The sequence below is a fragment of the Enterobacter cloacae complex sp.6700776 genome (assembly GCF_048284255.1).
GTDB classification, from domain to species: domain Bacteria; phylum Pseudomonadota; class Gammaproteobacteria; order Enterobacterales; family Enterobacteriaceae; genus Enterobacter; species Enterobacter intestinihominis.
The window spans coordinates 1-55410 of sequence record NZ_JBLVYK010000001.1 but is presented as its reverse complement, the minus strand read 5'-3'; the positions used below and the strand labels follow the sequence as shown (position 1 = coordinate 55410).

Here is a 55410-nt window from a genome sequence, read left to right as displayed (position 1 = left end):
CCCTACCCGCATGCTTCGCCACAAGACGCTGATCCAGTGCGCGCGTCTGGCCTTTGGTTTCGCTGGCATCTTCGACCAGGACGAGGCAGAGCGAGTTATTGAAGGAACAACGGCAGAGGTTCATGCGGGCCATGAATCAGATAGCCGTCGCCCGGTTCTGATCGCAAAAGGTGAGTCAGCCGCGCGCCTTGGAACCGTTAAGTATCAGGAGTTCTGGGTGGCGCTGAGCGCTGAAGAGAAGCAGGTGATCGGCGCAGTTGAGAAGCGACGTATGTATGACATGAGTCTTGCTGTCGACAACGCCGAACCTGTCAATGTCGCAGAGATGGAGGCTGAATGATGGAGCAACGCACCCCTGAATGGTTTGCTGCGCGCTGCGGCAAGGTCACAGCGAGTCGCCTGGCTGATGTCATGGCCCGGACTAAGTCGGGCTACTCCACCAGCCGCCAGAACTACATGGCCGAGCTGATTTGCCAACGGCTGACCGGGAAGCTGGAGGAAGGGTTTTCGAATGCCGCGATGATGCGCGGCACTGAACTTGAGCCAGTGGCGCGCGAAATGTACGCCCTGAATGAGTTCGATGCGGCAATCACTGAAGTTGGACTCATCGATCACCCAACCATACCCGGATTCGCAGCCAGCCCGGACGGACTTGTCAACGACGACGGGCTTATCGAAATCAAGTGCCCCAACACCTGGACCCATCTTGAAACGCTGAAAACTGGCGAGCCAAAGCGCCAGTACATGCTGCAAATGCATGCGCAGATGATGTGCACCGGGCGGAAATGGTGTGATTTCGTTAGTTTCGATGATCGCCTGCCGCCTGACCTCGCCTATTTCAAGAAGCGAATTCATTTCGATGAAGAGCTGGCGCGCGAAATCGAGTCTGAGGTTAAGAGCTTCCTTGCAGATCTGGAATCGGAAATTCTGAAAATCACAGAGCGTGCAGCATGAAACGCACACCCTTTTACCGCAGGCCCGGGAGAACCGGGCAATTCTCCGGCCTACGTGAGCGCGTGATCTGGATGATTCAGACGCGCGGCCGCCCGGTAACCGGCAGCGAAATCGCTGAGAAGTTTGGCGTAACGCTCATCGAGTTCAACCGGGTCGCCAACGGCATCACCCGCGGTTCCGGGCAGATAGCGCAGATCGTTGAGTCGAAGAAATGGCTCAACGATGACGGCATCTGCGACCGCGCTTTCGACCTCGTTACGAAGCCGAAGGTTGTTACGCCGCAGGGTAAATCGCGGCTGTTCACCCGGCGCGCCATAGAGCAGTCACGGGAAGGCCGACGGCAGGAGTGCATTGAACGTGCCGCCCGGCGTCGCCGCCTCATTGCTCAGGGCCTCTACATCGACGAAATGGAGTCAGTGCTATGAAAGCGTGGTCTCTCGAAGAGCTGGCGCTGCTGTGGCGACACTCAAACGCTGAAGTCGCAGAGATTACCGGCCGCAGCATTGAAGAGGTCGGAGATAAGCGGCTGCAAACCAATATTGAGCGTAATGGCTGGGATGTAAACGTTCCGGAGCGGGAGGAATCATGACCGATTACACCGGAAGTAATACCCCAGCGGATCAGCGCGACCTCTGGCGCACTCCACCAGCCCTTTTCGCTTCCCTTGATGCTGAGTTCTGCTTCCAGCTGGATGCCGCAGCAGCGCCGTATAACGCGCTGTGCAGGAAGTTCATCACCGCCGAGCAGAACACACTGGAAACGCAGTGGGCTGATTACATGAGCATTCCCGGCTACGTCTGGCTGAACCCGCCATATAGCGACATTACACCGTTTGTTAAGAAGGCAGCCGCCGAGAGCATCAACCAGATCGGCACGGTCATGCTTGTCCCAGCTGACACTTCGGTTGGCTGGTTCAAGGAGGCAATCCAGACCGCCAGCGAGGTTCGCTTCATCACCGCTGGCCGACTGGCATTTATCAACCCGGTCACCGGTAAGCCGGTAAGCGGCAACAACAAAGGGTCGATGCTCATCATCTGGCGACCGTACCCGCGTACACACTGCCACTTCGCAACTGTGGACCGGGACGAGCTTATGGCTTTCGGAGCGAAACTTCTCGCCCGCCGGGAGGCCGCATGACACCAGAAACAGACAACGCCATCCGCGCCGCCTGCCGTCGCTGCACCGAGGAAATCCAGCAGGCCATGCGCAAGAAGCCAAAGCCAAACTGGAACGAAACGGTGCCCCCCATCATCAACAAGCATCACAAGAAAATAGAAGCTCTGGGAGTTAGCCTCCTGGAGTTCGTCGTATACACAGGGCGGCTTAATCGCCGCTTCGGAGTTGAATCGTGAAGGTTGAAAAAAACGATGTTCTGGCGTTTACCATTTCAGATGTTGAACGCCTCGACCCAGTCAGGGTGATGATTGAAAACTATGATCCAGGAAAGGGAAGAATCACTGTCACCTGCTACGGACAGGCATGGACTGGAGCATGGTTTGCAATGGGCGGTGACACTGTTCAGGAGTTCATTAAGCGTGTCAGCAATGACTACCTGATCGGGTGTTTAGCTCCCCGGCTTGAAAGCTCGGTTGACGATGATAACGACGCCAACCTTGAATTCGTTAAATCGCAAATCATCAAGCTTCGCCGCGAACAGGAAATTGATAAGGGTGATGCCCGTGAAATGTGGACAGAGGCCGAAAATGCGGAGGATGTGAAGGCAAACTGCTGTGATTTTATCGTTGGGGACAAGCTTTTGAAATTGTTTGGCGACGACCCTTGGTATGCCGGATGGCCGTCTGTACCCAATCCGAAATATCAATATCTCGAACGCATCATTGAAGCGGTACGTGGCGGGCTCGCAGAACTGGAGTGTGTCGCATGAACAGAGCCTCACCCGTTGATTTGAGAAAAAGCCTCGACATCGCCAACCACCTAGCGCATATCGGGATTAGCTTTGTGCCGATCCCGGTAGCTTCAGAGGAAGAATTTCAGACCCTTTCCGCCGAGCTATCGCGACGGCTTGAGCAGATGGCAGTCGAAGCCGAGAAGAATGAATGCGGTGCAGCATGAGCATGGAAAAATTCATTAAGCCATTCCCTTTGACCGACATTACCACCCCACGAAATGGCGCTGAGGTATTGCTGGATAACTACTGGCTTACGAAAGATGGCATGTATTTCAAATCAAAACGCGGCGGCACTCACCAGTGCAATCGAGACAAGCGCGTTGTCGATAAAGTGTACGCAGAACTCCTTTCTTCTGGATATGAATGCACACACATTCCTGTGGCTTATATCAAGAGGGGGTAAGCATGAAGGCACTAATCACCAGGTCGCTATCGCGGCCTTTTTTATTGCTGGCGTTCACCTTCAACCGAATTAACCGACAGTTCCGGGAGCATTGACCATGGCCGATATCATCGACACAGCAGCAGAGATAGAAGAGCTTCAGCGTAACGCTGCCCTTTCCGCTCACCGCTTCGACCGCAACGCCGTATCAGCAGAGCATTGCGCAGAATGCGGCGAGGATATCCCGGCGCCGCGGCGCGCTGTCGTTCCAGGCTGCCAGACGTGCGCGGAATGCCAGGGTGTTATCGAACTGAAGAAAAAGCAAAGGGGGCTGTAATGCAGCAGTCAATTTTAGACATGTGCTGCGGGTCGCGCATGTTCTGGTTCGACAAGCAGGACGAGCGCGCCGTGTTCAGTGATATCCGCGCCGAACAGCATGAGCTTTGCGACGGTCGCCAGTTGGTCATTAGTCCGGACCTTATTGCCGATTTTCGCGCTCTTCCCTTTGCTAATAACACTTTTCCTGTCGTCGTGTTCGACCCGCCGCACCTCGAGCGGGTCGGCGATAACGCGTGGATGGGTAAAAAGTACGGGCGGCTCAACAAAGAAACATGGCGCGATGATTTGCGATCCGGGTTCTCAGAGGCATTCCGGGTGTTGTGGCCACACGGCGTACTCATCTTCAAATGGAACGAAACTCAGATCCCGGTTAGCAATATCCTGGCGCTGACCGACCAAAAGCCGGTCATCTGGCAGCGCACCGGCAAGTCAGACAAAACCCACTGGGTGATTTTCGTCAAAGGTGGTGCACATGTTCCAGCTAATTCAACGGGGTCAGATTTACGTTGACCAGCACGGTTGGCCCGTCATCATCCACAGCAGCACATCACAGATAGTCCGCTACTGGCGACAGGGCCGGATAAACACCGCTTCAATCGACCGATTCAATAATTACTTTGAGCACCTCGATCACCGTGAGGCTGCGCAGATACGCGCCGAACTGGAGACGAGCGAGCACATTAAATCGCTGCGTGCCCAGCGTGCGGCATGAGGAGAGAGCGTGAAACCTTACGAATCGAAGAAATCACAGTTCACCAGAAACCTGATCCGGCGGCGGCACGCTGAATGGTCAGAAAAGACCTTCGGCAACGTCGGTCCCATCGGACCGCTGAAACACCTTTCAAAAGAGGCGCTGGAAGCTGCAGCCGATCCTGGCGACCTCAGTGAATGGGCTGATATGCAGTTTCTGCTGTGGGACGCGCAGCGGCGCGCCGGTATCACCGATGAGCAAATCACCGCGGCGCTGGAAGAAAAGCTAAAGGTGAATATGGCTCGTCAGTGGCCGGAACCGAAAGACGGCGAACCGCGCCTTCACATCAAACCATGACGCAACTGATAGCCAGTTATGAGCTGGCTATTGGGTGCGAAAGCACTGCTCCGTTATCCCTTTTGCCCGGTACGCCGGGCCTCTTTTTGCCTGGAGACACCCATGAGCGAAATGACCTTGATCGTGCCCAACGACTGGGTAACAGAAGAAAAGCTCGTCGAGATTACCGGCCTTCGCCCGGGCACTATCGAGCGGGCCCGCAAAAAATGCTGGATGGTAGGACGGGAATACCTTCACGTCTCACCGGACGGCGTGCCGAAGAAAAACAGCGAATGCATGTACAACCGAAAGGCTGTCGACCAGTGGGTTGAGAGCATGTCAAAGAAACAGCCGGGTGCGCGCCAATGAAGATCCGTTTATGCTTAGCGGGCTCTTGGACGTCAGGAGGGAATAATGGCTAAGTCAGCATACCCAACAGGCGTGGAGAACCATGGCGGTACGCTCCGCATATGGTTCATCTATAAAGGCAGCCGGGTGCGTGAAAGCCTCGGCGTGCCGGATACACCAAAAAACAGAAAGGTCGCTGGCGAGCTGCGCGCGTCGGTATGCTTTTCGATAAAGACCGGCAACTTCAACTATGCCGCCCAGTTTCCTGACTCGCCTAACCTGAAGAAATTCGGGGTGGAGAGTAAGGAAATAACAGTGATGGAACTGGCGAAGAAGTGGCTTGAACTGAAGCGCATGGAAATCAGCACCAACGCTATGTCTCGCTATACATCAATAGCGCGCAACATGGTGCCAAGGATAGGCGGAGACAGACTGGCTTCAGCGGTGACGCAGGAAGACCTGCTGTTTATCAGAAAGGAATTGCTGACCGGTTATCACGTCCTGAAGACAGGACAGAAAACACCGGTGAAAGGGCGCTCTGTCAGAACGGTGAACAACTACATGAGAACCATGTCAGGTATGTTTAACTTTGCAGCTGATAGCGGGTATGTAAAAGCGAATCCGTTTAATGGTATTTCTCAGCTCAAACGGGCACGCACTGAGCCTGACCCACTGACGCGAGAAGAGTTCATCCGGATGATTAACGCATGCACTCATCAGCAGTTGAAAAACATGTGGTCGCTGGCAGTTTATACCGGAGTACGTCACGGAGAGCTGGTAGCTCTTGCCTGGGAAGATATTGACCTGAAAGCAGGCACGATGATCATCCGCCGGAACCATACTTTGACGAAGGAGTTCACCCTTCCGAAAACGGACGCCGGAACGGATCGCATCATCAACCTCATTCAGCCAGCGATCGACGTGCTGAAGAGGCAGGCCGAATTAACACGCCTGGGCAAGCAGTACCAGGTTGAAGTGAAACTGCGCGAGTATGGTCGTACTGATGTGCATCCGTGCACTTTCGTGTTCAACCCACAGATCGCTGCGCGTAATGGCCGTGCTGGGCATCATTACGCTGTGGGGTCGATTAACCAGTCATGGGAGGCAGCAATGCGGCGCGCCGGGATTCGCTATCGCAAAGCATACCAATCCCGACACACTTATGCATGCTGGTCGTTAGCTGCCGGTGCTAACCCTAACTTCATCGCGAAGCAAATGGGACACACCGACGCGCAAATGGTTTATCGGGTATATGGATCCTGGATGGCTGAAAATAACCAGGACCAGGTACTTATCCTCAACCAGAAATTGAGTGAGTTTGCCCCATCCATGCCCCACGCCACAGGATCGGATGGTTATTAATTATAATTATCATTAGGTTAGACAACCTAAACCTGCATGGACATCACGTCCTGATACGCCGACACCAGCTTGTTACGCACCTGCAACCCCATCTGCAATGACACCGACGCTTTTTGCAGATCGGCCATCACATCGTTGAGCGCCACGCCGGGTTCACCGAGGGTAAATCTCTCAGCCTGGGTACGGGCCGCGTTTTGCTTATCGCTAATCCGGTCCAGCGCCGCATGCAGTTGACCGGCGAAGCTAATGCCCTGCGGCTGGTCAATTACGCTCTGATTACGGGCGGTCATCGCCGTCGCCTGTAACTGACTGAGTACCCCTTCAATGCCCTGTATAGCCATGACTCTCCCCTGGATGGTTTTTTATGAGGTCAAGACTAACAGCTTGTCAATAAGATAATGGCGGTAAATAGCGTTAAAAAACCAGGTTATTTGACGCATAGAAAATCCCGAATCATCAAATAATGGCAGGGCCATCAGTATGGAACTTTTGTCGTGTTTGCCGACCCGGGAGTCAGTTTTGTTTCTCTACACGAATAACGTAAACCACCAGGATTTAAGAGGTGCGCAATGAGTGCGACAGCAGCATCGACAGCGCCGCAGAATAAATCACTCGAGTGGATGAACCGCCTTCGCGCCAACCCTAAGATCCCGTTGATTGTGGCAGGCGCTGCCGCCATTGCGATCGTTGTCGCGATGGTCTTATGGGCAAAAAGCCCGGATTACCGCACGCTCTACAGCAACCTTTCCGACCAGGATGGCGGTGCCATCGTCACCCAGTTGACCCAGATGAACATCCCGTATCGCTTTGCCGATAACGGCGGTGCGCTTGAAGTGCCGGCAGATAAAGTGCACGAGCTTCGCCTGCGTCTCGCCCAGCAGGGGCTGCCGAAAGGCGGCGCGGTTGGGTTTGAACTGCTGGATCAGGAAAAATTCGGCATCAGCCAGTTCAGCGAGCAGGTTAACTACCAGCGCGCGCTGGAAGGTGAGCTGGCCCGTACGATTGAAACCTTAGGCCCGGTGAAAAGTGCCCGCGTGCACCTGGCGATGCCTAAGCCGTCCCTGTTTGTCCGCGAACAAAAGTCCCCTTCTGCCTCTGTGACGGTTAACCTCGAACCTGGCCGTGCGCTGGATGAAGGGCAGATCAGCGCCGTCACGCACCTGGTCTCCAGTGCGGTAGCCGGTCTGCCGCCGGGTAACGTTACGCTGGTGGATCAGAGCGGTCACCTGCTGACGCAGTCCAACACCGCCGGGCGCGATCTCAACGACGCCCAGCTGAAATACGCTGCCGACGTGGAAGGCCGTCTCCAGCGCCGTATCGAAGCTATTCTGGGCCCGGTGGTGGGTAACAGCAACGTACATGCGCAGGTCACCGCGCAGATTGATTTCTCGAATAAAGAACAGACCGAAGAGCAGTACGCCCCGAACGGGGATGCTTCTCGCGCCGTGTTACGCTCGCGTCAGATCAATGAGACGGAACAGGTCGGTGGCCAGTATCCTGGTGGTGTGCCGGGTGCGCTCTCTAACCAGCCTGCGCCTGCCAACGCCGCGCCAATCTCCACGCCGCCGGCCAACCCGCAGAACGGTCAGCAAACGAATCAGCAGACGACCTCGACCGCGAACAGTGCCGGCCCGCGTAACAGCAGCCGTAACGAAACGACCAACTACGAAGTCGACCGGACTATCCGCCATACCAAACTGAACACGGGCGATATTCAGCGTCTCTCTGTTGCCGTGGTGGTGAACTACAAAACGCTGCCGGACGGTAAACCGCTGCCGCTCACGGCAGAGCAGATGAAGCAGATCGAAGATTTGACACGCGAAGCGATGGGCTTCTCTGAAAAACGTGGCGATACCCTCAACGTTGTGAACTCACCGTTCAACCCGGTGGATGAGACCGGTGGCGAACTGCCGTTCTGGCAACAGCAGGCGTTCTTCGATCAGCTGATGTCCGCAGGCCGCTGGCTGCTGGTGCTGATTGTCGCGTGGCTGCTGTGGCGTAAGGGTGTCCGTCCTCAGCTTCAGCGTCGCGCTGAAGCCGAAAAAGCTGCGCTGGAACAGAAGAACGCGCGTCCGGACGAGGAAGAAGCGGTTGAAGTTCGTCTCAGCAAAGATGAACAGATGCAGCAGCGCCGTGCTAACCAGCGTATGGGCGCAGAGGTGATGAGCCAGCGCATTCGCGAAATGTCAGATAACGATCCGCGCGTCGTCGCGCTGGTCATCCGCGGTTGGATGGGTAACGAACATGAGTAATACGCTTACAGGCACCGATAAGAGCGTCATCCTGCTGATGACCATTGGCGAAGATCGCGCGGCGGAGGTGTTTAAACACCTCTCTCAGCGAGAAGTGCAAATCCTCAGCGCGGCGATGGCCAACGTGCGCCAGATCTCCAACAAGCAGCTGACCGAAGTGCTGGCGGAGTTTGAGCAGGAAGCCGAGCAGTTTGCTGCGCTCAACGTCAACGCCAACGAATACCTGCGCTCCGTGCTGGTTAAGGCGCTGGGCGAAGAACGCGCCGCCAGCCTGCTGGAAGATATTCTCGAAACGCGCGACACCGCCAGCGGGATCGAAACGCTCAACTTTATGGAGCCGCAAAGCGCCGCCGATCTTATTCGCGACGAGCACCCGCAGATTATCGCCACCATTCTGGTTCACCTCAAACGGGGCCAGGCGGCCGATATTCTGGCGCTGTTCGACGAGCGCCTGCGCCACGACGTGATGCTGCGTATCGCCACCTTCGGCGGCGTCCAGCCAGCCGCGCTGGCGGAGCTGACCGAAGTGCTGAACAACCTGCTCGACGGCCAGAACCTCAAGCGCAGCAAAATGGGCGGCGTGAGAACGGCAGCGGAAATCATCAACCTGATGAAAACGCAGCAGGAAGAGGCGGTTATTACGGCGGTGCGCGAGTTCGACGGCGAACTGGCGCAGAAAATTATCGACGAGATGTTCCTGTTCGAAAACCTGGTCGAAGTGGACGATCGCAGCATCCAGCGCCTGCTTCAGGAAGTGGATTCGGAGTCCCTGCTTATCGCCCTCAAAGGCGCCGAGCAGCCGCTGCGCGAGAAGTTCCTGCGCAACATGTCCCAGCGTGCGGCCGATATCCTGCGCGACGACCTGGCCAACCGTGGCCCGGTGCGTTTGTCTCAGGTGGAGAACGAACAGAAAGCGATCCTGCTTATTGTTCGTCGTCTGGCAGAAACCGGCGAGATGGTGATTGGCAGCGGAGACGACACCTATGTCTGATGAACTGTCGTGGAAGCGCTGGACGCCTGACGACCTCTCCCCTCCCACCGCAGAGTTCACCCCTGCCATAGTGTTGTCCGATGAGGGCGACGCCGGGGCGGGCGTGCCCGAGCTGAGTGAAGAGGAACAGCGCGCCCAGATGCTGGCCCAGATGCAAATGCAGGCGCACGAGCAGGGCTTCAACGCCGGGATGAACGAAGGCCGTCAGACCGGGCACGCACAGGGTTATCAGGAAGGGCTGGCGAAAGGTTTAGAGCAGGGCATTGAGCAGGCGCGCCAGCAGCAGGCGCCGCTGCATGCCCGCATGCAGCAGCTGGTGAGCGAGTTTCAGCACACGCTGGATGCGCTGGACAGCGTGATTGCCTCGCGCCTGATGCAGATGGCGCTGGAGGCGGCCCGTCAGGTGATCGGCCAGACGCCGGTCGTGGATAACGCCGCGCTGATTAAGCAAATCCAGGGGCTGCTCCAGCAGGAGCCGCTGTTCAGCGGCAAACCGCAACTGCGCGTGCATCCTGATGATTTGCAGCGCGTGGAAGAGAGCCTCGGCGCGACGCTGAGCCTGCACGGCTGGCGGCTGCGCGGCGATCCGTCGCTCCATCACGGAGGCTGTAAGGTCTCGGCGGATGAGGGCGATCTGGATGCCAGCGTCGCGACCCGCTGGCAGGAACTGTGCCGCCTGGCGGCACCGGGAGTCGTCTGATGACCGCTCGCCTTACGCGCTGGCTTAACACGCTCGATAATTTTGAAACGAAGATGGCGCAGCTGCCATCCGTTCGTCGTTATGGACGCCTGACGCGTGCCACCGGTCTGGTCCTGGAAGCCACGGGTCTGCAACTTCCGCTCGGCGCCACCTGCGTGATTGAGCGTCAGGACGGGAGTGAGACGCGTGAAGTGGAAAGTGAAGTGGTCGGGTTTAACGGCCAGCGACTGTTTCTGATGCCCCTTGAGGAAGTGGAAGGGATTTTGCCCGGCGCCCGCGTCTACGCGAAAAACATCAGCGGTGACGGCCTGCAAAGCGGCAAACAGCTCCCGCTCGGTCCGGCGCTGCTGGGCCGCGTGCTGGACGGGAGCGGCAAACCGCTCGATGGCCTGCCCTCCCCTGATACAACCGAAACCGGCGCGCTGATCACCCAACCCTTTAACCCGCTGCAACGCACGCCAATCGAGCACGTACTGGATACCGGCGTGCGGCCGATTAACGCCCTGCTCACCGTGGGACGCGGCCAGCGTATGGGGCTGTTTGCCGGCTCCGGCGTGGGTAAATCGGTCCTGCTCGGCATGATGGCGCGTTATACCCAGGCGGACGTCATCGTCGTCGGCCTGATTGGTGAGCGTGGTCGCGAAGTCAAAGATTTCATCGAAAACATTCTTGGTGCGGAGGGTCGCGCCCGCTCGGTGGTGATCGCCGCCCCGGCGGACGTGTCACCGCTGCTGCGTATGCAGGGTGCCGCCTACGCCACGCGTATCGCGGAGGATTTCCGCGACCGGGGCCAGCACGTGCTGCTGATTATGGACTCCCTGACCCGCTACGCGATGGCGCAGCGTGAGATTGCGCTGGCCATCGGCGAGCCGCCCGCCACCAAAGGTTACCCGCCGTCGGTCTTCGCCAAGCTCCCGGCGTTGGTTGAGCGCGCGGGGAACGGCATCAGCGGCGGAGGCTCCATCACCGCGTTCTATACGGTACTGACCGAAGGCGATGACCAGCAGGACCCGATTGCCGACTCCGCGCGCGCGATCCTCGACGGACATATCGTGCTGTCGCGCCGTCTGGCCGAAGCCGGGCACTACCCGGCGATTGATATTGAAGCCTCGATCAGCCGTGCGATGACGGCCCTGATCACCGAGCAACACTACGCCCGCGTGCGTAACTTCAAACAACTGCTCTCCAGCTTCCAGCGCAACCGCGATCTGGTAAGCGTCGGGGCGTACGCCAAAGGCAGCGATCCGATGCTCGATAAAGCGATTGCCCTGTGGCCGCAGCTGGAGGCATTTCTGCAACAGGGTATTTTTGAACGCGCCGACTGGGAAGATTCCCTCCAGGCACTGGAGCTGATTTTCCCGCAGGTGTAACACAGGTGGAGGGCGAAGGTCATGGCGCAGAACAGCGCGTTATCAACGCTGAAAGATCTGGCTGAAAAAGAAGTTGATGATGCCGCATTGCAACTTGGCGCAATGCGACGCGGGTGCCAGCAGGCTGAAGAACAGTTGAAGATGTTAATCGACTATCAGCATGAATATCGCACCAACCTTAACACCGACATGACGCAGGGCATTGGTAGCCAGCGCTGGATTAACTATCAGCAGTTTATCCAGACGCTGGAAAAGGCGATTGAGCAGCATCGCCAGCAGCTTAACCAGTGGACGCAAAAAGTCGATACCGCGCTGAATTTCTGGCGCGAGAAAAAACAGCGGTTGCAGGCCTGGCAAACCTTACAGGACCGGCAGATTGCAGCCTCGACCCTGGCGGAAAACCGTCTGGATCAGAAAAAAATGGATGAGTTTGCCCAGCGCGCATCAATGAGGAAACCAGAATGATCACACTGCAACAACTGCTGATGACCGACAGCGACCCGTCCGGCGGCACGCTGACCGGAAAAGGCGCTGAGGGCGCGCAAGATTTTCTCTCTCTGCTGGCGGGCGCGCTGACCGAGACCACCGGCAAAGGCAAAGATGCTCCGCTGACGCTGGCCGATCTGAAAGCGGCGGGAAGCAAGCTGTCGACAGCGGCACAGGAAAAAAACGGTGATACCACGCTCCAGGCCAAAATCGCCGAGCTGCTCTCGCGCCAGGAGACCCTGACTGATGAAGATACCGCCGTCTCCCTGCAAAGCCTCGTCTCCGGCCTGAAACCCGCAGCGAATACGGATGCGCTGAAGGCGCTGACCCGGATGGACGCGAAAGCAAACAGCGAGACCACGACTGAAGAAGAGGAGCTGGCCGGGTTAAGCGCGCTGATGGCGATGTTACCGCACCAGCAGACTACCACCCCAATGGCGACGCAGCCAGCAAGCACCGGGGAGGTCGCCCCTCGTGCCGCCCTCCCCTCTGCGCTAGCCCAGACGGACAACGGCCAGCATCAGCCGCTTAGCCATGCGTTAACGGGTCAGGAAAAAACGTCGGTTCAGGACAGCGACACGTCGCTGCCCGCCACGGCAGCCGTTACGCCAGCTGTTGCCGCCCTCGCGGAGAAGCAGGACGTAGTGAGCACGGCGTCGTCTGCCGCCAGCCCAACCGCGACGCTGGCCCCGATCGTTAGTCACCTGGCACCCCCCCAGCCTGCCGCTACCGTTGCGACCGCGCCGGTGTTAAGCCAGCCGCTGGGCACGCACGAATGGCAGCAGAATCTAAGCCAGCACATCACCCTGTTCACCAGACAGGGCCAACAGACCGCAGAGCTACGCCTGCACCCGGAAGATCTGGGTCAGGTGCAAATTTCGCTTAAGCTGGATGACAACCAGGCGCAGTTGCAGATGGTTTCGCCCCACAGCCACGTTCGTGCGGCGCTGGAAGCGGCCCTGCCGATCCTGCGCACGCAGCTTGCGGAAAACGGCATTCAGCTTTCCCAAAGCAGCGTCAGCAGCGAAGGCTTTGCCGGGCAGCAGCAATCTTCATCCGGGCAACAACAGCATGCTTCGCGTTCAGGCCAGCATGGCGGGTTTAACGAGGAGAGCGAAGAGTTATTGCCAACCCCTGCCGCCCTGCAATCCGCCGCGCGCGGCAGCCGTGCCGTAGACATCTTTGCCTAAACGCCAGAGGTAACGTGATTATCCCCGTCTTTTCCACGCTTTGACCTAAGCCGGACACGGGATAATCACCGTATTAAGCTGTACCGAAACAGGAAGCTCGTATCAGATGACAGACTCCGCTATCACCAAAAAAAGCAAGCGTTCCATCTGGATCCCGCTGCTGGTGTTGATTACCCTCGCGGCCTGCGCCACCGCAGGCTACAGTTACTGGCGTATGCAGCAGGAACCCTCCAGCGCAGCCGCCAAAGCTGAAGCGCCGCCTCCACCGGCGCCGGTCTTCTACCCGCTGGATACATTCACCGTGAACCTCGGCGATGCGGATCGCGTGCTTTACGTGGGCATTACGCTGCGTCTGAAAGATGAAGCGACCCGTGCACGTCTGAACGACTACCTGCCAGAAGTGCGTAGCCGTCTGCTGCTGCTGTTTTCTCGTCAGGATGCCTCCGCGCTCGCCACCGATGTGGGCAAGCAAAAGCTGGTCGATGCGATCAAACAGACGCTGGCGACCCCGCTGGTCAACGGCCAACCTAAGCAGGAAGTCACTGACGTTCTGTATACAGCCTTCATTCTGCGGTAACGACATGGGCGACAGTATTCTTTCTCAGGCAGAAATCGATGCGCTGCTCAATGGCGACAGCGATAAGAGTGACGATCCGAAGCCGGGTCTGACCGGCGACGATAATATTCGTCCCTACGATCCCAATACCCAGCGTCGCGTGGTGCGCGAGCGTTTACAGGCGCTGGAGATCATCAACGAACGTTTCGCACGTCAGTTCCGAATGGGGCTGTTTAACCTGCTGCGTCGTAGCCCGGATATCACCGTCGGTGCGATCCGCATTCAGCCGTATCATGAGTTTGCCCGCAACCTGCCGGTGCCAACCAACCTTAACCTGATCCATCTGAAACCGCTGCGCGGTACCGGCCTGGTGGTGTTCTCGCCAAGCCTGGTATTCATCGCAGTGGACAACCTGTTCGGTGGCGATGGCCGTTTCCCGACCAAAGTGGAAGGCCGCGAGTTTACCCATACCGAACAGCGCGTTATCAACCGCATGCTGAAGCTGGCGCTGGAATCCTACAGCGACGCGTGGAAAGCGATTAACCCTCTGGAAGTGGAGTACGTCCGTTCCGAGATGCAGGTGAAGTTTACCAACATCACCACTTCACCGAATGACATTGTGGTGAACACCCCGTTCCACGTCGAGATCGGCAACCTGACGGGCGAGTTCAACATCTGCCTGCCGTTCAGCATGATTGAACCGCTACGCGAACTGCTGGTGAACCCGCCGCTGGAGAACTCACGCCATGAAGATCAGAACTGGCGTGAGAACCTGGTGCGCCAGGTTCAGCACTCGCAGCTGGAGCTGGTGGCTAACTTTGCCGACATCTCCATGCGGTTATCGCAGATCCTGAAATTACAACCCGGCGACGTTTTGCCGATAGATAAACCCGACCGCATTATTGCCCATGTGGATGGCGTACCCGTGCTGACAAGCCAGTACGGCACGATTAACGGCCAGTATGCGTTACGCGTTGAGCACTTGATCAACCCGATTTTGAATTCGCTGAATGAGGAACAGCCCAAATGAGTGACATGAACAATCCGTCCGATGAAAACAGCGGAGCACTGGACGATCTGTGGGCTGACGCGTTAAACGAGCAAAAAACGACGCCGACGAAAAGCGCGGCAGACGCGGTCTTCCAGCAGTTAGGCGGCGGCGACGTCAGCGGGACGTTACAGGACATCGACCTGATTATGGACATTCCGGTCAAGCTGACCGTTGAGCTGGGCCGCACCCGCATGACTATTAAAGAGCTGCTGCGCCTGACGCAGGGTTCCGTGGTGGCGCTTGACGGTTTAGCGGGTGAGCCGCTGGATATTCTGATCAACGGCTACCTGATTGCACAGGGCGAAGTAGTGGTGGTGGCCGATAAATACGGCGTACGTATCACCGACATCATTACCCCTTCCGAACGTATGCGTCGCCTGAGCCGTTAAGTATGAAAACCCAGGCAACACTGTCCGCGCCCTCCGCCGTACCCGGCTCCCCGCTGCTTCAGGTGAGCGGCGCGCTGTTCGGTATTATTGCCTTTATCCTTATCGCCGCCTGGCTGGCAAAGCGTTTCGGGCTGGCGGGGAAAACGGCTGGCACGCGCGGATTGAAGGTCAGCGCCAGCACCACACTCGGGCCACGCGAGCGCGTGGTCATTGTGGAAGTGGAAGATGCGCGACTGGTGCTGGGCGTGACTGCCTCCAGCATTAACGTTCTTCACACGCTGCCCCCTTCGCCTGTCACGGTGGAGGCTAACGCCCAGGCCCCTGCGGATTTTCAGTCCGTTATGAAGAGTTTGCTCAAGCGTTCCGGGAGATCCTGATGCGCCGTTTGTTATTGCTTACGCTGGCAGGTCTGGGCCTGTTCGCGCCTTCTGTGTATGCGCAGCTGCCGGGGCTGGTTTCCACGCCGCTGGCGAACGGGGGACAAAGCTGGTCCCTCTCCGTGCAGACGCTGGTGTTCATCACCTCACTGACCTTTATCCCGGCGATCCTGCTGATGATGACCAGTTTCACCCGCATCATCATTGTGTTTGGTCTGCTGCGAAATGCGCTCGGCACGCCGTCCGCGCCGCCCAATCAGGTGCTGCTGGGTTTAGCCCTGTTCCTGACCTTTTTCATTATGTCGCCGGTGATCGACAAGATTTACACCGAGGCGTACCAGCCGTTCAGCGAAGATAAAATTTCCATGCAGGTTGCCCTGGAAAAGGGGGCTCAGCCATTACGTGAATTTATGCTTCGCCAGACGCGCGAAGCGGATTTGGCCCTGTTTGCCCGTCTCGCTAACACGGGCGAGTTACAGGGACCGGAAGCGGTGCCGATGCGCATTCTGCTGCCAGCGTATGTGACCAGTGAGCTGAAAACGGCGTTCCAGATTGGCTTCACCATTTTCATTCCGTTCCTGATTATTGACCTGGTGATCGCCAGCGTCCTGATGGCGCTCGGGATGATGATGGTCCCGCCCGCAACCATTGCCCTGCCCTTTAAGATCATGCTGTTCGTACTGGTCGACGGCTGGCAGCTGCTGGTCAGCTCGCTGGCGCAGAGTTTCTACAGTTGAGGAGCGCGCAATGACGCCTGAGTCGGTCATGATGATGGGCACGGAAGCGATGAAAGTCGCGATTGCCGTCGCCGCGCCCCTGCTTCTGGTTGCGCTGGTAACCGGTCTGATTATCAGTATTCTTCAGGCCGCCACGCAGATTAACGAAATGACCCTGTCGTTCATCCCGAAGATCATCGCCGTCTTCGTGGCGATTATCGTTGCCGGGCCCTGGATGCTCAATTTGCTGCTGGACTACATGCGCAACCTGTTCACCAATCTGCCTTACATCATCGGCTGACGGACGATGCTGCAATTCACCAGCGATCAGTTTGTTCAGTGGCTCGGGATCTATTTCTGGCCGATGCTGCGCATCATGGCGCTGATCTCCACCGCCCCCATACTCAGTGAAAAGTCGGTGCCTAAACGCATCAAAATTGGGTTGGGCATGGTTATCACCATTATCGTTGCCCCTTCCCTGCCGGCGGTGGATATTCCGATTTTTTCCCCGAATGCGATCTGGATTGCCCTGCAACAGGTGATGATTGGCGTGGCGGTCGGGTTTACGATGCAGCTCGCCTTCGCCGCGGTACGAACGGCGGGCGAACTGATCGGTTTGCAGATGGGTCTGTCTTTCGCGACGTTCGTTGACCCGGGCAGCCATCTGAATATGCCCGTGCTGGCGCGTATTATCGACCTGCTGGCGATGCTGTTGTTTCTCTCGTTCAACGGCCACCTGTGGCTCATCTCTATGCTGGTGGACACCTTCCACACGCTGCCGATTGGCGACAACCCGGTGAACAGTAACGCTTTTCTGGCGCTGGTGCGGGCTGCCGGGCTGATCTTCCTCAACGGGCTGATGCTGGCGCTGCCTGTCATAACCCTGTTGCTCACCGTTAACCTCGCATTGGGTTTACTCAACCGAATGGCCCCGCAGCTGTCGGTATTCGTCATCGGCTTTCCGGTGACGTTGACGGTTGGCCTTTTATTAATGTCATTATTGATGCCACTTATCGCCCCCTTCTGCGAGCATTTATTCAGCGAGATATTCAATCTCTTAGCGGATATTGTCAGCGAACTTCCACGCAAATAATAACCCGCAGTGTTTGCAATGTCTTTCTGAGGATATTCCTAAAAATAATCTTGAAAAACATCTACCAGGATATATCTGACGCGGTTTAAATGTTTCTAACCACCTCACAATACTTAATATTTACTTTACTTTAAGATGATTCCTGGCAAATTATACGTAACTTTACGGGATAGTGAGTTCGCCTGAAAGTCTTTGTCATGCTCACAGGTTTTATTAGATTTTTTCCATCCCGTATGGCTGTTTATGAGCTCTCAGGCAGGTGGTGAATTATCGTTACGCATTGAGTGAGGGTATGCCATGTCAACGATCATTATGGATTTATGCAGCTACACCCGGCTAGGGTTAACCGGGTACTTAGCAAGCAGAGGGGTAAGAAAGAGAGACATCAACGATGCACACACCGTTGAAGAACTCGCAGCCGCTTGTGAGACTCACAAGCCCGGCGTGGTGTTTATTAATGAGGACTGTTTCATTCACGACCCCGCTAACAGTCAGCACATTAAGCAGATCATTAATCAGCATCCCAGAACCCTGTTTATTGTTTTTATGGCGATCGCCAATATTCATTTCGATGAGTATTTGTTGGTGCGTAAAAACTTATTAATCAGTTCGAAATCGATTAAACCAGAGTCGCTTGATGACATTCTGGGCGATTATTTGAATAAAGAAGTTAAGAATGTAGGGGCGGTTAACTTACCCACCCTATCATTAAGCAGAACTGAATCAAGTATGCTAAGAATGTGGATGGCTGGACAAGGGACAATTCAGATCTCAGACCAGATGAATATCAAGGCTAAAACAGTATCGTCACACAAAGGAAATATTAAAAGGAAAATTAAAACGCATAATAAGCAAGTGATATACCATGTCGTACGCCTGACAGATAATGTGACGAATGGGATTTTCGTTAATATGCGCTAATTTGCACGGCCATGTTGTACCCTACCTTGATCTCTGGCCTGGCCAGAGATTTTGCTTTTCAGCAGCCGGGCCGGGGAGAAGACGCCCCCGACGCCGCCCTATTCCGCCGTTTCCACAAAGATCCCATCCGGGTGCCCCAGTTCGTTGAAGAACCAGATGCCGAGCGGGTAATCTTCCAGCGACACCAGATACATTGTGCCTTCATTAAACTCTTCTATTGCCAGCACCACGCCCGGGCGGCGCGGCCCACCGTCCGTTTTGACGGTTACCCGATCGTTGACCTTCATACATTCCTCCTGTGGTTTTGAGCCAGTGTAGAACAAATTACCCTGGCTGGCATCGCCGCCTGACGCGAATGGCGTTTTTGTGTGCGGTCTATACTTAGCTGTTGAGACGGTTAAATGAGGAGCCCGCCATGAAGACTGACAAAGAGTACAGCGACACCATTAAGCGTGAGGTGGAAGTGGATGTCGATGCCCTGCTTGCCGCCATTAATGAAATCAGTGAGTCCGAAGTTCATCGCGCGGAGGATAATTCAGACCGTGTCGTGGTCAATGGTCGTGATTACCATACCTACCGTGAACTGGCTGAAGCATTCGAGCTGGATATCCATGACTTTAGTGTCTCGGAAACGAACCGCTAAGGCGAAAAAAATCCCGGTCATGGGGATGACCGGGATCAAACTTGCTTATGCAAGAAGCACTTGTAAATTCGTTACACCAGGAAATCTGATGCAGGTAAGACATTATCCCCAACAGATTTGTCTTACAAGCATATATTCTCTTAGCGAATATTATATTTTATACATGTGAATTTTGGTTATGAGTATAAACATGCGCTGCGTGTGGGTTTATCGGGATCGTTTCCACTTCAACGGGACATCAATGCTGAGTTTTTTTAAGACTTTTCTTAGATGAACATCATTATTCAGGAGACGTTATGCCTTCGCTAAAGGAGACTCTGCTCGTCTTTACCGATCTCGACGGTACGCTGCTGGATTTTCACACTCTCGACTGGCAGCCTGCCGCTTCGTGGCTGAAGAGATTACAGGATGAACAGGTACCAGTCATTCTGTGCAGCAGCAAAACCGCGTCCGAAATGCGTGACATCCAGCAGGAACTTGGCCTTGGCGGGCTGCCCTACATTGCGGAAAACGGCGCGGTGATCCAGCCTGACGTACGGTGGGAAAACGCCGCACGGTTCATCTCAGAAAAGAAGCATGACGATATCCGGCAGTTTATTGCCCGGGTACGCCAGGAGATGCATCTGAAATTCACCACCTTCGACGATGTGGATGAGCGCGTGGTCGCCGAATGGACCGGGCTAAGCCGTCCCCGAGCGGCGCTTGCACGTAAACACGAGGCTTCCGTGACGCTGATCTGGCGTGACAGTGATGAACAAATGAAACGCTTCGCAGCCGAACTGGCCCGGCAGGGACTGAAGATCGTCCCGGGTGCTCGCTTCTGGCATATTCTGGACACCAGCTGTGGCAAAGACGTGGCGGTGCACTGGCTTGTGGAACAGTATCGCCTGCACGACGGATTTGACCCGACAACGCTGGGCCTGGGCGACGGCCCCAATGATGCCCCTCTGCTGGACAGCGTAGCCTTCGCCGTGGTGGTGAAAGGCTTCAACCGGGAGGGGGTCAGCCTTAAGAACAACGATCCCACACGGGTTTATCGCACTCAGCACACCGGACCGGCCGGCTGGCGCGAGGGGCTTGATTACTTTTTAACGTGATCCTGCCAGATGACCCGGTTACGCCCGCGCTGTTTCGCCTCATACAGACGCGCATCGGCGGTGGATTGCAGATTTTCGAAGTGATAATTGCCCTTCTCCTGCGCGCCAGAGACGCCAAACGACGCGCTCACGCGCAGGGTAGTACTTTTCTTAATCAGGATCTCTTTGCTGTCGATACGCTCACGGATCTGCTCTGCAACTTCCGCCGCCTCTTCAAGCGTCATGCCGGGCAGTACCACACAGAACTCTTCGCCGCCGACGCGCCCGGCAATATCTTTAGTGCGCAGGGTACTGGCAATCAGCCCCGCAGCATGGGACAACACCTTATCACCCGCCTGGTGCCCGAACCGGTCATTAATGCTCTTAAAGCAGTCAAGATCGATCTGGATGACAGAGAAAGGCAGCGCCTGCTGTTCACACTGCTTCGCCAGTATTTTCGCCCGCTCAAACAGCGACCCACGATTATTCAACCGGGTCAGAGGGTCGTGCCAGGCCTGCCATTGCAGCGAATTCTGCAACGAATACATATTACTGACCATGCGCCGGATCACCAGCCATGAGATGAGCAGCATCGCGGTGAACAGCGCCCAAAGCAATGCCAGCACAATACTGATGCTGCCGAAATCGCCGCGCACCCCTTCTTCCAGGGTGTGCACGCGCAGGACGATGCCATCAAAGTGGTCGAGACGCTCCCAGCTGACAAAACGACTCCCCAGGCGAATGCCGCCTTCGGAATCCGATTCTATTGCGTGCGCTATCTGCGCTAGTTCGGGCGCGTCAAAATGATTAACGTCCGCAGCAGATGATCCAGACGTCGCGAGCAGGGTGAGACGACTGTCATACAGCTGGTATTCCCCTTCCGGGTTATCGCCTACGGCCTCCACCAGCAGACGACGCAGGGTGGCAAAGGTGAAATCCATCGCCACCACGCCATACCAGACGTGATTGTAATAAACAGGCACACTGGCGGTGATCAGCGGCTTTTTGCCCACAAAGGAGGAAGGAGGCGAGATAAACCAGCGCACGGCACGCGCACGGTTCTCACGCTCGGACTGTTGGGTAAACCAGGGCTGAGTGACCAGATAGTAGTAACGCTGCACGATATCGCTGGCATTTTCCGGCGTATCCGTTTCCAGAAAGAATCCGGCGCGAGAGACATAAATCACGCGCTCTTCGTTGCCGGAAGAACTGGATGCCAGACGCAATAAATACCCCACTTCAAGCGCGGCGGACAGTTCATTATCAAGAAACTCATCATCGCGATTCAGAAGGGTGGTCTTTTCAACGAAGGCATCCGACACACCGTTGATCGGCAATGTGCGCTGTTTATCAACCTCAATTTGCCAGGTGGGGGATGTGCGCAAACGGGCAAAACGCTTTACCGCATCATGTAGCACGCCAAACGCCAGCGGCGTTTCCAGCGCATCACGCATGCTGTGGCGAAAAAACAGCATTTTATCGACGCTGAACTGGAGTTGTCTGTCCAGCGCACTGGCAACCGTTTCCAGATGGTTACGCTGACTGGAGATATAGGCATCTTCCAGTACCACAACTTCGCGCCAGGTCAGGAGGGTGGAAAAGATCAGGACAACGATAAAACAGAGGTTAACAACCAAACGGGGATTGCTACGCTTATGCAGCCACTGCAAAAAAGATTGTTTTACAACAAAGGTATTGTGCTGCACACGCACTCCCTGAGTGTCGCTCACCATCCGATATGATAAGTCTTCTGCCAGTAAAAACGCCCGGCAGGGCCGGGCGTTGTGTGATTAAGCCTTATCGCGTTTTTGCCTTTTATCACCAGGCTGAAGCTCATCTTCACGAAAAGCCTCCCGCTTAATGCCGTATCCGTCATGCCACCGACACTCCACCATTCCACTGGAATAACCGGTGACAATCATGCATGGACCACCATTCTTTGGCTTAACTTCATCACTGACCAAAAAGACCATACCTGCCTCCTGTATCAGGGTGAAACGTTTTCAATTTAGACGAGGAATGGTCTTTTTGCATCCGGGGTCAGCAAAAATTAATGCGATTTTCCGCGTACTTTTTCTACCAGCTTGACCACTGCCACCACAATGACACCTACGATAAAGCCCAACACAAGGTTAAGCAGCGTCGGCAGAATGGCGGCGATCACCGAACCATGTCCCGACGCCAGATGTTCAATTGCATGATGCAGCGAAGCAACGCCGTGCACGATAATACCGCCGCCGACCAGGAACATCGCCAGAGTTCCCACTATCGACAAACTTTTCATCAGCCACGGCGCCAGCACCAGCAGGCTTTTGCCGATAACGCGGGCAATGGCGCTGGATTTTTTTTCCAGCCAGAAGCCGATATCATCCAGCTTGACGATCAGACCGACCAGCCCATACACCCCAACCGTTACAAGAATGGCAATCAACGAAAGCACCATGACCTGATTCATCAGCGGTGCTTCGGATACGATCCCAAGCGTAATCGCCACAATCTCGGCCGAAAGGATGAAGTCAGTACGGATCGCACCTTTGACCTTATCGCGCTCGAACGTTTTTGGATCCTGCGCGGCCAGCGCTTCCAGACGCTGCTGGCGCATTTCCGGGGTGTCTTTCTCTTTGCGTGCGGCAAACATATGCAACACTTTTTCGGCACCCTCGAAGCACAGGAACGCCCCGCCAATCATCAGCAATGGCGTAATGGCCCAGGGTATAAAGGCGCTAATGAGAAGCGCCAGCGGAACAAGGATCACCTTGTTAATAAAGGACCCTTTCGCTACGCCCCACACCACCGGCAGCTCACGGTTCGCCCGCACGCCGCTGACCTGCTGCGCGTTAAGTGACAAGTCATCCCCCAGTACCCCGGCGGTTTTTTTCGCTGCCAGTTTCCCCATGACTGAAATGTCATCCAGCAAGGTGGCGATATCGTCCAGTAATGTTAATAAGCTACTTCCTGCCAAAATCTCTATCCTTCTTTTTTTGCTAATTAAGTGAATAGTATGGAACAAAACTCACCGCCCGGAAACAGGCACCTCACGTCAACAAAAATTTCACATTAACAACACAATTAAAGCACTCGCCAGCCCGATAGTTTTGGCGTTAACTATGAGCGAACTTTTTATTTCGTCGTGAGGGACTATGCGTTTTCGGCATTTATTACCGCTCATTGGAGCACTTTTTTCCCTGTATATCATCTGGGGATCCACCTACTTTGTCATTCGTATTGGCGTGGAAAGCTGGCCCCCGCTGATGATGGCCGGTATTCGTTTCCTTATGGCTGGCGTGCTGCTGATGGCGTTTTTATTGCTGCGCGGTCACAGGCTACCGCCGCTGCGTCCCTTGCTTAACGCCGCCCTGATTGGCCTGCTGCTGCTGGCGGTGGGCAATGGCGCAGTAACCGTCGCCGAACACCAGAACGTGCCGTCGGGCATCGCCGCCGTGGTCGTCGCGACCGTGCCGCTGTTTACGCTCTGCTTTAGTCGTCTGTTCGGGATCCGCACCCGTAAGCTCGAATGGCTGGGCATCGCGATTGGGCTTGTGGGTATTATCATGCTGAACAGCGGCGGTAACCTGAGCGGAAACCCCTGGGCTGCCGTTATGATCATGATCGGCTCGATGAGCTGGGCCTTCGGCTCGGTCTACGGCTCCCGCATTGAGCTGCCCTCCGGGATGATGGCGGGTGCCATTGAAATGCTCGCGGCAGGCATCGTGCTGCTGATTGCCTCGGCGTTGACGGGTGAAAAACTGACGGCAATGCCAGATCTCTCAGGTTTCCTGGCCGTCGGGTATCTGGCCCTGTTTGGCTCGATTATTGCCATCAACGCCTATATGTACCTGATCCGCAACGTCTCACCGGCGGTTGCCACCAGCTACGCCTACGTTAACCCGGTGGTTGCCGTGCTTCTGGGTACCGGTTTTGCGGGCGAAGTGCTGTCGACGATTGAATGGCTGGCGCTGGGCGTGATTGTCTTTGCCGTGGTGCTGGTCACGCTGGGTAAATATTTACTGCCCGCGAAACCGATTGTCACGGCGTGTGAGGTGGAGAAACCGTGATCGGGTGAATGCCCTGGGTATCGATCTGCGCGGCCTGACCGCCGCCGCAGATCCACTCTTCCAGCCGCTCCGTCAGTTCCACGTCATTCAGCTTCATTCTTCCGCGCAGTGCGCACTCCCAGACAATCAGCACCCGCCAGCCCTGGGCGTAAAGCTGCGAAACATCGCGTTTATCACGCTCGACGTTCCTGCCAATCTTCTCCAGCCAGAAGTCGGTGCGTGTCGCCGGGACTTTAAACAGATAGCAGTCGTGATGATGCCAGAAACAGCCGTGGGTAAAGATGATGCACTGGTACGCATCGATCACGAAATCAGGACGCCCGGCAAGCGTGGCATCCTGAACCCTGAATTCAAACCCGATGGAGGTCAGGAGGCCAGCGATCCGTTTTTCGATCGCGGTATCACGCGTGCCGATGGCACGCATGTTTTTACTCCGCGTGGCCTTATTGTGAACGTCCGCCATTGACGGCCTCACTCTGACGCAGCTGAACGGCCTTGCTGATGCGTGAGGCCAGCAGTTTTGCGACGGCGGCAAAGGCTGGCACCACCACCGAGTTGCCAAACTGACGATAGGCTTGTGTATCCGACACCGGAATGCGAAAACTGTAGCCCTGCGGCGCCTCAAAGCCCATTAAGCGGGCGCACTCGCGCGGCGTTAAGCGCCGCGGTCGGTGCTGTTGATTCTGAGGGTCGTCGAAATCTTTTTCGCCCAGCGCCTTATCCCAGCCCCGATCGATAAGAATTTCCGCGCCATCTTTGTAATAGCGCGCCGACAGCGTACGCGTCACGCTGTCAGGATTAAGCGGATTGACCATGCCAAACCCAAAGCCATTGCCTTTGGCCTGATGCTTTTTGGCATAGCGATAGAGGTATTTCCACAGCACTGGCGTCAGAATGAATTTCGCATCGACGGCGGGCTCCAGCAGATCGGCCACTGTCGGACGGCGCGCCGGATACAGCGAGGGCAAATCGCGCAGCGTAAAATCGCCTTTCAGATTGAGATCGCGGCGGAATCCCACCAGCACGATGCGTTCGCGGTGCTGTGGCAGGAAGTGTTTGCCGTCGATAATTTTCGGATCGTCAGGCCCCATGTCCTCTGCATCCGCCACGTCGTAACCCAGTTCATCCAGCGTTTGCATGATAATGCGGAAGGTTTTGCCGCCGTCATGGCTCTTTAAATTCTTGACGTTCTCCAGCACAAAAATTGCCGGGCGGCGGGCATCAATAATCCGGGCAACATCAAAGAACAGTGTGCCCTGCGTATCACAGGCAAAGCCGTGTGCGCGTCCCAGCGCGTTCTTTTTCGACACGCCAGCCAGTGAGAACGGCTGACACGGGAAGCCTGCCAGCAGCACATCGTGCGCCGGAATGGTGTTGCGAATGTGCTCAGCGGCTTCTTCGTCGCTGACGCCGGTTTTGTGGCTCAGGGTGACGTCGCGGATGTCGGCATTAAACTGGTGCTCGTCGGGGTCGCAGTACCAGTTCGCCTTATAGGTGCGGACGGCATGTTTGTTCCATTCACTGGTGAACACGCACTGCCCGCCAATAGCTTCAAAGCCATGGCGAATGCCGCCAATACCGGCAAAGAGATCGATAAAGCGAAAGGCATAATTCGGATGCGCAGCAGGCGGGCGCGGCAGCAGGTTGCGCAGATAACGGAACTCGCCGTCGCTCAGGCGGTGCCCTGCCCTGTCGCTTATCAGCAGCCGCTTGAGTATTGCCGGGCTCCAGTGGCTCTCGCCATGTGCCACCAGCTGGTTTGCCAGCGTTTTAGCATCATACATTTCCAGCAGCTGACGCAGGAGTGCCTGCACGGCTGCCGTTGATTTCTCAACCCGCTCAGGCGCGGGCACAGTCACTGATCGATTTTCCTGCATTCTCTTAACCGGACAATAAAGACAGAAAACAGAGTACCACAGTTCAGGATCGCACACTGCGACGGAAATGGGTCAATATCTGGCTGTCGGTTCCGAGATAATCGCCCTGTAATTCGGCACTCAGCTTCGCCATAAACTGGATCAGGAAATCGGCATTGTGACGCGCAAGTTCGCGTCCCCGTGCGGTTTGCATGGTGTCCGGCAGGCGCAGGAGTTTGGTCTGAAAGTGATCGAGCGCGAAAGCTTTATCATCCAGCGCACGCGCCCCGGCAAACGGGTCGTCGGCATTAAACAACGCGGTGCCCAGCGCACCGGACACGGCAAAGACGCGCGCAAGGCCGATGGCGCCTAACGCCTCCAGCCGGTCGGCATCCTGGACCGTTTTGGCCTCCGGGCTTTGCGGCGCGATACCGGCACTGAAGCTGTGTGCTTCAATGGCATGCTCAACGGCCGCATACCGATCGGGCGGAAAATCAGGAAAATCGCGGCTCAGGATCTGGCGCGTTTCTCGCGCTGCCAGCCGCGAGGAGTGACTACGCTGCGGGTGATTTTTCGGCAGGCTGACAATGTCATGGAAGTAGCATGCGGTCAGCACAACCAGCGGATCACAATCCCCGTCAGCCATAATGGCCTGCGCCGTCATCCAGACGCGGCGAAAATGGGCGATATCGTGCGCCGCATCATCAGTAAAATGATTTTCGTCGAGCCAGCGCTCAAAACGGTGCTGCCACTGCGCAAGTTCCATCATTCCATCCTGTTGCTCAAAAGAGAGTGAATTATAATACACCCGAATCAAAATCCTTAATAAATAGAATTTCGAAATACTTAATAATAATTACCCGCTATATTTTCAATGAATTAATTCACGCGAATAATAAAGAGATAAAAAGAAATATTTTGTAATATTTTTACCAGTTTAATTACATTTATTTTTGAACCTAAATAATAATCCATAGAATAGTATCAGCCATGTAGTTACGGAGGGTAATTACATATATTCAGACAATTTATATTTAAAGGGAATATATAATGAAAAGAAAAGTTCTGGCAATTCTCGTACCCGCGTTATTAATGGCTGGCGCAGCAAATGCGGCGGAAATGTATAACAAAGACGGCAACAAAGTTGACCTGTACGGTAAAGTTGATGCACGTCATACCTTCTCCGACAACCCAGGCGACGACGGCGATGAAACCTATGTCCAGATTGGTTTCAAAGGCGAAACACAAATTAATAACGATCTTATTGGTTACGGCCAGTGGGAATATAAAACCTACGCTAACGATACCGAAGGCGCAGGCGACACCTCTTTTAACCGTCTGGCCTTTGCTGGCCTGAAATACGGCGAATATGGCTCATTCGATTATGGCCGTAATTACGGCGTCGTGTATGACGTTGAAGCCTGGACCGATATGCTGCCAGTATTTGGTGGCGACTCCTATACCTGGACCGACAACTATATGGTTGGCCGTACTAACGGTGTGGCGACCTATCGTAATAATGACTTCTTCGGTCTGGTTAACGGCCTGAACTTTGCACTGCAATATCAGGGTGCTAATGAAGGTGCTAACGCAAACGAAAATCAGGAAGGCACCAAAAACGGCCATGATGATGTTCGTTTCCAGAACGGCGACGGCTTCGGTATGTCAACTACCTATGACTTCGATTTCGGTCTGTCGCTGGGTGCCGCTTATTCATCGTCTGACCGTACCAACGACCAGGTTGCTTACGGCGCAGGTACCTATAATCGCTTCAGCAAATATGCCGGCGGTGAACGTGCGGAAGCGTGGACAATCGGTGCAAAATACGATGCGAATGATGTCTACCTGGCAATGATGTATGCGGAAACCCGCAACATGACTCCGTACGGCAACGATGGCATCGCCAACAAAACTCAGAACTTTGAAGCCGTAGCGCAGTACCAGTTTGACTTCGGTCTGCGTCCATCCCTGGCGTGGGTCTATTCAAAAGGCATCGATTTGGGTGGTAACGATTATCATCCAGGCAATGGTTATGACTATGTAGACCAGGATCTGGTTAACTACATCGACGTGGGCATGACCTACAGCTTCAACAAGAACTTCTCCACCTACGTTGATTATAAAATCAACCTGCTGGACGAAGATGATGCCTTCTACAGTGACAACGGTATTGCAACCGATGACATCGTTGGCATCGGTATGATCTACCAGTTCTGATCCCCATAAATAGCAAAGCCCGCAACGCGGGCTTTTTTTATTTGACGCTGAAATATTACGGCGCTTCCTGCAAGGCCAGGCGAACAAACCCGTTATTCTGTGCCAGTAATTCATGCGCTTTCCAGGCATCCATACCCGTCAGCACCATAAGCACCGCCGTTTTACACTGATGGTTACAGCTTTCCAGCGCCGCCTTCGCCTGCGCCCGGGAGCATCCCCCCGCTTCCATTACAATGGCAATTTGTCGCTCGGCCCATCTGGTATTGCTTGCCTCCAGATCAACACGCAGGTTGCTGTACACCCGTCCTGTCCGTATCGCCAGACCGGTGGTGACCATATGCATTATCATGCTTTGCGCAATGCCCACTTTGGCGTTGGTATACCCGGCAACCACATCCGCGCCCAGATCGGGGGCAATAACCATGCTCGCCAGCTGCGCCGCTTCACTTTGCGCATCCTCCGTAATGAGCGCGACCGTTGAGCCCAGAGACCACGCATGACGCATCGCGCCCCAAACCCATGGCGTTTTGCCGCTGACGGACAGCGCCAGCATCATGTCGTGCTCGCCGAATTTTATCGTCTGAAGGTCTGCAACGCCGCGCGCGTAGCTTCCGGCGTTATCGCCTGCTGTCATCGCAATGACCGGATGTTTTCCCGGCGCGAACGCTTCTGCCGCCTGCTTCGCCACACCTCCGGACGCGCCTGCGCCGATCAGCACCAGACGTCCGCCGTGACTAAGCGTCGCCGCCGCGTTATCCACCACGCGAGCCAGCATACTTAAGTGAGGGGTAAGTGCAGAAGAGATTTGTGCGTCATCCTGGTGTATGACATTAAGCATATCCAGCGTAGATAATCTGTCGATGTTCATCGTGCTGGCGTGCCGTCTTTCCCTGGCCGTACCGGTAAGCATAATGCTCATAAACTGCCTCCTTATTATGAGTACCCCCACACTATAAAGTGTTTTATACAGGTCACATGAGAGAAGGCTCACGAAACGCCTCTCTTTACATGGCTTTATGAAATGCCCGTCATCAGCGATAATTAGCCCTTTCTTTTTCATCGCGGAGTGTTAATGAGCGATTTGCAGCCCTTCCCCCCGACGCGCAAGCGCCCTATGAAGCTGAATACGCTGGTTACGCTGATGGTGTGCGCCATTATCGGTTCTGTGCTGCTGGTGGTCTTCGCGCTGTACTCTGTGCAGATCACCCGTGCCACGCGCGATGACGTGAAAGATACTGCGCTGGGTATCGCCCGAACGCTGGCCGACAGCCCGGAGATCAAGCGTGGCCTGATGGAATCGCCGCAGGCCGGCATCATCCAGCCGATTGCCCAGGCGGTGACGAAGCGCAACGACCTGCTGTTTACCGTGGTTACCGACCTGCGTGGGATCCGCTATTCTCATCCAAACGAAGCGCTGTTAGGCTTGCATTTTATTGGCGACGATCTGACGCCCGCCCTCGAAGGGAAAGAGAATGTCTCCGTGAACCGCGGCGCACTCGCGGAAGCACTGCGCGTCTTTACGCCCGTTTATGACGATCGGCACGACCAGATCGGCGTGGTCGTGGTGGGTATTTCGCTGAATAAAGTTGAAGATCAGATTGCCCGCGGTCGGCTCAATGCCGTGTGGACCATCTTATTCAGCGTTCTGATGAGCTCAGTGGCGATATGGGGTCTGGTCCGGGTTCTGAAACGTATTCTCTTCGGGCTGGAGCCTTACGAGATCTCTGCCCTCTTTGAGCAGCGCCAGGCCATGTTGCAGTCCCTGCGCGAAGGCGTGATGGCTGTTGATATGCACGGGCGCGTGACGATGATTAACCACACCGCCAGAGAAATTTTGCTCCTGAGCTCGGGTGAGCACTCCGAGAGCAGCGGCGAACCATTGCTGGTCAGCCTGCGGGAAGTGGCCAAAACCGGCATTGCTCGTCAGGATCAAGAGATCGGCTGTAACGGACGGCTACTGCTGTGCAACATGGTCCCCGTGAAAAGCCAGAATCAGGTGATCGGGGCAATCAGCACCTTCCGCGATAAGACCGAAATCAGCCAGTTAATGCAGCGTATCGATGGTATGGTCAACTATGTTGATGCCCTGCGCTCACATACGCATGAGTTTATGAACAAGCTGCACGTGATCCTCGGCCTGCTGCACATGAAGCGCTACGATAAGCTGGAAGAGTACATCATCCAGACCGCACAGAATTATCAGACGGATATCGGCGCGATACAGCGCAAGGTTAAATCGCCGGTCATTGCGGGTTTCCTGCTGGGTAAAATCAACCGCGCCAAAGAGGCGGGAGTGACCCTGACGCTGGCCGAGGAGAGTCAGCTTCCTGACACCAGCAATGAAGAGCAGGTTGCGGTTCTGATCACCGTGCTGGGCAATTTAATCGAAAATGCCCTGGATGCGATGGAAGGTCAGCAGGAAGGCGAGATCGGCCTGCTGCTGCATTATCAGAACGGCTGGCTGAGCGGTGAGGTCAGCGATGACGGTCCCGGCATTGATCCCGAGCGGCTGGAGGCTATTTTTACAAAGGGCTACTCAACAAAAGGTGAAAACCGTGGCGTTGGGCTGTTCCTTGCACGTCAGCAGATCCAGAACCTGGGCGGAGATATTACCGTCGAGTCGGAGCCTGGCGTATTTACCCAATTTTTTGTTCAGATCCCCTGGGATAGCGAGAGGAATATCGCGTGATAAATGTATTAATTGTCGATGATGACGCCATGGTAGCCGACCTCAACCGTCTGTATGTTAACCGCGTTGAGGGTTTTAACTGCTGCGGCGTCGCTTCTACGCTCAACCAGGCCGAAGCATTGATCGCAAACCCAGGCCAGCCGATCGATCTGGTGCTGCTGGATGTCTATATGCAGCAGGATAACGGGCTGGATCTATTGCCCATCATCCGCGCATCGGGCCGCCCGATTGACGTTATCATGATTTCGTCAGCCTCCGACGCCGCAACGATCCAGACGTCGATGCACTATGGCGTGGTGGATTACCTGATTAAACCGTTCCAGTTCCCGCGTTTTGAAGAGGCGCTGAACGGCTGGAAGGCAAAGCGCAGTCTGATGGGCTCGCATCAGTATTATGAACAGGCCGACGTCGACAGGCTGATCCACGGCGGCGCGCCGGAGCTGGCCGACAGCAAAAAATTACCGAAAGGCTTAACGCCGCAGACGCTGCGCACCATTTGCCAGTGGATCGACAGCCATCCGGAGATAGAATTTTCCACCGACGATCTGGCGAATGCGGTCAACATTTCCCGCGTCTCCTGCCGCAAATACCTGATCTGGCTGGCGCAAATCAATATCCTGTTCACCAGCATTCACTACGGTGCCACCGGTCGACCGGTATATCGCTACCGTTTGCAGCCGGAACAGGTCGGCCTGCTCAAACAGTACTGCCAGTAATTCGGTAGCTGTCGTCCAGAAGGGTAAAACGGAAGTGGTGCATCGAGGAGATCACCACTTCTTTTGTTTTGGTGACAAAAATGGCTTCAATATCGGGGCGCGAACGCAGCGCGGCGCAGCCCTGCTCCACGCCCATGCCGTAGATCAGCGTGGTCCAGATATCGCCGTCGAGGGAGTCTTGCGAAATAATCGTCACGCTGTCCAGTTCGTTATCCAGCGGGTAGCCGGTACGCGGGTCAAGTATGTGATGATAACGTTTGCCGTTCTGCTCGAAGTAGCGCTCATAGGTGCCTGACGTCACAACCGACCGGTTTTCTACCGTTATGGCGCCAATCAGCGCGTCACCAGCGAACGGTTTTTTCAGGCCGACGTGCCAGCCGTCCTCCGGCGAGCCTAACGTCTGGACGTTGCCGCCAAGGTTGATCAACCCGAGTTCGGCGCCCTCTTTATGCAAGTAATCCCGCACCCTGTCGGCGATATAACCTTTGGCGATAGCCCCCAGATCGATCTCCATTCCCTGGCGTGTAAGAAACACGCTGCTGTTGGCGTCATCCAGTACCACGTTCGCAGGATCCGTGATACTCAGCAAGGCGGCGATCTCGTCCGCGGGCGGTACAGCGTCCCCCTTAAAGCCAATTTTCCAGCGTTTGACCAGCGGACCTATCGCCAGGTTGAACGCACTGTCTGTAGGCAGGCTGGCCGCTTTCGCGCAGCGGATCAGGTCAAACACCGGGCGACTGACGACAACCGGATGCTGACCGGCAGCATGGTTGACATCCATCACCTGCGAATCCGCACGGTTGACGGTGAGGAGATCTTCGTACTGTTTGATCAGGCGAAACACGCGGGACGCGAGGGCTTCGTCATGGGAGAAGAGTTTCAGGAGGATGGGCGAGCCCATCAGAACGGCGTTGTAGCTGTAAACGCGATGGCTATCAGGCATTGCATAAGTCCTCAGATGTAGCCCCGGCAAGCACCGCGCCGCCGGGGAAACAGGAGCCTTACCGTGTTTTCGAACGCATAGCCGCCTGATGTCCGGCAAGCGTACCAAAAATAATGATATCTGCCACCGCATTACCACCGATGCGGTTACCGCCGTGGATACCCCCGACAACCTCACCCGCAGCAAACGCTCCCGGTAATACGTTGTGGTTGCTGTCCAGCACGCAGGTTTCTGTATTGATGGTCACACCGCCCATGGTGTGGTGCACGCCCGGCGCAATCTGAATGGCATAGAACGGCCCTTCGTTGATAGGCGCACGCAGCGCGGTGGTGCGGCCAAAATCATCGTCATGCTGTTTTTCCACAAAGCCGTTGTAGCGTTCCAGCGTTGCCAGGAACTGGTGGTGATCCATCCCCAGCGCTTCCGCCAGGGCTTTTGGCGAGCTGGCGCTGGTGACAAACCCTTTCGCGATGTACTCATCCGCGGCTTTGTTTTTGGCGCGAACATGCTCGTCAAAGACGATGTAAGCGTATTTCTCCGGCAGCGCGATGATTTGCGCCGAAACTTTGTCGCGGGTCGACATTTCGTTATAGAAGCGGTTGCCCTGCTGGTTTACCAGAATCGCCCCGCCGCCGCGGATGGATTCGGAAATCAGGTACGACGTTTTCTGCTCAACGGTTGGGTGGATCTGGATTTCGCCCATATCGACGGTGCCTGCGCCAATACGCTCCAGCAGTGCGATACCGCCGCCGGTTGCGCCTTTGTGGTTAGTCGTCACGAACCCTTCCAGGTCCGGACGGTATTTCACCACCATCTGGCTGTTGGCGCTGAAGCCGCCCGTCGCGACAATTACGCTTTTGGTTGCCACGGTGAGGGTTTCGTTCTCTTCGGTGGTCAGACGCACGCCGGTCACTTCGCCGTTTTCGAAGATGATGTCGCTCACGGAGGTATCCAGCATCACCTCGATGTTGCGTTTGTTGACATTGCGCACCAGGCCGCTAATCAGATATCCGCCCACCGCGGAACCGTCTTTCGGACGGTGCGTACGGTCGATGCTCATCCCGCCGGTGGTGGTGATGTCGTTCAGCATAATGCCGCGCGTTGCCAGCCATTCGATGGCCTGCGGCGCGTTCTCGACAAAGCGACGCAGCAGTTCAGGGTTGTTCTTATTGCCACCGCCTTTCAGGCTTTCCTGGTAGAACAGCTCTTTGCTGTCCTGAATGCCCTTCACGCGCTGGAAGCGGGTCTCAGCCGCGTTCATCCCGGCAGAGGCTTTAATGGTGTTCCCGCCAATAGTCGGCATTTTCTCAACGATCAGCACGCTCGCGCCTTCGTCGTGCGCCTGAATCGCCGCCGCCAGACCGGCACCGCCGCTGCCGACCACCACCACGTCCACGCTTTTAGCCTCATTCGGGTCAGCGCCCTCTTCTGCCGCCAGCGCTTTGCTGGATTTCAGCATCGCCTTCGAGACCGCTTTTTTCACCGCCTCGCTCTGGCTGGTTGCGCCGGTGATAGCATCCACGTGCGGGGTATTGGCATCCAGAATACGGGTACGGATCTCTTCGAAGCTGGTGACAAACTCGACGTCTTCACTCGGGCCGGAGGCCAGTTCGATATCGGCGATGCGGTCGGTTTCGAGGCTGACGTTAATCACCAGTTCGTTAGCATCGTCCTGCACTTTTTCAATAAAGGTGCCCGGTTTGAATTTAGATTCGCCCATGCTCATGTCGCGGATCATCGCTTCCACCAGCGAGAAGCGCCACAGCGGTTCCGGGATGCTCAGTTCTTCGCGTCGGGTACTGTCCATAAACAGCTCCAGGCTTTCGCCCGCCGCGATGCGATCGGTCCAGTCCGGATAGGCGATGGTGGCGCGGCCAACGGCAATCAGGTCGTAACCGTGATCCAGCGCTTCATTCACATCCGTGGCATTCACCACGCCGCCAACGCCCATCACCGGTACCTGCGCCAGCGTGTCAGAGCGCATGGCGCAGTATTTTTCGATAAGTGGCGTCGGGTCCTGAGTATCGACGATAGAAGGACGCAGGGCGGCGCCAAGGGAGAAGTGCAGATAATCCACCCCACGAGCGGCCAGTTTTTCCAGCAGATACAGGGTGTCTTCGAAGCGAATGCCGGGGACTTCCAGCTCTTCCGGTGAGAAGCGGTAGCCAACGATGAACGCGTCGTCCGCATACTGGCGCACCATCTTGTGGGTAATGTCCAGCACCGCCAGCGGGAATTTCGCGCGGTTATCGCGGCTGCCACCCCACTCGTCGTCGCGCTGATTAGAGTTCGGGGAGTAGAACTGCTGGATCAGATAGGTATTCGCCCCGTGGATTTCGACGCCATCGAAGCCGGCCTGAATTGCGCGGCGTACGGCTTCGCCGAACTTGCCGATCATGCCTTCCACTTCTTCTGAAGTCAGAGCAACCGGCGTCGCGGCACCGTCACGCGGCGCGGCAACCGCGCTTGGGCCAACCGGCGTGCGGCCGCCGATCAGTTTTGGGTCGACCATACGGCCGCCGTGGTAAATTTGCAGAAGGGCTTTGGAACCTTTGGACTTAATGGCGTCAGCGATTTTTGCCAGTCCGGCGATTTTTTCGTCGTTATCAATACCAATTGCGCCCGGGAACGCAAGGCCGAGATCGTCAACAAAACAGCATTCAACGATAATGGTGCCGATGCTGCCAGCGCGGGCGCGGTAGTACTCCACCAGCTCGCTGGTCACGGTGCCATCGAAATACCCCGTACAGGTTGTCATCGGGGCCATTAACAAACGGTTTTTCAGTTCAGTACCATTCGGTAATGTGAAGGGGCTTAAAATACGTTCGTTAGTGCTCATAATAGAAACTCCAAACTTTAAAAATTAAGAATTCGTTATCGGTATGGATTTTTTATTTCGTGTTTTTGCCGATGTCATGACATTAATATAAAGCTTTTTTTAGTTTCTAAAGTCATTACGTTAGTTAATAAACTATTTAATCCCTGCGATAACATTAATAACACATTGGTGTTAGCGTGAATGTTTTATACGTTCACATTAATTTAAAAAAAGTTAAATCGACAATGGTAAAGCCAATACACCAAGCACATCAAAAACCCTTTAAAATCAAAACTTAAAACACAACCCAAATTAATAATGTTATAAAATTGATAAATAAAATGCTTAAAAATAGCGAATAACCACACTACTCAGAGTGGTTATTATAAAAAGTATAAAATTACGTCCTCAATTCTGTTTTTTTGATCGCGATCAATAGTAATGGCATCCAAAGGCGCAATATAAAAACATCATCATTTTTTATTTAGCGCAAACAATAATGCGTTAAATCGCTATTACTGAAAACACAAAAACGCACCTTAAATAACTAAAAAAAGCAAAACGAATAAAGCAATCGAATTTGTGTTTTCGCTGTACGACGAATTTTTGACAACTTAAGACGTGAAACTATGAAAACAAAAACTGCTGTAACGCCTCCTGCGGCGAATCTGGCATCAAATGGAACAGCAAAACGCCTGCTGATGATGGCCCTGCCCGTCATTGTCGCCGTCCTGCTGTTGTTTGTCCCCGTTCCGGAAGGTCTGCCGCCTTATGCGTGGCACTACTTCGCCATCTTTGTTGGCGTCATCGTCGGGTTGATTTTCGAACCTCTGCCGGGCGCCGTAATCGGCCTCACCGGCGTGGTGGCGATTGCGCTGTGCAGCCAGTGGGTGCTCTTTAGCCCCGAACAGCTGGCTGACCCGAAATTCAAGCTGGCGGGCGCCTCCTTTAAATGGGCGGTGAGCGGGTTTGGTAACTCCACCGTGTGGCTGATCTTCGGTGCCTTTATGTTTGCCGCAGGCTACGACAAAACCCGCTTCGGCCGCCGTCTGGCGCTGATTCTGGTGAAGTACCTGGGCCGTCGCAGCCTGACGCTCGGTTACGCCATTACCTTCGCGGACCTGCTGCTGGCCCCGTTCACCCCGTCCAACACCGCGCGCAGCGGCGGAACCATCTACCCGATTATCGCTAACCTGCCGCCGTTGTACGGTTCAAAACCCAACGACCCAAGCGCGCGCAAAATCGGTTCCTATCTGATGTGGGTGGCAATCACCGCGGCTTGTATCACCAGCTCGATGTTCCTTTCCGCTCTGGCACCTAACCTGCTGGCACTGGCGCTGGTGAAAAGCACCGTTGGAATTGATATCTCTTGGGGGACCTGGTTCCTCGCCTTCCTGCCGCTGGGTATCTTGCTGATCCTGACCATGCCGCTGCTGGCCTACTGGTTCTACCCGCCAGAAGTGAAGGTAAACAATGAAGTACCACTGTGGGCGACCCGCGAACTGGAAAAACTGGGCAAACTGTCGCGCAATGAGATCCTGCTGCTGGTATTCGTGTGCTGCGCGCTGCTGATGTGGATCTTCGCCGCGGCGTGGATTGAACCGGCCATGGCTGCCCTGCTGATCGTTGGCCTGATGCTGTGGACCGGCGTGCTGGAGTGGAACGACATCACCGGCAACAAAGCCGCGTGGAATACCTTCGTCTGGTTCGCCACCCTGGTGGCACTGGCGGATGGTCTCTCCTCCACCGGCTTTATCAGCTGGCTGGGTAAAGAAGGCGGCATGCTGATGAGCGGTATCTCTCCGGGTGTGGCCACCATCGTCCTGCTGCTGGCGTTCTACCTGCTGCACTACCTGTTTGCCAGCACCACCGCGCACACTACCGCGCTACTGCCAGCGATGCTGACGATTGCCTCCACCATTCCGGGCATGAATATGGAAGTGTTCGTCCTGCTGATGGTGACCTCGCTGGGCGTGATGGGGATCATCACCCCGTACGGTACTGGCCCAAGCCCGATTTACTACGGTAGCGGCTACCTGCCAACCAAAGACTACTGGCGCCTCGGCACCATCTTCGGTGCCATTTTCCTGGCAGCTCTGCTGCTGATTGGTTACCCGTGGATGTCCATGATGTTCTGATTTCTGACCGCCGGACATTTCCTCCGGCGGTTAAATTTTTGTGGAGCAAGCTATGTCAAACAAACCCTTTATCTACCAGAACCCCTTCCCACTCGCGCATGACGACACCGAATATTATCTGCTGACCAAAGAGCACGTTTCCGTTGCCGAGTTCGACGGTCAGGAAGTCCTGAAAGTCGAACCAGAGGCGTTGACCCTGCTGGCCCAGCAGGCCTTCCACGACGCAGCGTTTATGCTGCGCACCTCTCACCAGAAGCAGGTTGCGGCTATTCTGAGCGACCCGGAAGCCAGCGAGAACGATAAGTACGTCGCCCTGCAATTCCTGCGCAACTCCGAGATTGCGGCGAAAGGCGTGCTGCCGACCTGCCAGGATACCGGCACCGCGATTATTATGGGTAAGAAAGGCCAGCGCGTCTGGACCGGCGGCGGTGACGAAGCCGCGCTGAGCCAGGGCGTGTATAACACCTATATTGAAGACAACCTGCGCTACTCGCAGAATGCGGCGCTGGATATGTATAAAGAGGTGAATACTGGCACCAACCTGCCCGCGCAGATCGACCTCTACAGCGTGGATGGTGACGAGTACAAATTCCTGTGCATGGCGAAAGGCGGCGGTTCCGCCAACAAAACTTATCTGTATCAGGAAACCAAAGCGCTGATCACCCCGGCGAAGCTGAAAAATTATCTGGTTGAGAAGATGCGGACCCTCGGCACCGCGGCCTGCCCGCCTTACCATATCGCCTTCGTTATCGGCGGCACCTCAGCGGAAGCCACGCTGAAAACCGTCAAGCTCGCCTCTGCGCGCTACTATGATGGCCTGCCAACCGAAGGCAACGCGCACGGCCAGGCGTTCCGCGACGTCCAGCTCGAGCAGGAACTGCTTCAGGAAGCGCAAAACCTCGGCCTTGGCGCGCAGTTTGGCGGGAAATACTTCGCCCACGATATTCGCGTGATCCGTCTGCCGCGCCACGGTGCCTCCTGCCCGATCGGCATGGGTGTTTCGTGCTCCGCCGACCGCAACATCAAGGCGAAAATCAACCGCAACGGGATCTGGATTGAGAAGCTGGAGCACAATCCGGGCCAGTATATTCCTGAATCCCTGCGCCAGCAGGGAGAAGGCGACGTAGTAAGCATTGATCTGAACAAGCCGATGCCCGATATTCTGGCGCAGCTTTCCGCGCACCCGGTCTCCACCCGCCTGTCGCTGAATGGCACCATTATTGTGGCGCGCGACATCGCCCATGCGAAGCTGAAAGAGCTGCTCGATAACGGCGAAGCCCTGCCGCAGTACGTCAAAGATCACCCGATTTACTATGCAGGCCCGGCCAAAACGCCAGAAGGCTACGCGTCTGGCTCCTTAGGTCCAACCACCGCCGGGCGTATGGACTCCTACGTGGACTTATTGCAATCCCACGGTGCGAGCATGATCATGCTGGCGAAAGGTAACCGCAGCCAGCAGGTGACGGACGCCTGCCATAAGCACGGCGGCTTCTACCTCGGCAGCATTGGCGGCCCGGCGGCGGTGCTGGCGCAAAACAGCATCAAGAGTCTGGAGTGCGTGGCGTATCCGGAACTGGGAATGGAAGCGATCTGGAAAATTGAAGTGGAGAACTTCCCGGCGTTTATCCTGGTGGATGACAAAGGCAACGATTTCTTCCAGCAGATCCAGAACAAGCAGTGCAAAGGCTGTTCACAGCGCTGAGTCTTTCCACAATGACGGCAGCAGCGACAGCGTTTCATTAATTAACTCGCGCTTATCGCTGCCCGGTTTCCAGATCGTCACCATCGTTTGACCGATCCCCTGGCTGCCCACTTCGGTGGGCAGCCTTTTTACATTTTTCCACTGCGTTGCGTGAAGATGGGTCGGCAAAAACCCCCAGCCGCAGCCCTGCTCCAGCAGGCCGCGCAGCATCTCCAGTTCGTTAGTGAAAAGCGTGTGCCCTGAAATTTGCAGGCGACGGGCAACCGGCTCGTCTGACGCGGCATGCATAATCACCTGCGGAACCAGAGAGAGATCGAGCAGCGACACCGGCGACGCAACCTCCGCAAAAAGCGTCGTTGCGGCGTAAAAATCCATTTCGATCGCCCCCAGCGCCCGCCACTCCATCTCATTGCCCACGCTGCGGTTGCGCGCCTGGCAGATCCCCAGATCGGCCTGACCGTTCGCCAGCATGGCTTCCGCCTCATCGCGCGATGCGCTGGTCAGGCTCAGGCGGATCTTTTTCGCCGCCAGTGTGGCAATCAGCGCCTGTAAAAAAGCTCTGGGGGTGAACGGATCGTAAACGAGGGCAATGTCCTGCGTGGCGCTGTCGGGCACCGATCGGGCAAACGCCTCAAATGCTTTGACCTGCCGCATCAGCAGGTGCGCCTGCCGCTGAAGCTGCTCCCCCTCCGGCGTCAGGCGCAGGCTGCGCCCCTCCCGCAGGAACAGAGCGTAGCCCAGCCCATCCTCAAGAAAATCGATCAGATCCCGCAAGGTTGTACGATCTTTGCCGAGTTTACTGGCCGCCTTCATCAGGCTGCCGTGCTCAGCGACGGCGGTGAAGGCCTCAAGTTGGGCAAAGGAATAGATCAGTGATGCCACGTCATTCTCCACGCGATTTTTCCGGGGGATTTTCCCCCATAACGCGTTTTTTATTATAGGCCGCAGGTTCTTAAACTGAAGTCCTTCCTGAGCCAAACGAGATAAATATGAAAATCAAAACAAACCGCACGCTGCTCGCGGCGCTGGTTGTCAGCAGCCTGCTCTCGCCCGCCGTCATGGCGGCCTGCAACGGTACCGACCTTACGACCTGTCCGGCGCCTTTCGATGCCAGACTCCCGGACGCACATACCATGCTCACCTGGAGCCAGGCCGATCGCGTGGTGGGCTTTCGCAATGACTACCGCAACTACGCGGGCGATGTGTTCCGCCACGGCAACGCAACGCCGCTGCTGCCCGCAGAAAAACCGCTCACCGATGCCCGCTATCAGGTGAAGGGTAAGATTTACAATCTTCAGGATTACCTGAAGCGCCAGAACGTCAGCGGCATGCTGGTGCTGAAAAATGGCAAAGTGGCCTATAAATACCTGGGAGAAGGCAATACCAACTCAACGCTCTGGACGTCGCGTTCCGTGGGCAAATCGGTGGTTTCCGCGCTGGTGGGCGTTGCGATAAAAGAGGGTAAAATCCACTCCCTGGACGACCTCATCACCCAGTACGAACCGGATTTAAAAGGCACCGCCTGGGAGGGCGTAACGCTAAAACAGCTCATCACCCACACCTCGGGCGTGGCGTGGAACGAAGATTACACTAACCCGCAGTCAGACTTCGCCCGGCTTACCGAATGCGAAGCGAAACCGGGCACCTACGACTGCGTGCGCACACTGGTGAAAGGATTACACCGTGAACACCCGGCGGGTGAAAACTGGTCCTATTCCTCGGGTGGCGCCTGGCTGTTAGGCGATGTGCTTGAGCGCGCCACCGGCATGACGCTCGCGGCGTATCTGGAGAAAAGCATCTGGCAGCCGTACGGTATGGCGAGCGACGGCGTGTGGCATGCCTACAGCAAAGGCCAGCACGACGTGGGTGCGCATGGATTTAACGCCACGCTGGAAGACTGGGGGCGTTTCGGGGAGTTTATACTGCATAACGGTACACTGCCGGACGGAAAGCAGATCCTCCCCGAGGGCTGGGTGAAGCAGTCCTCAGCCTGGACACAGGCCAAAGGATCGGTGTCCGCCGCGCATCCGAAAGGCTTGTACGGCTACCAGTGGTGGAACAACGAAGTGCCGGCCACCGCCACAAACGTGGAGCCGAAAGTCGAAAATTCGCTGAAGGATTCCCTGTGGGCGCTGGGTATTTTTGGTCAGATGATCATGGTTAATCAGAAAGAAAAACTGGTTATCGTCCAGTGGTCCACCTGGCCGCAGGCAGAGCCGTCATTCAGCGCCCAGCCGCTGGAAGCGTCGCTGATGTTTAGCGCGATTGCCAACGCGCTGCGCTGATAATCCCAAGCCAGGCTCCGCCTGGCTTCTCACCTGCGCGGTGTCACAAAACTGATATATCAGCAACTTAGCGAAATGTGGTAAATAAAAGATCACCGAAATGTTAAGTTATTGTTGAATATGTAAATACTGGTCAACGCTTTGTCATTAATGCACCATACGCATCAGTCCATGCGCGATTTGCGCTTATCAATTTCCACTTCCTGATCCAGTTTTCAGAAACAGACGAGCATAACGTCACTATAAAACTGGAGATAATCATGGTTTCCTCAACCTCACCTGCAACGGTTCGTTCGAAAGCGGGCGCGATTTTCCGCGTCACGTCGGGCAACTTTCTTGAGCAATTCGACTTCTTTCTGTTCGGCTTTTATGCCACCTACATCGCCCACACGTTCTTCCCGGCAAGCAGTGAATTTGCGTCACTGATGATGACCTTCGCCGTCTTTGGCGCGGGCTTTCTGATGCGTCCGATCGGGGCCATTGTGCTGGGGGCTTACATTGATAAAGTGGGCCGCCGTAAAGGGCTGATCGTCACCCTGTCGATTATGGCCGCCGGAACCTTTCTGATTGTGCTGATCCCTTCTTATCAGAGCATTGGCCTTTGGGCGCCGCTACTGGTGCTGACTGGCCGCCTGTTGCAGGGCTTTTCGGCAGGCGCCGAGCTGGGCGGGGTTTCGGTTTATCTGGTGGAGATCGCCACGCCGGGCCGCAAGGGTTTCTACACCAGCTGGCAGTCGGGTAGCCAGCAGGTCGCCATTATGATCGCGGCGGCGATGGGCTTTGCGCTGAATATGGTGCTGGAAGAGAGTGCCATTCGCGAATGGGGGTGGCGTATTCCGTTCCTGTTTGGCTGTCTGATTGTGCCGTTCATCTTTTTCCTGCGCCGCAAGCTCGAAGAGACCGAGGAATTCAGCGCCCGTCGCCACCACCTGGCGATGCGTCAGGTCTTCACAACGCTGCTCGCCAACTGGCCAGTAGTCATCGCGGGCATGCTGATGGTAGCGATGACCACCACCGCGTTTTACCTGATCACCGTTTACGCGCCGACCTTCGGTAAAAAAGTCCTGATGCTCAGCGCCTCGGACAGTCTTTTGGTCACGCTGCTGGTAGCCATTTCTAACTTCATCTGGCTACCGATAGGCGGTGCGTTGTCGGACCGCTTCGGACGCAAACCGGTGCTGATCGCCATGACGCTGCTGGCGCTGGCGACCAGCTATCCGGCACTGACGATGCTGGCGGCAGCCCCGAGTTTCTCAATGATGCTGACCGTGCTGCTGTGGCTCTCTTTCCTCTACGGCCTGTATAACGGCGCGATGATCCCGGCCCTGACGGAGATCATGCCAGCAGAGGTGCGTGTGGCGGGCTTCTCGCTGGCTTATAGCCTGGCAACGGCGGTCTTTGGCGGTTTCACGCCGGTGATTTCTACCGCCTTAATTGAGTACACCGGCGATAAAGCCTCACCGGGGTACTGGATGAGCTTTGCCGCCGTTTGCGCCCTGCTGGCAACGCTTTATCTCTATCGTCGTCGCACGTTAATTCTGCAAACCGCCGTTAAGGAGTGATCCCTCATGCTTACATTCAGAACGGTGATTGCCGCCCTGACCTTCGCCACCCTCAGCGCGGGCGCGCTTGCGCAGGATGTAACGGTGATGATTTCTGGCGGCTTCAAAGCGGCGCTGGAGAAGCTGGCGCCGCAGTACGAAGCGCAAAGCGGCGACAGGCTCATTGTGGTCTCCGGCCCGTCGATGGGCAAAACAACGCAGGCCATTCCGGCCCGGCTCGCCCGGGGCGAAAAAGCGGACGTGGTGATTATGGTGGGCGATGCGCTGGCGAAACTGGAACAGGATCGCAGGACGGCGGCGGGCTCCCGCGTGGAGCTGGCGGATTCGCCCGTCGGGATGGTCGTCAAAGCGGGCGCGCCGGTGCCGGATATCAGTACGGTACCCGCCCTGCGGCAAACGCTGCTGAAGGCGCATTCCATGGCTTATTCCGACAGCGCCAGCGGCCGGTATGTTGAGAGCCAGTTGTTCCGTAAGCTGGGCATCGACGGCCAGGTCCAAAATAAAGCGCACCGGGTTGAGCGCATCCCGGTGGCGTCTGAAGTGGCAAAAGGGAAATACGATCTCGGCTTTCAGCAGGTGAGCGAGCTTCTGCCGGTCCCGGGCGTGACGTTTGTGGGTAAGTTGCCTGACGACATACAGTACATTACCCGTTTCGCCGGAGCCGTAACGCAGAAGGCCGACCATCCTGAGCAGGGAAAAGCGCTGCTGGCCTTTCTCTCCTCGCCACAGGCGGCCAGCGTCATTACGGCAACGGGCTTAACGCCCGTCAGTGCACCTCGCGATACTGCTCGGTGATCAGCGTTTCGAGTTCGGCAGCAATGTAGGACTGGATCCGCCCGCGGCGGCGAATCAACCCCACGGTTCGCCTGACCTCTGGCTCGGTTAAAGGCACCGACGTCAGCAGCGAATGCTCTGCGCGGGGCATTGACATGGCGGGAACGGCCGCAATGCCGATCCCGGCTTCAACCATCCCGAGCATAGTCGTCACGTGCCGCGTTTCGCAGATGCTGGGGCGCTCAGGCCGAATATGTCCGACCCGCTGGTCGAGAAGATTGCGGTTGCCGGAGGTCTTATCCAGACCGATATAATCCTGCTGATAAAAAGCCTGCCACGTCAGGCTTTTTCTTTTTGCAAGCGGGCTGTCTCGTCGGCAGGCGGCCACGTAGACGTCCTCCACCAGCGGGACAAACTCGATATCGGGCTGTAAACTCCGGGCAAAGCAGATACCAAAATCCGCCTGTCCGCGGGTGACGGCCTCGATAACATTTCCGGCGCTGCTGTCGATAAGTTTAATGCGCACGCGGGGGTAACGAGACTGAAAGCGGCGGATCACATCCGGCATAAAGTAACAGGCGGCTGACGGCACCGTCGCCACGGTGATTAATCCCGTGCGCTCCTCGCTGGCCTTATCGATATCCGAAAGCATGGACTCCACGTCGACAAGCAGTTGCCCGCACCGGTCGGCAAAGGTCTGTCCATACAGGGTCAGCGTGACGCGCCGGGTAGTTCTGTCGAACAGTTTTGTCCCCAGTGCCGCCTCCAGCTTTTCAATTCTGCGACTCAACGCCGACTGGGAAAGGCAAATAGACTCCGCCGCAAGACGGAAATTGCCGTATTCCAGTAAAGCGCGAAAGGCGTAGAGATCGTTGAGGTCAAAATTGACGGGCATACTGACGGGATCCTTAAGCACGGTAGGGTAAGAAGAGATTTATCATAGCCGCGTACGACATACTTCACAAAATGAAGGGGATACCCCTAAAGCGCTATCAACCTGACGGCACATAGTGATAGTTTATGCGGGCTGGATTCCTCTTAAACAGGCTGCCAGTCTGCATGCCGCCGAAGAGGAGTGTCATACTGCTTAACAGAGTATGTTGGCATGCTAACAGCCCCTGACCTTTCCATTTTGTTCACGTGCGAGTAACGAGCAAAGCGATGATTAAGTGGCCCTGGAAAACGAACGAAGCTGGTCGAAATATGGCGCTGCCCTGGGATGAGGCTCTGGCGATCCCCGTGCTGGCGAATCTCTTGCCTGAAGAGCAATCAAAGCTGATTCAGCTGGCCGAGCGTTTTTTACAGCAAAAACGGCTGGTGCCGCTACAGGGCTTCGAACTGGATCCGCTTAAAAATTCGCGCATCGCCCTGCTCTTCTGCTTACCGGTACTGGAGCTGGGTATCGAATGGCTGGATGGCTTCCACGAAGTGCTGATCTACCCGGCGCCGTTTATCGTCGATGATGAGTGGGAGGATGACATCGGGCTGGTGCACAACCAGCGTATGGTGCAGTCCGGGCAGAGCTGGCAGCAAGGGCCGATCATCCTCAACTGGCTGGATATTCAGGACTCGTTCGATGCCTCGGGCTTCAACCTGATCATTCACGAAGTAGCGCATAAGCTGGATACCCGCAACGGCGATCGCGCCAGCGGCGTGCCGCTGATCCCGCTGCGTGAAGTCGCGGGATGGGAGCACGACCTGCACGCGGCGATGGAAAACATTCAGGATGAGATAGACCTGGTGGGTGAAAGCGCGGCCAGCATTGATGCCTATGCCGCGACCGATCCCGCCGAGTGCTTCGCGGTGCTGTCCGAGTATTTCTTTAGCGCACCTGAGCTTTTCGCCCCACGCTTCCCGGCGCTGTGGCAGCGTTTCTGCCAGTTTTACCAGCAGGATCCGCTCCAGCGTCTGCGGCAAAGTGAGGACGCAGCCAGCACCTCCTCTCATCCGTTCCACTAATGTTCAGCAGGGGTACGATCGGTCGATCGTACCCACACGCTCACCGCGAGAAACAGCAGCGCCATTCCCCATGCGGCAGTAATCAAAAACTGCTCACCGTAAAAGCGCGTCACCACGGGTACCAGCAGCGCACTGGCCCCGTACCCCAGCGTATGGCTGGTGGCGATCACCCCTGCCCCTTTGCCCGTCGTCAGCCGATCGTTGAGCAAAAGCTGGTATCCCGGCGTGGCCATGGCGGCACCCAGCGAGGTGATGACAATGCCCACGTAGAACAGGGCTAAACTGGCGAGACACATCAGCCCAAGCCCCGCCACCATCAAGACCGCGGCAATTAAGAGTAAAACCCTCGGGCTAAAATGCTGCGGGCGTACCACCAGAAACTGCGCCGCCAGGGTCGCCAGCGCGGCCAGGCTCAGCAGCAGGGCGACATGATGGCTGATTTGCACGGCATCGCCATTAAATAACGGATGAAGATGCGGCGATAAACCAAGCTGCATCAGGCTGACCAACGCCGCCAGCAGCAGCGCCAGCAGCAGGAAAGGCATCATAGAGGCCTGTAACCGCGTCGACTGGTGCGCCACCGGCGGCAGCGGGGGATCGGCGGCTTCGCGCAGCACCAGAAGCAGCGCGATAAACGGCGCCAGCGCCATCAGCCAGAGCGGTGCGACCGGGCTGACGCTGAGCATCAGCGCGGCCAGAGGCGGTCCCAGCAGACGCCCGCAGCTAAGGCCAGAGCTTATCGTTGCCAGCGCCGCCATTCTTTTATCCAGCCCCGCGCGTTGAATGGCCCACGTCTGGGCCGCAGGCACCAGCCCCGATACCGTCAGGCCGTACAGCATGCGCGACAGAACCAGGCCCGCCATTCCCCAGAGGGCATTCAGCGCGCCGTTGGCCATCGCCCAGACCACCAGCGCCATCAGGACGAAGCTCGCCAGATAGCCGCCTAACGAGGCCAGCATCACGACCTTACAGCCGTGCCGCTCGCTCTGGCGTCCCCACCAGGGCGATGCGGGTAAAAAGAGCATCGAGCCGAACATCAGCAGCCCGGCCCAGACGGAGAGCGACAGTCCGGTCAGGGAGACCAGCTGCGGCAGCATGACCAGCAAACCGTTTTGTCCGATACCCAATAAACCGGCGCTCAGTGCAAGGGGCCAGTTTGCCTTCGGGGCCATATTGTCAGTGATGTTCTCAGTACAGGTGCGCATAGAATTGTGAAGATAATGTCAATAAATGTGTGGAAATTATGAAGTTTATGAAAACAAATATTGCAAAAATAGTTGCGGCTGTAAACAGAATGAATATCATAACGAGAATTATTATCAGTCATGGAATGAGGTACATCTATGCGTGCTCTGCCCCGCTCCGCCGGTACAGATGTTGCGGCCCAGTGTTTTTTGAACGCGCTGCTGCGCGAAACGAAGGACTGGCACTATCTTCCCGCAACCCGTGCGGATGAGTTATCGCAGATACATATCCCGCTCTCCCCAACCCAGGCCATCCGGGTTCCGGTACGCTATTTCTCCCCCACGCAGCATCACCAGTATTGTTTCCCGGCCACGCTGATTCAGGCCGACAGCGACGGCGGTGACACGGTCACATTCCATCAACTGATTGATTTCATTCTTGAAAAACAGACAGTAAAAGGCGCTCTGGACGCCGATACGCTGGCGCGCTTTAAGCAGCGCGTCCTGGAGAGCCATACGCACACCTGGCAGGCCATTGATTTACGCCACAACTGGGCAAACCTGCGCGATAAGCCGCTGACCTTTGCCGAAGCGGAACAGGCGCTGCTGGTCGGCCATGCTTTTCATCCTGCCCCAAAATCGCACGAGCCGTTTAACGAGGCCGAGGCGCGCCGCTATCTGCCGGATTTCGCCTCGCGCTTCCCGCTGCGCTGGTTTGCGGTTGAGCATGAACTGATTGCCGGGGACAGTCTGAACGTCTCCCTGCGTGAACGTCTGCTGCGCTTCGCGGCCCAGAGTGCGCCGGATCTTCTCGGCTACTTCACCGACACCCGTTGGCTGCTGCCGATGCATCCGTGGCAGGCTGCCTATTTGCTGGAGCAACCGTGGTGCCAGCGTCTGGTTGAAAAAGGCGCCCTGCGGGATCTTGGCGAGGCGGGCGCACAGTGGCTGCCTACCAGCTCTTCCCGCTCGCTGTACAGCGAAACCAATAGCGACATGATTAAGTTTTCCCTCAGCGTGCGGCTGACCAACTCCGTGCGCACGCTGTCGGTCAAAGAAGTTAAGCGCGGCATGCGCCTGGCGCGGCTGGCGAAAACGGCACGCTGGCAGGAACTCCAGGCGCGCTACCCGACCATGCGCGTGATGCAGGAAGACGGCTGGGCCGGGCTGCGCGATGAAAGCGGCGTCATTCAGGAAGAGAGCCTGATGGCCCTGCGCGTCAACCTGCTGTTTGATACGCCAGATACCCAAACCAACGTGCTGGTGAGCCTGACCCAGGCGGCACCGGACGGCGGCGACAGCCTGCTGGCGGCGGCGGTGCGTCGTCTGAGCCAGCGTCTGGATCTCCCGCTCGCTCAGGCCGCCCGCTGCTGGCTGGACGCCTACTGCGACCGCGTATTGCTTCCGCTGTTCAGCGCCGAGGCGGACTACGGTCTGGTCCTGCTGGCGCACCAGCAAAATATCCTCGTTGAGATGCAGCAGGATTTCCCCGTTGGGCTGATCTACCGCGATTGTCAGGGCAGCGCCTGGACCGAAGGGGCCGACGCGTGGCTGAAAGAGGCAGGCGAAACCGAGGTGGAAAACCGCTTCGGTGAGAGCCAGCTGCTGCGCTACTTCCCTTATTACCTGCTGCTGAACTCTACCCTTGCCGTCACCGCCGCGCTCGCCGCTGCCGGCTTCGACAGCGAAGAGAACCTGATGCCCCGCGTGCGTGACGCGCTGGCCAAACTGCGCATGAAGGCGAAGCAGACCCGCTGCCTTGATTATGTGCTCGACAGCCCGACCTGGAACTGCAAAGGCAACTTCTTCTGCTACCTGCACGATCGCAACGAAAACACCATCGTCGATCCGGCGGTGATCTATTTCGACTTTAGCAACCCGTTTTATAAGGAGAAGGCGTGATGGCAAACGCGAACATCGTCCATTCCGGCTACGGCTTTCGCTGTACGGCCACGGAACAAAACCTGCCGCTGACGCTGGGTCTTGACGGCAGCGCGGTCCTTGCGCGTCTGGCCGGGCTCCCGGACGGCTGGCTGGTGGACGCCCTCGACCAGCTGTTTGTAGCCTCCCCCGCCCTGACCGGCATTACCCTGCCGTGGGCCGCCTGGCAGGATGAACCTCAGGCGCAGGCGCTGTTTAGCCTCGCAAACGGGGATTATCTGGCGCGCGAAATATTCTGGCAGCTGCCGCTGTGGCTGAAAGGCGAACGTCCGCAGGCGAGCGGCGGAATGCAGTTTGATGAAAGCCGTCAGCTGTACTTCCCGCTGCGCCCTCATCGTCCGCAGGGCGAAGTGTATCGCCGTTACGATCCGCAGATTAAGCGCACCCTGAGCTTCCGCGTGGCGGACGTGGCGCTGGACGGCGAGCGTTTTACCCGCTGGATGAACACCCCACGCGTGAACGCCTTCTGGGAGATGGCGGGCCCGCAGGCCGAGCAGGAAAACTACCTGCGCCGTCAGCTCGACTCGACCTATTGCTACCCGGTGATCGGCTGCTTTGACGACCAGCCGTTCGGCTATTTTGAACTTTACTGGGCGGCGGAAGACCGCATTGGCCGCCACTATCGCTGGCAGCCCTATGATCGCGGACTGCACATGCTGGTGGGCGAAGAGAACTGGCGCGGGGCGCAGTATATCCGCAGCTGGCTGCGTGGCCTCAGCCACTATCTGTATCTCGATGAACCGCGTACGGCGCGCATTGTGGCGGAACCGCGCTTCGACAACCAGCGTCTGTTCCGCCATCTGGCGTCTGCCGGTTTCGACACGGTGAAAGAGTTCGACTTCCCGCACAAACGCTCCCGTCTCATCATGAGCGAGCGTCACCGCTTCTTCCATGAGGTGGAACTGTGAACGCGCTCTGGCAGAAAGTGAACCGCGAGATGGTGGCGAAGATCCTCGCTGAACTGGAATATGAACGCACCCTGCGCGCCGAGCCGGTTTCGGCGGACTACTGGCGCATCAGTACGGGCAACGCGACCTGGCAGTTTAGCGCCACGCGTGGGATCTGGGGCTGGCTGCATATTGATCCTGATACCCTGACCACCGCCAGCGGCGCGGCGGTCGAAGCGGAAAACGCGCTGCTGCAACTGGCCACCGTGCTGGAGATGAGCGACGCGCAAACGGCGGAGCACATGGAAGATCTCTACGCCACGCTGCGGGGCGACATGCAGCTGTTGCAGGCGCGTGACACGCTGGATGCCGATGCGCTGATCCACCTCGACCCGGACGAACTACAGTGCCTTATGCGCGGTCACCCGAAGTTTATTTTCAACAAGGGACGCCGCGGCTGGGGGCTGGATGCCCTGCGCCTTTACGCGCCGGAATATCGCGGGCGTTTTCGTCTGTACTGGGTCGCCGTGCAACGCGATCGTCTGGTCTGGAGCAGTGACGCCGATTGCGATATCAACACCCTGCTCGCCAGCGCCATGGACGATGCCGAGCGCAACCGATTCGACGCCCGCTGGCAGGAACTGGATCTGGACGACAGCTGGCTGCCGGTGCCGCTGCATCCGTGGCAGTGGCAGCAAAAAATTGCCATTCATTTCCTGGCACAGCTCGCGCGCGGTGAGATGGTGGAGCTGGGAGAGTTCGGCGATGAGTATCTGGCGCAGCAGTCCCTGCGCACGCTGACCAACGCCAGCCGTCGCGCGCCGTATGACATCAAGCTGCCGCTGACCATCTACAACACTTCCTGCTACCGCGGTATTCCGGGCAAGTATATTGCCGCCGGTCCGCTGGCCTCGCGCTGGCTACAGCAGCAGTTCGCCAGCGATGCCACGCTGATTCACTCCGGGGCGCAGGTGCTTGGCGAACCCGCAGCCGGATATCTGTCGCATCCGGGTTATGCCGCATTGCCTGAGGCGCCGTACCGCTATCAGGAGATGCTGGGGGTGATCTGGCGCGAGAACCCATCCTGCTATTTACAGGATGGCGAACAGGCGGTGCTGATGGCCGCGCTGATGGAAACCGATAACGACGGGCGCCCGCTGATTGACGCATGGATCAAACGCTCGGGGTTAACCGCAGACGCATGGCTGGAAAAGCTGTTTGAGGCGACGGTGATCCCCTTCTATCACCTGCTCTGCCGCTACGGGGTGGCGCTCATCGCCCACGGCCAGAACGTCACGCTGGTGATGAAAGATTACGTTCCACAGCGCATTCTGCTGAAGGATTTCCAGGGCGACATGCGCCTGGTGGACGAGGATTTCCCGCAGGCGCAGAGCCTGCCGGAGCAGGTAAAAGCCGTCACCGCACGCCTCAGTGCGGATTACATCATCCACGACCTGCAAACCGGCAACTTTGTCACGGTGCTGCGCTTTATTTCCCGTCTCACCCTGCAATGCGGCGTGAGCGAAACCCGCTTCTATCTGATCCTGGCGCAGGTGTTACGTCGCTATATGGCCGCCCATCCGGATCTTGCGGCGCGCTTCGCGAAGTTCGACCTGTTTAAGCCGCAGATTATTCGCGTGATCCTCAACCCGGTCAAACTGACCTTCTCTGAACACGATGGCGGCAACCGCATGCTGCCGAACTACGTCTGCGATCTTGATAACCCTCTTTTTCTGGTCTCCCAGGAGTCAGCGCAATGAAAACCTATGATTTCATCGGCATTGGTATCGGTCCGTTCAACCTCAGTATTGCCGCGCTGGCAGAGGGGCTGGACGGTTTTAGCTCGCTGTTTCTTGAACGCAAGCCGCACTTCTCCTGGCACCCGGGAATGATGGTACCGGACTGCCACATGCAGACCAGCTTCCTGAAGGATCTGGTCAGCGCCGTGGAGCCAACCAACCGCCACAGCTTCCTGAACTACCTGGTACAGCGCAAAAAGTTCTACCGTTTCCTCACTACCGAGCAGCGCACTGTCTCGCGCGAGGAGTTTGCCGACTACCTGTGCTGGGCGGCGGATAACCTGACTAATCTGGCCTTCAGCCAGCAGGTGCAGCAGGTCAGCTTTGATGAGCAAAACGGTCTGTTTGAGGTCGTGACCCAGCGGGATCGCTTCCTGGCGCGCCACGTCTGCGTGGGGATTGGGAAGCAGATCAATCTGCCTGACTGCGTTACCGCGCAGGACGACACCTGCTTCCATGCCAGCGAAATGATGCTGCGCACGCCGGATTTAGCAGGCAAGCGCGTCACCGTCGTCGGCGGCGGCCAGAGCGGTGCGGATCTGTTTTTGAATATCTTCCGTGGGGAATGGGGCCAGCCGCTGAGCCTCAACTGGATCTCGCGTCGCAACAACTACAACGCGCTGGATGAAGCCGCGTTTGCTAACGAGTATTTCACGCCGGAGTATGTGGACAGCTTCTCCACCCTCGGTGACGACGCCCGTCGCCAGATGTTGCAGGAGCAGAAGATGACCTCCGACGGGATCACCACGGAGTCGCTGCTGGCCATCTATCGTGCTATGTATCACCGCTTCGAAGTGCTGCGGGAAAAACCCTGGGCGCACCTGATGCCGTCCCGCTCGGTGACGGCGCTGACGCGCCAGGAGAACGGGCAGCGCCTCAGCATCCAGCATCACCTGGACGGCGGGCGCGAACAGCTTGAAAGCGATGTGGTGATTTTCGCCACCGGCTACCGCGCCGTACAGCCCGCGTTTCTCGCCCCGCTCTCTTCCCGACTGCGTCTGGATGAGGATGAAGCCTTCTGCATCAACAACGATTTTACCCTTGAATGGGACGGCCCGCAGAGCAACCGCCTGTTTGCCGTCAATGCCGGGATGCACCGTCTCGGTATTGCCGAACCCCAGCTCAGCCTGATGGCCTGGCGCGCGGCGCGAATTCTGAATCGCGCTCACGATGACGAGCCGTTTGAACTGGCAATCACCCCCGGCGTGATCCACTGGCGGAGCACCACCAGCCCGGAGAGCAGCCAGGTTTTTAAATCATTAATGAAGACCACCGAGTACTGACACACACATTCAGGATCAACATAACAATGAAACGTTCTCATCTTTGGGTTTTAAATCCGTGCTTGCTTGCCATGCTTTCTACCTCTGCGTGGGCGGAAGAACAAAAGGAAGAAGATATTGTGGTTTCTGCCAGCCGGGCACATCGCAGCGTGGCAGAGATGGCGCAAACCACCTGGGTTATAGAGCGGGCGGAAATTGAGCAGCAGGTTCAGGGCGGGAAAGAGATTAAAGAGGTGCTGGCCCAGCTGATCCCCGGCATGGACGTCAGCAGCCAGGGACGTACCAACTACGGCATGAACCTGCGCGGTCGCTCCATGATGGTAATGGTGGACGGCGTACGTCTGAACTCGTCCCGCAGCGACAGCCGCCAGCTCGACTCTATCGATCCGTTCAACATTGACCGTATCGAAGTCATTTCCGGCGCCACCTCGCTGTACGGCGGCGGCAGTACCGGCGGTCTGGTGAACATCGTCACCAAAAAAGGCCAGCCGGAGACCGAAGTGGAGTTCCAGACCGGGGCAAAAAGCGGGTTTAACAGCCATAACGACCATGATGAGAACGTCTCAGCAGCCGTGAGCGGCGGCAACGACAATGCCTCTGGACGTCTGTCGGTCTCCTATCAGCGCTACGGCGGCTGGTATGACGGCAACGGCGACGAGGTGATTATCGATAACACCCAGACCGGCTTGCAGTATTCCGACCGTATCGACGTGATGGGAACGGGCACCATCAACATCGACGATCATCAGCAGCTCCAGTTAACCACCCAGTACTACAAGAGCGAATCCGACGGCAAACACGGCCTGTTCCTCGGAGAGAATTTCGCTGCGGTCACGGGCGATGCCAAAGCCTATAACAAAGACAACCTGAACTCTGACCGTATCCCGGGCACAGAGCGTCACCTGATCAACCTGCAGTACTCGAACACCGACTTCTGGGGGCAGGATCTGGTTGCGCAGATTTACTACCGTGATGAGAGCCTGACCTACTACCCGTTCCCGACGCTGAGCAAAGGCGCGGTGACCAGCATTGGCGCGTCCCAGCAGAAAACCGATTTTTACGGCGGCAAGCTGACGCTGAACAGCAAGCCGATGGATGACCTGACCCTCACCTGGGGTGTGGATGCCGATCACGAAACGTTCGACGCTAACCAGCAGTTCTTCGACTTAAGCAAAGCGGCGGCGAGCGGCGGCATGGAGCTGGACAACGCCTACAACGTGGGCCGTTACCCGGGATACAGCATTACCAACCTCGCGCCGTTCCTGCAAGCCAGCTATGACATTGACGCTATCACCCTGAGCGGCGGCGTGCGCTACCAGTACACCGAAAACAAGGTGGACGATTTTGTCGGTTACGCCCAGCAGCAGGCAATCGCCACGGGCAAAGCCACCTCCGCTGACGCGGTGCCGGGCGGGAAAACCGACTACAACAACTTCCTGTTTAACGCCGGGATCCTTGGACGTCTGACCGAACAGCAACAGCTGTGGTTTAACTTCTCCCAGGGCTTCGAAATTCCGGACCTGGCGAAGTACTACGGCTCCGGCACCTATCAGCTGGTCGATGGTCACTATCGCCTGCAAAACAGCGTGAACGTGAACGACTCAACGCTGGACGGTATTAAGGTCAATGCTTACGAGCTGGGCTGGCGCTTCACCGGCGATAACCTGCGTACCCAGGTGGCGGCCTACTACTCGCTCTCGGATAAAACCATCACCATCAACAAGAGCGACATGACCATCAACCTGGAAGACGACAAACGTCGTATCTATGGGATTGAAGGCCAGGTGGATTATTTCTTCACCGACAGCGACTGGAGCACCGGGGCGAACTTTAACGCCATCAAGTCCGAAACGCGTGAAAACGGGAAATGGCAGAAGCTGACGGTCGACAGCGCCAGCCCGTCGAAAGCCAGCGCATGGGTGAACTGGGCGCCGGGCGACTGGGCCCTGCGCGTGCAGAGCACACAAACCTTCGACGTGTCTGACGCCGACGGTAAGAAGATCGATGGCTATAACACCGTTGATTTCCTGGGCAGCTACGCCCTGCCGGTGGGCAAAGTCAGCTTCAGCGTGGAGAACCTGCTGGACAAAGACTACACCACCGCCTGGGGCCAGCGCGCACCGGGGCTGTATAGTCCAACCTACGGTGCACCGGGTCTTTATACTTATAAAGGCCGTGGCCGTACGTTTGGTCTGAACTACTCCGTTCTGTTCTGATCCTGCGCGCCGCCTGTCTGCGGGCGGCGCGATTTGCTGTGCAATTTGAAAGCAAATTTGCTATTAAATCATCGGTTTGCTGAAATTGTCGGCAAACGAACAAAAACGGTGTTTTCCCCTTTGACAAGGCGCACTGAGGTCGATAATATGCGCCTCGTTCACACGATTCCTCTGTAGTTCAGTCGGTAGAACGGCGGACTGTTAATCCGTATGTCACTGGTTCGAGTCCAGTCAGAGGAGCCAAATTTGAAAAG

At 56.5% G+C, this 55410-nt stretch carries 58 protein-coding genes, 1 tRNA gene and 2 pseudogenes (1 of these 61 only partly in view); 47 read left to right on the top strand and 14 right to left on the bottom strand.

Translation table 11 applies throughout. The features are described 5' to 3' along the window. The 15 genes and pseudogenes from bet to ACNQ0T_RS00235 form a co-directional block, all read left to right on the top strand. Window positions 1-340, top strand: partial view of a phage recombination protein Bet gene (gene bet / locus ACNQ0T_RS00305; RefSeq protein ID WP_280018976.1) — the final stretch only. It extends 407 nt beyond the left edge of the window; the window shows 340 of its 747 coding nt (coding positions 408-747); its start codon lies off the left edge, out of view; the stop codon is at window positions 338-340. Further along, window positions 337-954, top strand: a complete 618-nt coding sequence (locus tag ACNQ0T_RS00300) for a lambda exonuclease family protein (protein ID WP_060614595.1) — start codon at window positions 337-339, stop codon at window positions 952-954. Before bet ends, ACNQ0T_RS00300 begins: the two co-directional genes overlap by 4 nt. Beyond that, on the top strand, window positions 951-1379 hold the full coding sequence (locus ACNQ0T_RS00295) for a hypothetical protein (RefSeq protein WP_063945346.1): 429 nt from the start codon (window positions 951-953) through the stop codon (window positions 1377-1379). The genes ACNQ0T_RS00300 and ACNQ0T_RS00295 overlap by 4 nt, the downstream gene beginning before the upstream one ends. Next, the gene (locus tag ACNQ0T_RS00290) at window positions 1376-1543 is read left to right on the top strand and encodes a hypothetical protein (RefSeq protein WP_417929338.1); all 168 of its coding nucleotides are present in this window, start codon (window positions 1376-1378) and stop codon (window positions 1541-1543) included. Before ACNQ0T_RS00295 ends, ACNQ0T_RS00290 begins: the two co-directional genes overlap by 4 nt. Continuing rightward, entirely contained in the window at window positions 1540-2091 is a 552-nt protein-coding gene (locus ACNQ0T_RS00285) for a phage N-6-adenine-methyltransferase (RefSeq protein ID WP_417929337.1), read from the top strand. The genes ACNQ0T_RS00290 and ACNQ0T_RS00285 overlap by 4 nt, the downstream gene beginning before the upstream one ends. Further along, window positions 2088-2306, top strand: a complete 219-nt coding sequence (locus ACNQ0T_RS00280) for a hypothetical protein (protein ID WP_006176198.1) — start codon at window positions 2088-2090, stop codon at window positions 2304-2306. Before ACNQ0T_RS00285 ends, ACNQ0T_RS00280 begins: the two co-directional genes overlap by 4 nt. Continuing rightward, window positions 2303-2839 (top strand): hypothetical protein, encoded by a 537-nt coding sequence (locus tag ACNQ0T_RS00275; protein ID WP_417929336.1) that lies wholly within the window; start codon window positions 2303-2305, stop codon window positions 2837-2839. Before ACNQ0T_RS00280 ends, ACNQ0T_RS00275 begins: the two co-directional genes overlap by 4 nt. Beyond that, window positions 2836-3027: a DUF1382 family protein gene (locus tag ACNQ0T_RS00270; protein ID WP_323786673.1), complete on the top strand. Its 192-nt coding sequence runs from the start codon at window positions 2836-2838 to the stop codon at window positions 3025-3027. The genes ACNQ0T_RS00275 and ACNQ0T_RS00270 overlap by 4 nt, the downstream gene beginning before the upstream one ends. 2 nt (window positions 3028-3029) lie before the next feature. Continuing rightward, the gene (locus ACNQ0T_RS00265; protein ID WP_323786674.1) at window positions 3030-3266 is read left to right on the top strand and encodes a hypothetical protein; all 237 of its coding nucleotides are present in this window, start codon (window positions 3030-3032) and stop codon (window positions 3264-3266) included. A 97-nt stretch (window positions 3267-3363) separates the two neighbouring features. Then, on the top strand, window positions 3364-3582 hold the full coding sequence (locus tag ACNQ0T_RS00260; RefSeq protein ID WP_417929334.1) for a TraR/DksA family transcriptional regulator: 219 nt from the start codon (window positions 3364-3366) through the stop codon (window positions 3580-3582). After that, window positions 3582-4094 carry an SAM-dependent methyltransferase gene (locus tag ACNQ0T_RS00255; protein ID WP_417929332.1) on the top strand — a complete coding sequence of 171 codons (513 nt, stop codon included), beginning with the start codon at window positions 3582-3584 and terminating at the stop codon, window positions 4092-4094. The genes ACNQ0T_RS00260 and ACNQ0T_RS00255 overlap by 1 nt, the downstream gene beginning before the upstream one ends. After that, the gene (locus ACNQ0T_RS00250) at window positions 4057-4296 is read left to right on the top strand and encodes a DUF4222 domain-containing protein (RefSeq protein WP_417929331.1); all 240 of its coding nucleotides are present in this window, start codon (window positions 4057-4059) and stop codon (window positions 4294-4296) included. Before ACNQ0T_RS00255 ends, ACNQ0T_RS00250 begins: the two co-directional genes overlap by 38 nt. 57 nt (window positions 4297-4353) lie before the next feature. Further along, window positions 4354-4626 (top strand): annotated as a pseudogene (locus ACNQ0T_RS00245) (DUF550 domain-containing protein); the annotation flags it as partial. 108 nt (window positions 4627-4734) lie between these two features. Further along, window positions 4735-4980: an excisionase family protein gene (locus ACNQ0T_RS00240; protein ID WP_014070846.1), complete on the top strand. Its 246-nt coding sequence runs from the start codon at window positions 4735-4737 to the stop codon at window positions 4978-4980. Window positions 4981-5025: 45 nt separating this feature from the next. After that, complete coding sequence (locus ACNQ0T_RS00235) at window positions 5026-6321, top strand: tyrosine-type recombinase/integrase (RefSeq protein ID WP_063843716.1); 1296 nt, start codon at window positions 5026-5028, stop codon at window positions 6319-6321. A gap of 26 nt (window positions 6322-6347) precedes the next feature. Here ACNQ0T_RS00235 and fliE read toward each other — a convergent pair whose 3' ends face one another. After that, on the bottom strand, window positions 6348-6662 hold the full coding sequence (gene fliE / locus ACNQ0T_RS00230) for a flagellar hook-basal body complex protein FliE (RefSeq protein ID WP_353416558.1): 315 nt from the start codon (window positions 6660-6662) through the stop codon (window positions 6348-6350). A 228-nt stretch (window positions 6663-6890) separates the two neighbouring features. On the opposite strand from fliE, the gene fliF reads away from it, so the two are divergent. The 14 genes and pseudogenes from fliF (at window position 6891) to rcsA (ending at window position 18413) form a co-directional block, all read left to right on the top strand. Beyond that, the gene (gene fliF, locus ACNQ0T_RS00225; RefSeq protein ID WP_022648549.1) at window positions 6891-8573 is read left to right on the top strand and encodes a flagellar basal-body MS-ring/collar protein FliF; all 1683 of its coding nucleotides are present in this window, start codon (window positions 6891-6893) and stop codon (window positions 8571-8573) included. Then, the gene (fliG, locus tag ACNQ0T_RS00220; protein ID WP_003859608.1) at window positions 8566-9564 is read left to right on the top strand and encodes a flagellar motor switch protein FliG; all 999 of its coding nucleotides are present in this window, start codon (window positions 8566-8568) and stop codon (window positions 9562-9564) included. Before fliF ends, fliG begins: the two co-directional genes overlap by 8 nt. Further along, window positions 9557-10264 (top strand): flagellar assembly protein FliH, encoded by a 708-nt coding sequence (gene fliH / locus ACNQ0T_RS00215; RefSeq protein ID WP_199126782.1) that lies wholly within the window; start codon window positions 9557-9559, stop codon window positions 10262-10264. The genes fliG and fliH overlap by 8 nt, the downstream gene beginning before the upstream one ends. Beyond that, window positions 10264-11634 (top strand): flagellar protein export ATPase FliI, encoded by a 1371-nt coding sequence (gene fliI / locus ACNQ0T_RS00210; RefSeq protein WP_032624018.1) that lies wholly within the window; start codon window positions 10264-10266, stop codon window positions 11632-11634. The genes fliH and fliI overlap by 1 nt, the downstream gene beginning before the upstream one ends. A gap of 21 nt (window positions 11635-11655) precedes the next feature. Next, window positions 11656-12099 carry a flagellar export protein FliJ gene (gene fliJ, locus ACNQ0T_RS00205; RefSeq protein WP_006811155.1) on the top strand — a complete coding sequence of 148 codons (444 nt, stop codon included), beginning with the start codon at window positions 11656-11658 and terminating at the stop codon, window positions 12097-12099. Beyond that, window positions 12096-13310, top strand: a complete 1215-nt coding sequence (gene fliK / locus ACNQ0T_RS00200) for a flagellar hook length control protein FliK (RefSeq protein ID WP_417929330.1) — start codon at window positions 12096-12098, stop codon at window positions 13308-13310. The genes fliJ and fliK overlap by 4 nt, the downstream gene beginning before the upstream one ends. Before the next feature lie 106 nt (window positions 13311-13416). Continuing rightward, window positions 13417-13887, top strand: coding sequence for a flagellar basal body-associated protein FliL (gene fliL, locus ACNQ0T_RS00195; RefSeq protein WP_003859598.1), 471 nt, complete (start codon window positions 13417-13419; stop codon window positions 13885-13887). Between the two features lie 4 nt (window positions 13888-13891). Further along, the gene (gene fliM / locus ACNQ0T_RS00190; protein ID WP_006811158.1) at window positions 13892-14896 is read left to right on the top strand and encodes a flagellar motor switch protein FliM; all 1005 of its coding nucleotides are present in this window, start codon (window positions 13892-13894) and stop codon (window positions 14894-14896) included. Continuing rightward, window positions 14893-15306, top strand: a complete 414-nt coding sequence (gene fliN / locus ACNQ0T_RS00185) for a flagellar motor switch protein FliN (RefSeq protein WP_003859592.1) — start codon at window positions 14893-14895, stop codon at window positions 15304-15306. The genes fliM and fliN overlap by 4 nt, the downstream gene beginning before the upstream one ends. Before the next feature lie 2 nt (window positions 15307-15308). Beyond that, entirely contained in the window at window positions 15309-15683 is a 375-nt protein-coding gene (gene fliO, locus ACNQ0T_RS00180) for a flagellar biosynthetic protein FliO (protein ID WP_023306522.1), read from the top strand. Further along, window positions 15683-16420, top strand: a complete 738-nt coding sequence (gene fliP / locus ACNQ0T_RS00175; RefSeq protein ID WP_022648554.1) for a flagellar type III secretion system pore protein FliP — start codon at window positions 15683-15685, stop codon at window positions 16418-16420. Before fliO ends, fliP begins: the two co-directional genes overlap by 1 nt. 10 nt (window positions 16421-16430) lie before the next feature. Beyond that, on the top strand, window positions 16431-16700 hold the full coding sequence (fliQ, locus tag ACNQ0T_RS00170) for a flagellar biosynthesis protein FliQ (protein WP_003859587.1): 270 nt from the start codon (window positions 16431-16433) through the stop codon (window positions 16698-16700). A gap of 6 nt (window positions 16701-16706) precedes the next feature. Then, window positions 16707-17499: pseudogene (gene fliR, locus ACNQ0T_RS00165) on the top strand (flagellar biosynthetic protein FliR); the annotation flags it as partial. 290 nt (window positions 17500-17789) lie between these two features. Beyond that, window positions 17790-18413 carry a transcriptional regulator RcsA gene (gene rcsA, locus ACNQ0T_RS00160; protein ID WP_022648556.1) on the top strand — a complete coding sequence of 208 codons (624 nt, stop codon included), beginning with the start codon at window positions 17790-17792 and terminating at the stop codon, window positions 18411-18413. 98 nt (window positions 18414-18511) lie between these two features. On the opposite strand, the gene dsrB is transcribed toward rcsA, so the two are convergent. Continuing rightward, complete coding sequence (gene dsrB, locus ACNQ0T_RS00155; protein ID WP_003859583.1) at window positions 18512-18700, bottom strand: protein DsrB; 189 nt, start codon at window positions 18698-18700, stop codon at window positions 18512-18514. A 128-nt stretch (window positions 18701-18828) separates the two neighbouring features. On the opposite strand from dsrB, the gene yodD reads away from it, so the two are divergent. Together yodD and ACNQ0T_RS00145 are read left to right on the top strand one after the other, a co-directional pair. Then, window positions 18829-19056 (top strand): YodD family peroxide/acid resistance protein, encoded by a 228-nt coding sequence (gene yodD / locus ACNQ0T_RS00150; RefSeq protein WP_017383339.1) that lies wholly within the window; start codon window positions 18829-18831, stop codon window positions 19054-19056. Between the two features lie 296 nt (window positions 19057-19352). After that, window positions 19353-20153: a mannosyl-3-phosphoglycerate phosphatase-related protein gene (locus ACNQ0T_RS00145; protein ID WP_023300489.1), complete on the top strand. Its 801-nt coding sequence runs from the start codon at window positions 19353-19355 to the stop codon at window positions 20151-20153. Here ACNQ0T_RS00145 and dgcQ read toward each other — a convergent pair. The 3 genes from dgcQ to ACNQ0T_RS00130 form a co-directional block, all read right to left on the bottom strand. Next, complete coding sequence (gene dgcQ / locus ACNQ0T_RS00140) at window positions 20138-21838, bottom strand: cellulose biosynthesis regulator diguanylate cyclase DgcQ (RefSeq protein ID WP_063148555.1); 1701 nt, start codon at window positions 21836-21838, stop codon at window positions 20138-20140. The two genes, ACNQ0T_RS00145 and dgcQ, sit on opposite strands and share 16 nt — an antisense overlap. 84 nt (window positions 21839-21922) lie before the next feature. Beyond that, window positions 21923-22105, bottom strand: coding sequence for a YodC family protein (locus ACNQ0T_RS00135; RefSeq protein ID WP_022648559.1), 183 nt, complete (start codon window positions 22103-22105; stop codon window positions 21923-21925). A 77-nt stretch (window positions 22106-22182) separates the two neighbouring features. Then, window positions 22183-23097, bottom strand: coding sequence for a DUF808 family protein (locus ACNQ0T_RS00130; protein WP_169441341.1), 915 nt, complete (start codon window positions 23095-23097; stop codon window positions 22183-22185). Between the two features lie 175 nt (window positions 23098-23272). On the opposite strand from ACNQ0T_RS00130, the gene yedA reads away from it, so the two are divergent. Continuing rightward, window positions 23273-24187: a drug/metabolite exporter YedA gene (gene yedA, locus ACNQ0T_RS00125; protein WP_058646935.1), complete on the top strand. Its 915-nt coding sequence runs from the start codon at window positions 23273-23275 to the stop codon at window positions 24185-24187. Here the strand turns inward: yedA and ACNQ0T_RS00120 are convergent. From ACNQ0T_RS00120 to ACNQ0T_RS00110, 3 genes are read right to left on the bottom strand one after another with little or no spacing between them, the layout of a single operon-like run. Further along, window positions 24159-24650 (bottom strand): very short patch repair endonuclease, encoded by a 492-nt coding sequence (locus tag ACNQ0T_RS00120; RefSeq protein ID WP_022648562.1) that lies wholly within the window; start codon window positions 24648-24650, stop codon window positions 24159-24161. The genes yedA and ACNQ0T_RS00120 overlap by 29 nt on opposite strands. Continuing rightward, on the bottom strand, window positions 24631-26064 hold the full coding sequence (locus ACNQ0T_RS00115) for a DNA cytosine methyltransferase (protein ID WP_113787992.1): 1434 nt from the start codon (window positions 26062-26064) through the stop codon (window positions 24631-24633). Before ACNQ0T_RS00115 ends, ACNQ0T_RS00120 begins: the two co-directional genes overlap by 20 nt. Before the next feature lie 43 nt (window positions 26065-26107). After that, window positions 26108-26809, bottom strand: a complete 702-nt coding sequence (locus ACNQ0T_RS00110) for a phosphohydrolase (RefSeq protein ID WP_069596734.1) — start codon at window positions 26807-26809, stop codon at window positions 26108-26110. Between the two features lie 284 nt (window positions 26810-27093). On the opposite strand from ACNQ0T_RS00110, the gene ompC reads away from it, so the two are divergent. Beyond that, on the top strand, window positions 27094-28260 hold the full coding sequence (gene ompC, locus ACNQ0T_RS00105; RefSeq protein ID WP_023300494.1) for a porin OmpC: 1167 nt from the start codon (window positions 27094-27096) through the stop codon (window positions 28258-28260). Between the two features lie 55 nt (window positions 28261-28315). Here the strand turns inward: ompC and ACNQ0T_RS00100 are convergent, their stop codons facing one another. After that, window positions 28316-29179: an N-acetylmuramic acid 6-phosphate etherase gene (locus ACNQ0T_RS00100; RefSeq protein WP_046619336.1), complete on the bottom strand. Its 864-nt coding sequence runs from the start codon at window positions 29177-29179 to the stop codon at window positions 28316-28318. Window positions 29180-29332: 153 nt separating this feature from the next. Between ACNQ0T_RS00100 and ACNQ0T_RS00095 the strand changes: the two genes are divergently transcribed. Further along, entirely contained in the window at window positions 29333-30949 is a 1617-nt protein-coding gene (locus ACNQ0T_RS00095) for a sensor histidine kinase (protein ID WP_417929327.1), read from the top strand. Beyond that, the gene (gene dcuR, locus ACNQ0T_RS00090; RefSeq protein ID WP_023300497.1) at window positions 30946-31665 is read left to right on the top strand and encodes a two-component system response regulator DcuR; all 720 of its coding nucleotides are present in this window, start codon (window positions 30946-30948) and stop codon (window positions 31663-31665) included. Before ACNQ0T_RS00095 ends, dcuR begins: the two co-directional genes overlap by 4 nt. Here the strand turns inward: dcuR and ACNQ0T_RS00085 are convergent. Beyond that, a complete protein-coding gene (locus ACNQ0T_RS00085; RefSeq protein ID WP_032624009.1) occupies window positions 31646-32608 on the bottom strand; it encodes an FAD:protein FMN transferase in 963 nt (320 codons plus the stop codon). The two genes, dcuR and ACNQ0T_RS00085, sit on opposite strands and share 20 nt — an antisense overlap. A gap of 58 nt (window positions 32609-32666) precedes the next feature. Then, entirely contained in the window at window positions 32667-35447 is a 2781-nt protein-coding gene (locus ACNQ0T_RS00080) for a flavocytochrome c (RefSeq protein ID WP_417929325.1), read from the bottom strand. A gap of 608 nt (window positions 35448-36055) precedes the next feature. On the opposite strand from ACNQ0T_RS00080, the gene ACNQ0T_RS00075 reads away from it, so the two are divergent. Then, window positions 36056-37564 carry an anion permease gene (locus tag ACNQ0T_RS00075; protein WP_072201094.1) on the top strand — a complete coding sequence of 503 codons (1509 nt, stop codon included), beginning with the start codon at window positions 36056-36058 and terminating at the stop codon, window positions 37562-37564. Window positions 37565-37616: 52 nt separating this feature from the next. Further along, complete coding sequence (fumA, locus tag ACNQ0T_RS00070) at window positions 37617-39266, top strand: class I fumarate hydratase FumA (protein ID WP_180243001.1); 1650 nt, start codon at window positions 37617-37619, stop codon at window positions 39264-39266. On the opposite strand, the gene ACNQ0T_RS00065 is transcribed toward fumA, so the two are convergent. Further along, window positions 39255-40160 carry a LysR family transcriptional regulator gene (locus tag ACNQ0T_RS00065; RefSeq protein WP_417929323.1) on the bottom strand — a complete coding sequence of 302 codons (906 nt, stop codon included), beginning with the start codon at window positions 40158-40160 and terminating at the stop codon, window positions 39255-39257. The two genes, fumA and ACNQ0T_RS00065, sit on opposite strands and share 12 nt — an antisense overlap. 95 nt (window positions 40161-40255) lie before the next feature. On the opposite strand from ACNQ0T_RS00065, the gene ACNQ0T_RS00060 reads away from it, so the two are divergent. From ACNQ0T_RS00060 to ACNQ0T_RS00050, 3 genes are all read left to right on the top strand, one after another. Next, complete coding sequence (locus tag ACNQ0T_RS00060) at window positions 40256-41551, top strand: serine hydrolase domain-containing protein (RefSeq protein WP_126490204.1); 1296 nt, start codon at window positions 40256-40258, stop codon at window positions 41549-41551. A gap of 260 nt (window positions 41552-41811) precedes the next feature. Further along, window positions 41812-43113 carry an MFS transporter gene (locus ACNQ0T_RS00055; protein WP_417929321.1) on the top strand — a complete coding sequence of 434 codons (1302 nt, stop codon included), beginning with the start codon at window positions 41812-41814 and terminating at the stop codon, window positions 43111-43113. A gap of 6 nt (window positions 43114-43119) precedes the next feature. Further along, window positions 43120-43908, top strand: a complete 789-nt coding sequence (locus ACNQ0T_RS00050) for a substrate-binding domain-containing protein (protein WP_045623401.1) — start codon at window positions 43120-43122, stop codon at window positions 43906-43908. Here ACNQ0T_RS00050 and ACNQ0T_RS00045 read toward each other — a convergent pair. Beyond that, window positions 43880-44782, bottom strand: a complete 903-nt coding sequence (locus tag ACNQ0T_RS00045) for a LysR family transcriptional regulator (RefSeq protein ID WP_023300505.1) — start codon at window positions 44780-44782, stop codon at window positions 43880-43882. The two genes, ACNQ0T_RS00050 and ACNQ0T_RS00045, sit on opposite strands and share 29 nt — an antisense overlap. A 266-nt stretch (window positions 44783-45048) precedes the next feature. On the opposite strand from ACNQ0T_RS00045, the gene mtfA reads away from it, so the two are divergent. Next, the gene (mtfA, locus tag ACNQ0T_RS00040) at window positions 45049-45846 is read left to right on the top strand and encodes a DgsA anti-repressor MtfA (RefSeq protein ID WP_022648578.1); all 798 of its coding nucleotides are present in this window, start codon (window positions 45049-45051) and stop codon (window positions 45844-45846) included. On the opposite strand, the gene ACNQ0T_RS00035 is transcribed toward mtfA, so the two are convergent. Next, window positions 45843-47051 (bottom strand): MFS transporter, encoded by a 1209-nt coding sequence (locus tag ACNQ0T_RS00035; protein WP_126314994.1) that lies wholly within the window; start codon window positions 47049-47051, stop codon window positions 45843-45845. The genes mtfA and ACNQ0T_RS00035 overlap by 4 nt on opposite strands. Window positions 47052-47189: 138 nt before the next feature. Between ACNQ0T_RS00035 and ACNQ0T_RS00030 the strand changes: the two genes are divergently transcribed. From ACNQ0T_RS00030 to ACNQ0T_RS00005, 6 genes are all read left to right on the top strand, one after another. Further along, entirely contained in the window at window positions 47190-48932 is a 1743-nt protein-coding gene (locus tag ACNQ0T_RS00030; protein WP_126314995.1) for an IucA/IucC family protein, read from the top strand. After that, entirely contained in the window at window positions 48932-49879 is a 948-nt protein-coding gene (locus tag ACNQ0T_RS00025; RefSeq protein WP_023306539.1) for a GNAT family N-acetyltransferase, read from the top strand. The genes ACNQ0T_RS00030 and ACNQ0T_RS00025 overlap by 1 nt, the downstream gene beginning before the upstream one ends. After that, window positions 49876-51618, top strand: coding sequence for an IucA/IucC family protein (gene iucC / locus ACNQ0T_RS00020; RefSeq protein ID WP_126314996.1), 1743 nt, complete (start codon window positions 49876-49878; stop codon window positions 51616-51618). Before ACNQ0T_RS00025 ends, iucC begins: the two co-directional genes overlap by 4 nt. Beyond that, a complete protein-coding gene (locus ACNQ0T_RS00015) occupies window positions 51615-52940 on the top strand; it encodes a lysine N(6)-hydroxylase/L-ornithine N(5)-oxygenase family protein (protein ID WP_417929319.1) in 1326 nt (441 codons plus the stop codon). The genes iucC and ACNQ0T_RS00015 overlap by 4 nt, the downstream gene beginning before the upstream one ends. A 26-nt stretch (window positions 52941-52966) precedes the next feature. Next, window positions 52967-55156 (top strand): TonB-dependent siderophore receptor, encoded by a 2190-nt coding sequence (locus tag ACNQ0T_RS00010; protein ID WP_063162911.1) that lies wholly within the window; start codon window positions 52967-52969, stop codon window positions 55154-55156. Window positions 55157-55323: 167 nt separating this feature from the next. After that, window positions 55324-55399 (top strand) — tRNA-Asn (locus tag ACNQ0T_RS00005). Window positions 55400-55410 lie beyond the last annotated feature (11 nt).

Coding starts and splice junctions, on each gene's coding strand:
- ACNQ0T_RS00055 (WP_417929321.1), top strand. CDS start 41,812: ATGGTTTCCTCAACCTCACCTGCAACGGTTCGTTCGAAAGCGGGCGCG.
- ACNQ0T_RS00265 (WP_323786674.1), top strand. CDS start 3,030: ATGGAAAAATTCATTAAGCCATTCCCTTTGACCGACATTACCACCCCA.
- ACNQ0T_RS00015 (WP_417929319.1), top strand. CDS start 51,615: ATGAAAACCTATGATTTCATCGGCATTGGTATCGGTCCGTTCAACCTC.
- ACNQ0T_RS00145 (WP_023300489.1), top strand. CDS start 19,353: ATGCCTTCGCTAAAGGAGACTCTGCTCGTCTTTACCGATCTCGACGGT.
- fliK (WP_417929330.1), top strand. CDS start 12,096: ATGATCACACTGCAACAACTGCTGATGACCGACAGCGACCCGTCCGGC.
- ACNQ0T_RS00135 (WP_022648559.1), bottom strand. CDS start 22,105: ATGGTCTTTTTGGTCAGTGATGAAGTTAAGCCAAAGAATGGTGGTCCA.
- fliL (WP_003859598.1), top strand. CDS start 13,417: ATGACAGACTCCGCTATCACCAAAAAAAGCAAGCGTTCCATCTGGATC.
- ACNQ0T_RS00280 (WP_006176198.1), top strand. CDS start 2,088: ATGACACCAGAAACAGACAACGCCATCCGCGCCGCCTGCCGTCGCTGC.
- ACNQ0T_RS00030 (WP_126314995.1), top strand. CDS start 47,190: ATGCGTGCTCTGCCCCGCTCCGCCGGTACAGATGTTGCGGCCCAGTGT.
- ACNQ0T_RS00285 (WP_417929337.1), top strand. CDS start 1,540: ATGACCGATTACACCGGAAGTAATACCCCAGCGGATCAGCGCGACCTC.
- ACNQ0T_RS00290 (WP_417929338.1), top strand. CDS start 1,376: ATGAAAGCGTGGTCTCTCGAAGAGCTGGCGCTGCTGTGGCGACACTCA.
- fliM (WP_006811158.1), top strand. CDS start 13,892: ATGGGCGACAGTATTCTTTCTCAGGCAGAAATCGATGCGCTGCTCAAT.
- dsrB (WP_003859583.1), bottom strand. CDS start 18,700: ATGAAGGTCAACGATCGGGTAACCGTCAAAACGGACGGTGGGCCGCGC.
- rcsA (WP_022648556.1), top strand. CDS start 17,790: ATGTCAACGATCATTATGGATTTATGCAGCTACACCCGGCTAGGGTTA.
- ompC (WP_023300494.1), top strand. CDS start 27,094: ATGAAAAGAAAAGTTCTGGCAATTCTCGTACCCGCGTTATTAATGGCT.
- fumA (WP_180243001.1), top strand. CDS start 37,617: ATGTCAAACAAACCCTTTATCTACCAGAACCCCTTCCCACTCGCGCAT.
- fliI (WP_032624018.1), top strand. CDS start 10,264: ATGACCGCTCGCCTTACGCGCTGGCTTAACACGCTCGATAATTTTGAA.
- ACNQ0T_RS00100 (WP_046619336.1), bottom strand. CDS start 29,179: ATGAGCATTATGCTTACCGGTACGGCCAGGGAAAGACGGCACGCCAGC.
- ACNQ0T_RS00250 (WP_417929331.1), top strand. CDS start 4,057: ATGTTCCAGCTAATTCAACGGGGTCAGATTTACGTTGACCAGCACGGT.
- fliJ (WP_006811155.1), top strand. CDS start 11,656: ATGGCGCAGAACAGCGCGTTATCAACGCTGAAAGATCTGGCTGAAAAA.
- ACNQ0T_RS00240 (WP_014070846.1), top strand. CDS start 4,735: ATGAGCGAAATGACCTTGATCGTGCCCAACGACTGGGTAACAGAAGAA.
- ACNQ0T_RS00260 (WP_417929334.1), top strand. CDS start 3,364: ATGGCCGATATCATCGACACAGCAGCAGAGATAGAAGAGCTTCAGCGT.
- ACNQ0T_RS00050 (WP_045623401.1), top strand. CDS start 43,120: ATGCTTACATTCAGAACGGTGATTGCCGCCCTGACCTTCGCCACCCTC.
- fliF (WP_022648549.1), top strand. CDS start 6,891: ATGAGTGCGACAGCAGCATCGACAGCGCCGCAGAATAAATCACTCGAG.
- fliN (WP_003859592.1), top strand. CDS start 14,893: ATGAGTGACATGAACAATCCGTCCGATGAAAACAGCGGAGCACTGGAC.
- ACNQ0T_RS00060 (WP_126490204.1), top strand. CDS start 40,256: ATGAAAATCAAAACAAACCGCACGCTGCTCGCGGCGCTGGTTGTCAGC.
- ACNQ0T_RS00025 (WP_023306539.1), top strand. CDS start 48,932: ATGGCAAACGCGAACATCGTCCATTCCGGCTACGGCTTTCGCTGTACG.
- fliH (WP_199126782.1), top strand. CDS start 9,557: ATGTCTGATGAACTGTCGTGGAAGCGCTGGACGCCTGACGACCTCTCC.
- fliP (WP_022648554.1), top strand. CDS start 15,683: ATGCGCCGTTTGTTATTGCTTACGCTGGCAGGTCTGGGCCTGTTCGCG.
- ACNQ0T_RS00235 (WP_063843716.1), top strand. CDS start 5,026: ATGGCTAAGTCAGCATACCCAACAGGCGTGGAGAACCATGGCGGTACG.
- ACNQ0T_RS00095 (WP_417929327.1), top strand. CDS start 29,333: ATGAGCGATTTGCAGCCCTTCCCCCCGACGCGCAAGCGCCCTATGAAG.
- ACNQ0T_RS00045 (WP_023300505.1), bottom strand. CDS start 44,782: ATGCCCGTCAATTTTGACCTCAACGATCTCTACGCCTTTCGCGCTTTA.
- ACNQ0T_RS00270 (WP_323786673.1), top strand. CDS start 2,836: ATGAACAGAGCCTCACCCGTTGATTTGAGAAAAAGCCTCGACATCGCC.
- fliE (WP_353416558.1), bottom strand. CDS start 6,662: ATGGCTATACAGGGCATTGAAGGGGTACTCAGTCAGTTACAGGCGACG.
- ACNQ0T_RS00110 (WP_069596734.1), bottom strand. CDS start 26,809: ATGGAACTTGCGCAGTGGCAGCACCGTTTTGAGCGCTGGCTCGACGAA.
- fliG (WP_003859608.1), top strand. CDS start 8,566: ATGAGTAATACGCTTACAGGCACCGATAAGAGCGTCATCCTGCTGATG.
- ACNQ0T_RS00010 (WP_063162911.1), top strand. CDS start 52,967: ATGAAACGTTCTCATCTTTGGGTTTTAAATCCGTGCTTGCTTGCCATG.
- ACNQ0T_RS00075 (WP_072201094.1), top strand. CDS start 36,056: ATGAAAACAAAAACTGCTGTAACGCCTCCTGCGGCGAATCTGGCATCA.
- fliO (WP_023306522.1), top strand. CDS start 15,309: ATGAAAACCCAGGCAACACTGTCCGCGCCCTCCGCCGTACCCGGCTCC.
- ACNQ0T_RS00085 (WP_032624009.1), bottom strand. CDS start 32,608: ATGCCTGATAGCCATCGCGTTTACAGCTACAACGCCGTTCTGATGGGC.
- yedA (WP_058646935.1), top strand. CDS start 23,273: ATGCGTTTTCGGCATTTATTACCGCTCATTGGAGCACTTTTTTCCCTG.
- ACNQ0T_RS00080 (WP_417929325.1), bottom strand. CDS start 35,447: ATGAGCACTAACGAACGTATTTTAAGCCCCTTCACATTACCGAATGGT.
- ACNQ0T_RS00115 (WP_113787992.1), bottom strand. CDS start 26,064: ATGCAGGAAAATCGATCAGTGACTGTGCCCGCGCCTGAGCGGGTTGAG.
- ACNQ0T_RS00035 (WP_126314994.1), bottom strand. CDS start 47,051: ATGCGCACCTGTACTGAGAACATCACTGACAATATGGCCCCGAAGGCA.
- ACNQ0T_RS00120 (WP_022648562.1), bottom strand. CDS start 24,650: ATGGCGGACGTTCACAATAAGGCCACGCGGAGTAAAAACATGCGTGCC.
- ACNQ0T_RS00295 (WP_063945346.1), top strand. CDS start 951: ATGAAACGCACACCCTTTTACCGCAGGCCCGGGAGAACCGGGCAATTC.
- fliQ (WP_003859587.1), top strand. CDS start 16,431: ATGACGCCTGAGTCGGTCATGATGATGGGCACGGAAGCGATGAAAGTC.
- mtfA (WP_022648578.1), top strand. CDS start 45,049: ATGATTAAGTGGCCCTGGAAAACGAACGAAGCTGGTCGAAATATGGCG.
- ACNQ0T_RS00255 (WP_417929332.1), top strand. CDS start 3,582: ATGCAGCAGTCAATTTTAGACATGTGCTGCGGGTCGCGCATGTTCTGG.
- ACNQ0T_RS00300 (WP_060614595.1), top strand. CDS start 337: ATGATGGAGCAACGCACCCCTGAATGGTTTGCTGCGCGCTGCGGCAAG.
- yodD (WP_017383339.1), top strand. CDS start 18,829: ATGAAGACTGACAAAGAGTACAGCGACACCATTAAGCGTGAGGTGGAA.